51 protein-coding genes (1 of these 51 running past the window's edge) are annotated in these 57,671 nt (G+C 65.2%); 43 read left to right on the forward strand and 8 right to left on the reverse strand.

All coding sequences use genetic code 11. The features are described 5' to 3' along the window. From dnaA to CIT37_RS00060, 12 genes are all read left to right on the forward strand, one after another. Positions 1–1,410, forward strand: a complete 1,410-nt coding sequence (gene dnaA, locus CIT37_RS00005; RefSeq protein WP_028139548.1) for a chromosomal replication initiator protein DnaA — start codon at positions 1–3, stop codon at positions 1,408–1,410. Between the two features lie 260 nt (positions 1,411–1,670). Then, on the forward strand, positions 1,671–2,789 hold the full coding sequence (gene dnaN / locus CIT37_RS00010; RefSeq protein WP_018319464.1) for a DNA polymerase III subunit beta: 1,119 nt from the start codon (positions 1,671–1,673) through the stop codon (positions 2,787–2,789). 210 nt (positions 2,790–2,999) lie between these two features. Continuing rightward, complete coding sequence (locus CIT37_RS00015) at positions 3,000–3,365, forward strand: endonuclease domain-containing protein (RefSeq protein WP_028139547.1); 366 nt, start codon at positions 3,000–3,002, stop codon at positions 3,363–3,365. Between the two features lie 84 nt (positions 3,366–3,449). Further along, a complete protein-coding gene (gene recF / locus CIT37_RS00020; protein ID WP_028139546.1) occupies positions 3,450–4,586 on the forward strand; it encodes a DNA replication/repair protein RecF in 1,137 nt (378 codons plus the stop codon). A 119-nt stretch (positions 4,587–4,705) separates the two neighbouring features. Next, positions 4,706–5,449 carry a hypothetical protein gene (locus CIT37_RS00025; protein ID WP_028139545.1) on the forward strand — a complete coding sequence of 248 codons (744 nt, stop codon included), beginning with the start codon at positions 4,706–4,708 and terminating at the stop codon, positions 5,447–5,449. 157 nt (positions 5,450–5,606) lie between these two features. Further along, positions 5,607–7,763, forward strand: a complete 2,157-nt coding sequence (locus CIT37_RS00030) for a hypothetical protein (protein ID WP_095424958.1) — start codon at positions 5,607–5,609, stop codon at positions 7,761–7,763. A 30-nt stretch (positions 7,764–7,793) separates the two neighbouring features. Further along, positions 7,794–8,537, forward strand: a complete 744-nt coding sequence (locus CIT37_RS00035) for a hypothetical protein (protein ID WP_038949413.1) — start codon at positions 7,794–7,796, stop codon at positions 8,535–8,537. A gap of 283 nt (positions 8,538–8,820) precedes the next feature. Further along, positions 8,821–11,256: a DNA topoisomerase (ATP-hydrolyzing) subunit B gene (gene gyrB / locus CIT37_RS00040; RefSeq protein WP_028139542.1), complete on the forward strand. Its 2,436-nt coding sequence runs from the start codon at positions 8,821–8,823 to the stop codon at positions 11,254–11,256. A 196-nt stretch (positions 11,257–11,452) separates the two neighbouring features. Further along, complete coding sequence (gene yidI / locus CIT37_RS00045; protein WP_028139541.1) at positions 11,453–11,920, forward strand: inner membrane protein YidI; 468 nt, start codon at positions 11,453–11,455, stop codon at positions 11,918–11,920. A 140-nt stretch (positions 11,921–12,060) separates the two neighbouring features. Next, a complete protein-coding gene (gene murA, locus CIT37_RS00050; protein ID WP_028139540.1) occupies positions 12,061–13,356 on the forward strand; it encodes a UDP-N-acetylglucosamine 1-carboxyvinyltransferase in 1,296 nt (431 codons plus the stop codon). Positions 13,357–13,586: 230 nt separating this feature from the next. Next, on the forward strand, positions 13,587–14,981 hold the full coding sequence (locus tag CIT37_RS00055) for an MATE family efflux transporter (RefSeq protein ID WP_095424959.1): 1,395 nt from the start codon (positions 13,587–13,589) through the stop codon (positions 14,979–14,981). After that, entirely contained in the window at positions 14,978–15,466 is a 489-nt protein-coding gene (locus tag CIT37_RS00060; protein ID WP_028139538.1) for a DUF2867 domain-containing protein, read from the forward strand. The genes CIT37_RS00055 and CIT37_RS00060 overlap by 4 nt, the downstream gene beginning before the upstream one ends. A 36-nt stretch (positions 15,467–15,502) precedes the next feature. On the opposite strand, the gene CIT37_RS00065 is transcribed toward CIT37_RS00060, so the two are convergent. Together CIT37_RS00065 and CIT37_RS00070 are read right to left on the reverse strand one after the other, a co-directional pair. Then, complete coding sequence (locus CIT37_RS00065; protein WP_028139537.1) at positions 15,503–15,997, reverse strand: septal ring lytic transglycosylase RlpA family protein; 495 nt, start codon at positions 15,995–15,997, stop codon at positions 15,503–15,505. Positions 15,998–16,303: 306 nt separating this feature from the next. Beyond that, a complete protein-coding gene (locus CIT37_RS00070) occupies positions 16,304–17,419 on the reverse strand; it encodes an FUSC family protein (RefSeq protein WP_028139536.1) in 1,116 nt (371 codons plus the stop codon). Between the two features lie 118 nt (positions 17,420–17,537). On the opposite strand from CIT37_RS00070, the gene CIT37_RS00075 reads away from it, so the two are divergent. Further along, positions 17,538–18,905, forward strand: a complete 1,368-nt coding sequence (locus CIT37_RS00075) for an MmgE/PrpD family protein (RefSeq protein WP_028139535.1) — start codon at positions 17,538–17,540, stop codon at positions 18,903–18,905. A gap of 7 nt (positions 18,906–18,912) precedes the next feature. Here CIT37_RS00075 and CIT37_RS00080 read toward each other — a convergent pair whose 3' ends face one another. Further along, positions 18,913–20,340, reverse strand: coding sequence for a serine hydrolase domain-containing protein (locus CIT37_RS00080; protein WP_095424960.1), 1,428 nt, complete (start codon positions 20,338–20,340; stop codon positions 18,913–18,915). 146 nt (positions 20,341–20,486) lie between these two features. Then, positions 20,487–21,548 carry a helix-turn-helix domain-containing protein gene (locus CIT37_RS00085; protein ID WP_038970632.1) on the reverse strand — a complete coding sequence of 354 codons (1,062 nt, stop codon included), beginning with the start codon at positions 21,546–21,548 and terminating at the stop codon, positions 20,487–20,489. A 404-nt stretch (positions 21,549–21,952) separates the two neighbouring features. Here CIT37_RS00085 and CIT37_RS00090 point away from each other — a divergent pair, with 404 nt between their 5' ends. The 4 genes from CIT37_RS00090 to CIT37_RS00105 all read left to right on the forward strand — a co-directional run bounded on the left by CIT37_RS00090 (position 21,953) and on the right by CIT37_RS00105 (position 25,670). Then, on the forward strand, positions 21,953–22,924 hold the full coding sequence (locus CIT37_RS00090; RefSeq protein ID WP_049801720.1) for an IS110 family RNA-guided transposase: 972 nt from the start codon (positions 21,953–21,955) through the stop codon (positions 22,922–22,924). Positions 22,925–23,242: 318 nt separating this feature from the next. After that, positions 23,243–24,160, forward strand: a complete 918-nt coding sequence (locus tag CIT37_RS00095; RefSeq protein WP_038949422.1) for a pirin family protein — start codon at positions 23,243–23,245, stop codon at positions 24,158–24,160. 63 nt (positions 24,161–24,223) lie between these two features. Continuing rightward, positions 24,224–25,138, forward strand: a complete 915-nt coding sequence (locus CIT37_RS00100; protein WP_095425334.1) for a phosphoribosylaminoimidazolesuccinocarboxamide synthase — start codon at positions 24,224–24,226, stop codon at positions 25,136–25,138. 256 nt (positions 25,139–25,394) lie between these two features. After that, positions 25,395–25,670: a hypothetical protein gene (locus tag CIT37_RS00105; protein WP_083859338.1), complete on the forward strand. Its 276-nt coding sequence runs from the start codon at positions 25,395–25,397 to the stop codon at positions 25,668–25,670. 51 nt (positions 25,671–25,721) lie between these two features. On the opposite strand, the gene CIT37_RS00110 is transcribed toward CIT37_RS00105, so the two are convergent. Further along, positions 25,722–27,215 carry an NAD-dependent succinate-semialdehyde dehydrogenase gene (locus CIT37_RS00110; RefSeq protein ID WP_095425326.1) on the reverse strand — a complete coding sequence of 498 codons (1,494 nt, stop codon included), beginning with the start codon at positions 27,213–27,215 and terminating at the stop codon, positions 25,722–25,724. 119 nt (positions 27,216–27,334) lie between these two features. Then, the gene (locus CIT37_RS00115) at positions 27,335–27,655 is read right to left on the reverse strand and encodes a hypothetical protein (protein WP_028139529.1); all 321 of its coding nucleotides are present in this window, start codon (positions 27,653–27,655) and stop codon (positions 27,335–27,337) included. Between the two features lie 346 nt (positions 27,656–28,001). Here CIT37_RS00115 and CIT37_RS00120 point away from each other — a divergent pair, with 346 nt between their 5' ends. Continuing rightward, positions 28,002–29,195 carry a serine hydrolase domain-containing protein gene (locus tag CIT37_RS00120; protein WP_028139528.1) on the forward strand — a complete coding sequence of 398 codons (1,194 nt, stop codon included), beginning with the start codon at positions 28,002–28,004 and terminating at the stop codon, positions 29,193–29,195. A 119-nt stretch (positions 29,196–29,314) separates the two neighbouring features. Then, complete coding sequence (locus CIT37_RS00125; RefSeq protein ID WP_095425335.1) at positions 29,315–31,009, forward strand: AMP-binding protein; 1,695 nt, start codon at positions 29,315–29,317, stop codon at positions 31,007–31,009. A 163-nt stretch (positions 31,010–31,172) separates the two neighbouring features. Here CIT37_RS00125 and CIT37_RS00130 read toward each other — a convergent pair whose 3' ends face one another. Further along, on the reverse strand, positions 31,173–32,174 hold the full coding sequence (locus CIT37_RS00130) for an adenosine kinase (protein WP_028139526.1): 1,002 nt from the start codon (positions 32,172–32,174) through the stop codon (positions 31,173–31,175). A gap of 125 nt (positions 32,175–32,299) precedes the next feature. Between CIT37_RS00130 and murJ the strand changes: the two genes are divergently transcribed. The 16 genes from murJ (at position 32,300) to trmB (ending at position 47,444) form a co-directional block, all read left to right on the forward strand. Next, complete coding sequence (gene murJ, locus CIT37_RS00135; RefSeq protein ID WP_095425327.1) at positions 32,300–33,832, forward strand: murein biosynthesis integral membrane protein MurJ; 1,533 nt, start codon at positions 32,300–32,302, stop codon at positions 33,830–33,832. 91 nt (positions 33,833–33,923) lie between these two features. Then, positions 33,924–34,976, forward strand: a complete 1,053-nt coding sequence (gene trpS / locus CIT37_RS00140; RefSeq protein ID WP_028139524.1) for a tryptophan--tRNA ligase — start codon at positions 33,924–33,926, stop codon at positions 34,974–34,976. 92 nt (positions 34,977–35,068) lie between these two features. Beyond that, entirely contained in the window at positions 35,069–35,563 is a 495-nt protein-coding gene (locus CIT37_RS00145; RefSeq protein WP_028139523.1) for a universal stress protein, read from the forward strand. Positions 35,564–35,834: 271 nt separating this feature from the next. Next, positions 35,835–36,404, forward strand: a complete 570-nt coding sequence (locus CIT37_RS00150; protein WP_028139522.1) for a NifU family protein — start codon at positions 35,835–35,837, stop codon at positions 36,402–36,404. Between the two features lie 155 nt (positions 36,405–36,559). Next, on the forward strand, positions 36,560–37,255 hold the full coding sequence (gene tsaB, locus CIT37_RS00155) for a tRNA (adenosine(37)-N6)-threonylcarbamoyltransferase complex dimerization subunit type 1 TsaB (RefSeq protein ID WP_028139521.1): 696 nt from the start codon (positions 36,560–36,562) through the stop codon (positions 37,253–37,255). After that, on the forward strand, positions 37,252–37,737 hold the full coding sequence (gene rimI, locus CIT37_RS00160; RefSeq protein ID WP_028139520.1) for a ribosomal protein S18-alanine N-acetyltransferase: 486 nt from the start codon (positions 37,252–37,254) through the stop codon (positions 37,735–37,737). Before tsaB ends, rimI begins: the two co-directional genes overlap by 4 nt. Before the next feature lie 39 nt (positions 37,738–37,776). Then, complete coding sequence (locus CIT37_RS00165) at positions 37,777–38,232, forward strand: Fur family transcriptional regulator (RefSeq protein ID WP_018319430.1); 456 nt, start codon at positions 37,777–37,779, stop codon at positions 38,230–38,232. 4 nt (positions 38,233–38,236) lie between these two features. Continuing rightward, positions 38,237–38,917: an HAD family hydrolase gene (locus CIT37_RS00170; RefSeq protein ID WP_095425328.1), complete on the forward strand. Its 681-nt coding sequence runs from the start codon at positions 38,237–38,239 to the stop codon at positions 38,915–38,917. Between the two features lie 184 nt (positions 38,918–39,101). Further along, positions 39,102–40,496, forward strand: coding sequence for a tRNA (N6-isopentenyl adenosine(37)-C2)-methylthiotransferase MiaB (gene miaB, locus CIT37_RS00175; RefSeq protein ID WP_095425329.1), 1,395 nt, complete (start codon positions 39,102–39,104; stop codon positions 40,494–40,496). A 64-nt stretch (positions 40,497–40,560) separates the two neighbouring features. Further along, positions 40,561–41,559 (forward strand): PhoH family protein, encoded by a 999-nt coding sequence (locus CIT37_RS00180; protein WP_028139517.1) that lies wholly within the window; start codon positions 40,561–40,563, stop codon positions 41,557–41,559. Positions 41,560–41,619: 60 nt separating this feature from the next. Further along, the gene (gene ybeY, locus CIT37_RS00185; RefSeq protein ID WP_028139516.1) at positions 41,620–42,129 is read left to right on the forward strand and encodes an rRNA maturation RNase YbeY; all 510 of its coding nucleotides are present in this window, start codon (positions 41,620–41,622) and stop codon (positions 42,127–42,129) included. 1 nt (position 42,130) lies between these two features. Next, on the forward strand, positions 42,131–43,249 hold the full coding sequence (locus CIT37_RS00190) for a hemolysin family protein (protein WP_038970628.1): 1,119 nt from the start codon (positions 42,131–42,133) through the stop codon (positions 43,247–43,249). Continuing rightward, entirely contained in the window at positions 43,246–44,859 is a 1,614-nt protein-coding gene (lnt, locus tag CIT37_RS00195; protein WP_095425330.1) for an apolipoprotein N-acyltransferase, read from the forward strand. Before CIT37_RS00190 ends, lnt begins: the two co-directional genes overlap by 4 nt. Before the next feature lie 221 nt (positions 44,860–45,080). Then, positions 45,081–45,494 carry a helix-turn-helix domain-containing protein gene (locus CIT37_RS00200; RefSeq protein ID WP_028139513.1) on the forward strand — a complete coding sequence of 138 codons (414 nt, stop codon included), beginning with the start codon at positions 45,081–45,083 and terminating at the stop codon, positions 45,492–45,494. An 85-nt stretch (positions 45,495–45,579) separates the two neighbouring features. Beyond that, positions 45,580–46,737, forward strand: coding sequence for a M20 family metallopeptidase (locus CIT37_RS00205; protein WP_038949437.1), 1,158 nt, complete (start codon positions 45,580–45,582; stop codon positions 46,735–46,737). Then, complete coding sequence (gene trmB, locus CIT37_RS00210; RefSeq protein WP_095425331.1) at positions 46,734–47,444, forward strand: tRNA (guanosine(46)-N7)-methyltransferase TrmB; 711 nt, start codon at positions 46,734–46,736, stop codon at positions 47,442–47,444. The genes CIT37_RS00205 and trmB overlap by 4 nt, the downstream gene beginning before the upstream one ends. Here the strand turns inward: trmB and CIT37_RS00215 are convergent. Next, positions 47,441–48,523 (reverse strand): DUF2336 domain-containing protein, encoded by a 1,083-nt coding sequence (locus CIT37_RS00215; protein ID WP_028139510.1) that lies wholly within the window; start codon positions 48,521–48,523, stop codon positions 47,441–47,443. The two genes, trmB and CIT37_RS00215, sit on opposite strands and share 4 nt — an antisense overlap. Before the next feature lie 362 nt (positions 48,524–48,885). Between CIT37_RS00215 and rimP the strand changes: the two genes are divergently transcribed. From rimP to pnp, 8 genes are all read left to right on the forward strand, one after another. Continuing rightward, positions 48,886–49,644, forward strand: a complete 759-nt coding sequence (rimP, locus tag CIT37_RS00220) for a ribosome maturation factor RimP (protein WP_038949442.1) — start codon at positions 48,886–48,888, stop codon at positions 49,642–49,644. 2 nt (positions 49,645–49,646) lie between these two features. Then, the gene (nusA, locus tag CIT37_RS00225) at positions 49,647–51,257 is read left to right on the forward strand and encodes a transcription termination factor NusA (protein ID WP_018319418.1); all 1,611 of its coding nucleotides are present in this window, start codon (positions 49,647–49,649) and stop codon (positions 51,255–51,257) included. A 23-nt stretch (positions 51,258–51,280) separates the two neighbouring features. Continuing rightward, positions 51,281–51,964 (forward strand): RNA-binding protein, encoded by a 684-nt coding sequence (locus tag CIT37_RS00230; RefSeq protein ID WP_028139508.1) that lies wholly within the window; start codon positions 51,281–51,283, stop codon positions 51,962–51,964. Positions 51,965–52,033: 69 nt separating this feature from the next. Beyond that, positions 52,034–54,742 carry a translation initiation factor IF-2 gene (gene infB, locus CIT37_RS00235; RefSeq protein ID WP_038970621.1) on the forward strand — a complete coding sequence of 903 codons (2,709 nt, stop codon included), beginning with the start codon at positions 52,034–52,036 and terminating at the stop codon, positions 54,740–54,742. A 154-nt stretch (positions 54,743–54,896) separates the two neighbouring features. After that, positions 54,897–55,343, forward strand: coding sequence for a 30S ribosome-binding factor RbfA (gene rbfA, locus CIT37_RS00240; protein ID WP_095425336.1), 447 nt, complete (start codon positions 54,897–54,899; stop codon positions 55,341–55,343). Then, on the forward strand, positions 55,340–56,461 hold the full coding sequence (gene truB / locus CIT37_RS00245; protein WP_161966299.1) for a tRNA pseudouridine(55) synthase TruB: 1,122 nt from the start codon (positions 55,340–55,342) through the stop codon (positions 56,459–56,461). Before rbfA ends, truB begins: the two co-directional genes overlap by 4 nt. A gap of 2 nt (positions 56,462–56,463) precedes the next feature. Further along, positions 56,464–56,733, forward strand: a complete 270-nt coding sequence (gene rpsO / locus CIT37_RS00250) for a 30S ribosomal protein S15 (protein WP_008131787.1) — start codon at positions 56,464–56,466, stop codon at positions 56,731–56,733. Positions 56,734–57,108: 375 nt separating this feature from the next. Further along, positions 57,109–57,671, forward strand: partial view of a polyribonucleotide nucleotidyltransferase gene (gene pnp / locus CIT37_RS00255; protein ID WP_038970619.1) — the 5' end (the start) only. The gene runs 1,594 nt beyond the window's last position; only the first 563 of its 2,157 coding nucleotides appear in the window; it begins with the start codon at positions 57,109–57,111; its stop codon lies beyond the right edge, outside the window.

A 57,671-nucleotide genomic window follows, 5' to 3' on the forward strand; every position in this document is an offset into this window, starting at 1 on the left:
ATGACAATGGAACAGGATCGCTGGTCACGCGTGAAGGGTCGGCTGCGCTCGACCGTCGGCGAAGACGTTTACACGAGCTGGTTTGCGCGCATGGATCTGGAAGGCGTGCAGGACGAGAGCGTGCGCCTCTCGGTGCCGACCCGGTTCCTGAAGAGCTGGATTCAGGCTCATTATGCCGAGCGCGTGTTGTCGTGCTGGCAGGCCGAGATGCCCGAAGTGCATCGCATCGACCTCACGGTGCGTTCGGCCGTGCGCCCGGTGATACAGCCGAAGGAAGCCCCCGCGCCGGTCGAGACGCGACGCACGCCCACACCGGAGCTGCGCTCGACCGCGACCGCGCCGGTGTCGGCCAATCACGATGCGCTCGGCGGCTCGCCGCTCGATCCGCGCCTGACTTTCGCGAGCTTCGTCGTCGGCCGTTCCAACACGCTGGCGCATGCAGCCGCGCGTCAGGTCGCCGAAGGTCGCCGCGGCGACCCCGTGATGTTCAACCCGCTCTACATCCATGCCGGCGTCGGCCTCGGCAAGACGCATCTGCTCCAAGCGGTGACCTGGGCCGGCAATTCCGGTAACGAGCGCAAGGTGCTGTACCTGACGGCAGAGAAATTCATGTACGGCTTCGTCGCCGCGCTGAAGACGCAGACGGCGCTGGCCTTCAAGGAAGCGCTACGCGGCATCGACGTGCTGGTGATCGACGATCTGCAGTTCCTGCAGGGCAAGTCGACCCAGGCCGAGTTCTGTCACACGCTGAACGCGCTGATCGATGCCGGCCGCCAGGTCGTGATCGCCGCCGACCGGCCGCCGTCCGATCTCGAAAGCCTCGATGACCGCGTCCGCTCGCGGCTCGCCGGCGGCCTCGTGGTCGAGATGGGCTCGCTCGGCGAAGAGCTGCGTCACGGCATCCTCAAGTCGCGCGTCGCCGCGGCCCGCGCCCATCATGCGACCTTCGAGGTACCGGAGGAGGTGCTGCATTATCTGGCGCGCACCATCACCCATAACGGCCGCGACCTCGAAGGCGCGATCAACCGCCTGCTGGCGCACTCGAAGCTCAACAACCGGCCGGTGACGCTGGAGATGGCGGAGCACGAGGTGCGCGACCTGGTCCGGCCGCAGGAGCCCAAGCGGATCAAGATCGAGGACATCCAGCGCGTGGTGGCGCGGCAGTATAATGTCAGCCGCTCCGACCTGCTCTCCTCGCGCCGCACCGCCAACGTGGTGCGCCCGCGCCAGGTGGCGATGTATCTCGCCAAGACGCTGACCCTGCGCTCACTCCCCGAGATCGGCCGCCGCTTCGGCGGGCGCGACCACACCACGGTGCTGCACGCCGTGCGCAAGATCGAGGCCCTGGTCTCCAAGGACACCGCGCTGTCCGAGGAAGTGGAGTCGCTGAAGCGCCAGCTTCAGGAATAAACGCCTAAGGCACTCCTGCCATTCTCCCGCCGCCCCGGCCATGCCTGGGCGGCGGTTTTCATTTGGGCGGTAAATCGTGGGAATCGTGCGGAACTGGCCCCCGATCCCTTGAATCCGGGGGCCATCCGAGCCACCTTGCGCGACCCTGGCGGCTTTGGTCATATCGGTTGGATGGCCCTGACCTGCCGGGGTCATCGGTGCCGCGGCGGGGCTTTTCGACCGCCCGGCGTCTTCATTTTGGGGATCGGGCGAGTAGTGCAATGAAGGTTACGGTCGAACGCGCGCAACTCCTGAAGTCACTGGGCCACGTCCACCGCGTGGTCGAGCGCCGCAACACGATTCCGATCCTCGGCAACGTGCTGGTCCGGGCCGAAAACGCCAAATTGTCGCTGAAGGCGACCGACCTCGATCTCGAGGTGACGGAGACGCTGCCGGCGGAAACCGCGACCGCGGGCTCCACCACCGTGCCAGCGCACATGTTCTACGACATCGTGCGCAAGCTGCCCGACGGCTCGCAGATCGTGCTGGAAGCCGACGGCGACCGCGCGGTGCTGGCGATCCGCGCCGGCCGCTCGCGCTTCACGCTGCAGACCCTGCCGGAGAATGATTTCCCGGATCTGGCCGCCGGCGACATGTCGCACTCCTTCTCGCTCGCCGCCAAGGACGTCAAGCGGCTGATCGACCGCACCCAGTTCGCGATCTCCACCGAGGAGACCCGCTATTATCTCAACGGCATCTACCTGCACGCCGCCGGCACGCCCAAGGCCGCTACCTTACGCGGCGTCGCCACCGATGGCCACCGCCTCGCCCAGCTCGATTTGGTGCAGCCGAAGGGCGCCGAGGGCATGCCCGGCGTGATCGTGCCGCGCAAGACCGTCGGCGAGGTGCAGCGCCTGATCGAGGATACCGACGCCGAGATGACGATCGAGCTGTCGCAGGCAAAAATCCGCTTTACGATCGGGAACGTCGTGCTGACCTCGAAACTGATCGACGGCACCTTCCCCGACTACGGCCGCGTCATCCCGCAGGGCAACGACAAAGAGCTCGTCGTCGACAAGAAGGACTTTGAGAACGCGGTCGACCGCGTCTCGACGATCTCCAGCGAGCGCGGCCGGGCGGTGAAGCTGTCGCTGTCGCCGGGCAAGCTGGTGCTGTCGGTGACCAATCCGGATTCCGGCAGCGCGACCGAAGAGCTCGAGGTCGAATACGCCTCCGACGCCCTCGATATCGGCTTCAACTCCCGCTATTTGCTCGACATCGCAGCCCAGATCGAAGGCGACGTCGCAACGCTCAGGCTTGCCGATCCGGGCTCGCCCACCCTGGTCCAAGACCGCGACGACAAAAGCGCATTGTACGTGCTGATGCCGATGCGGGTGTGAGGGACGTGCTCCTCCTCTCGGGATACCTTGTACGCGGAGACAACCCCTCGCCCGGATTCGCTGCGCGAAGCCACCCTCTCCCACAAGGGGAGAGGGTGAAGCTACAGCCTTCCCTGTCGCCACAAGCGCGACGCACATTGTTGTGCCCTCTCCCCTTGTGGGAGAGGGCATCTCCGCTGGCGGATACACACTCAGTCGGGTGAGGGGTTCGTGCCGCAGGAGCCATCCCATCGGCCAGTCGCCAAGCGTCTCCGCCAATTCGCGAAGAACATGCGGCACGAACCAACCGATGCTGAAACCGCAATGTGGCGCTTGCTGAGGGATCGTCGGCTCTCCACTTTCAAGTTTCGCCGACAGGTACCGTTCAAAAACTACATTCTCGATTTCGTCTGCTTCGAGAAGCGCCTCGTGATCGAGATCGACGGAAGCCAACACTCGGAATCGCAGCGAGACGCGACGCGTGAGGCGACGCTTGCTGCCGAAGGGTTTTGGACATTGCGCTACTGGAACAACGACGTGCTACAGCAGCCCGCTTCTGTATTGGAGGATATCCTTGCAAAGCTTGCCGGGCGGTAAGATACCCCTCACCCGTCGCCTCACTGCGTGAGGCGCCACCCTCTCCCACAAGGGGGGGAAGAATCGCGCCAGAACGAATAACTGATGACCCCCTCCCGCATTCATCGCCTGACGCTGACGCATTTTCGCAATTATCGGGCGGCGGGGCTCGAGACGGCGGCTGACATGGTGGCGCTGGTCGGGCCGAACGGGGCGGGCAAGACCAATTGCATCGAGGCGATCTCGTTTCTGTCGCCGGGCCGGGGCTTGCGGCGGGCGACGCTGGAAGACGTCGCCGACAACCAGGGCGACGGATCCTGGGCCGTCTCCGCGCAGGTCGAGGGCGCGCTGGGGCTGGCCACGCTCGGCACTGGCATTGATGCACCGCGCTCTGACGCCGCCGTAAGCCGGCGCTGCCGCATCGACCGCGAGCCGGTGGGGTCCGCGACGGCCTTCGGCGACCATATCCGCATGGTGTGGCTGACGCCGGCCATGGACGGGCTGTTCATGGGCGCAGGCTCGGAACGGCGGCGCTTCTTCGACCGCCTGGTGCTGGCGATCGACAACGAGCATTCCAGCCGCATCAACGCGCTGGAACGGTCGCTGCGCTCGCGCAACCGCCTGCTCGAAACTCGCAATTACGACGACCATTGGTGCGACGCGATCGAGCGCGAAACCGCGGAGCTTGCGGTCGCGGTCGCGGCAACGCGCGGCCAGACCGCGGCAAGGCTCACCGGCATGCTGAATGCACGCGCGCAGGCCTCCGCCTTTCCCTCGGCGCAGATCGCGCTCGACGGCTGGATGGAGAACGCGCTGCTGACCGAGACGGCGACGTCGGTCGAGGACCGCTACCGCCAGATCCTGCGCGACAACCGGCCGCGCGATGCCATCGCCGGCCGCACCACCGACGGCCCGCATCTCACCGATCTGCAGGTGATCTATGCGCCGAAAAGCATGCCCGCGCGTGATGCGTCCACGGGCGAGCAGAAGGCGCTGCTGATCGGCCTCGTGCTCGCGCATGCGAGTCTGGTCGCCGAGATGACCGGCATCGTGCCGCTGCTGCTGCTCGATGAGGTCGTCGCCCATCTCGATCCGAACCGCCGCGCCGCGCTGTTCGACGAGCTGCGCAAACTCGGCGCGCAGGTGTGGCTGACCGGCGCGGATCCGGCCGCCTTCGCCGAGATCGGCGCTGGAGGCGAAGTCTTCGACGTCGAGAGCGGACAGGTCTCGTCGCGACGCTAGGCCTCCGGGTTGAACCCGCTCTGTTCCATCAGCGACTAGCTGTCTGAAGCGGCGCCGACGGTGCCGCCGTTGTGCAATCGCGCGGTATTTCCCACACGCGCGATGCTTGGAGCGTAGGCATGACGACGGTAAGGCACGGGGCAAGAGCTCCTGCGCGATGGCAACTTCTTGCGTGCGGCCTCGCTCTGTTCGCGAGCTGCCTGCTCGCCGCAAGCGCCGGCGCCTGGGTATCGAATTTGTCGCCACTGTTCTCAGTCGCGCTCGCGCCGGATCCCGATGCGCGGCTGCCCGCGCCGACCCGCTACCTCTATCGAGGCACCCACACCACGGTGATGCCCGGCGTCGAAGCCCCGCTCCGCACCAGGCTCGAAACCACCGTGCCCGCAGAGCTCGGCGACGTCCTCAGCTTCTATCGCACGGAGCTCGGAAAGCTTGGCTGGCAGGAACAGCCTGATGGCGCGGTGATCGCAACCGATCACGCCCAGCTCGCTTTCGCCTCCCCGCTGGGGCCGGCCGCACTCCAGCTCGCCCGCAAGGACAGCAGCACCTCGATCCATCTCGTGCAGAAGAACGCCGATGCGGCGATTCGGGCCAATATCATGCCCGAACCCGGCCAGGCCAAGCTGGTGTTCAGCAATATCAGCGGGAGGGACGCGGCGCTCACGATCAACGCACGAACCGTCAAACGCGCCGCCGGCGCCAATGCCGTGTCGCTGGATCTGGCGCCCGGCAAGTATTCCTACGAACTGACCGTACCGGACCATTCAGCCACCACGAACGTCCTCACCCTTACCGCCGGCGATACCTGGGAGCTCACGATCGGGCGCGACGGCGACGCCTGGCCGCCGCTCCAGCTGTATTGAGCCATGCCTGCCTGATCAGGCCCGTGACGCCGCTCGTACGCCGTCCGTTGAACCTCTCCGGTTCCCATCGCGACTTCTCGTCTGAGGCCGCGCGCCGAGGTGTCGCAGTCTGCCCATGCGCAGGGCGACGGCCCGCGCAACACCCAGGAGTTTGACGATGCCGATGATCCCGCTTGGGGCGCAAGTCCCGGCAAGATGGCTGCTGCTTGCCTGCGGCGTTCTCGCGATGGCGAGCACGTCGTATCCCGCGGACGCGGCAGACGAAAGCTTCGTCGACGTCCATACGCTGCCGCGGCTGGACGGCGCGGTGGAGGATACTTCGCACCCCGACACCTATCGCGTCATCTACACTGTGCCGACCGCGCTTGCCGCCACGTCGGACGCCACGAAGAAGCTGCTGAGGGCCGACGGCTGGGTGCCCTATGTGTATCCGCTGGACGAGAAGAGTGCCGCGCTGACCTTCAAGAAGGGTCGGCTGGGGCTGCGCGTCTCCTTCACACAGGCGCGCGGGCGCTCCGACCAATCCGCCGTGTTCTACACGCCGAACCGGATCTATGCGAACGTGCCGTTCCCGGACGGCGCGACCGATCTCGCGTTCGACGAGACCCGACCCTATCTCGGCTGCATCGCGCCCGGCGCGTTCGATGCGACCTCGGAGTTCTTTGCGAAGGAAATGGCGGCGATCGGCTGGCGCAAGCTCACGCCTGAAACGTCCTCGCGCTGGCCGAACGCCGATCTTGACGGGACCGTCCCGAACGGCGTGCGCGTCTTTTACGATCACCCCGATCGCGACGCGACGCACATCTACCAGAAGCCAGTGATGCTGACCCTGACACGACGCGACGACGGCCGCACCAATGTCGACATCCGGGTGGCGCCGTTCGCGCTGCCCCAGGAGCTCGAGGCCGACGATGACATGGCCGGCCTGCCGCGGCCGAAGCTGACCAAATCTGCAAGGGGTCTTGGCAGCGCGAGCTCCAACAAGCGCGAGATGTCGGCCGCCGCGATGGCCGAGCTGCCCGCCGTGCTCGCCTTCTATCACCGCGAGCTCGCCGCGCGCGGCTGGCGGGAAGACGGCAACGCGCCGCTCGCGCCCGGCGACGAGATCGCGATCAATGTCTCATCGGCGGAGGAAACCGGCGTGCTGCGGCTCGGCCGCAAATATGATTTCACGATGATCAGTCTGACCGCGCAGGTGAAGGACTCCGCACTTGCGGCCCGCGCCAAGGCGAAGAAGGAGGCGGACGCAAGGTTCCTCGGCGATGCTTTGGGGGCGGCTCAGCAGCTCATTGCCGCCGATGAGGCCAGGCGCAAGACGCAGGCGGCCGCCCTGTCGGATACGCCGCTGAATGCGCTCGCCGACAGCAAGACGCCGGTGCCGCTGCCCGAGACCGCCGAGGGCGTGAAGTTCGAAGGCAATGACGGCCATCTCGAATTCTCCTCCACCTCGAGCGTCAAGGCGCTCACCGCGTTCTATCGCGCGTCACTCAAGCCCGCCGGCTGGAAAGAGCAACCCTCCGTCATCAACCAGCCCAACATGGCGATGATGGAATTCTCCAAGAGCGGCAAGTCGATCTCTATGACCGTGATGCAGATGGGCCCGAAGGTGAATGTCCGCGCCGACGGATCGGGGCTGGTGATGGCCGCCGCGAAGCCGACGGCCGCCGCCGAAGTGCAGGCCAAATCCTCCGAGCCGCTCAAGCCCGACCCTGAATCCCAGCTCCCCGTGCCGACGCAGCGGTCGTCGACCTCGCTCGCCACCACCAAAATGCCGGGAAGCGAGATGCCGTTCCGCCGCGAGCTGGCAGCCAGCATCGCGGCCCCGCTCGGCGATGTCCTGGCCTTCTACCGGGCCGAGCTTTCCAAGCTCGGCTGGCAGGAAAAGGCCGACGGCGCGACCGTGTCCGCCGAACGCGCACAGATCGACTTCACCTCGCCGCAAGGCCCGGCCGTGCTCAAGCTCGGCCGCGCCAAAGGCGAGACCACGGTCAGCCTGGCGCAGAAGAATCCGGATGCCGCTGTGAAGGCCGACATCATGCCGAAGCCCGGCCAGGCCAGGCTGATGCTCGGCAATATCGGGACGAAGGAAGCCTCGCTGACAATCAACAAGCAGACGGTGAAGATCGCGGCCGGCGCCGGCGGTCCGCAATCGCCGAAAGGCCCGATGCTCGACCTGCTGCCGGGCACCTACCAGTACGCCCTGCGCATGCCCGGGCGCCCGGCCCACACCGAGACCCTCACCGTCGCCGCCGGCGACGCCTGGGGCCTCCTGGTGGGGCCGAGCGGCGACGTGCTGCCGCTGCAGATGTACTGATCTACCGGGCCCCTGATGCCGGGAACGAACATGACGACAATAAAGCCTGTGATGAGAGGTCCGGCACGCTGGTTGCTGCCGCTGTGCGGTCTCGCCCTCCTCGCGGGCGGCCTGATCGCCGCAAATGCCGGCGGATGGATACCGCATCTATCACCGCACACTTCGGCTGCACTCACGCCGGCGGATCCCGACGCCGACATGCCAGTGCCGAAGCAACACAGCTCCTCCAGCTCCAACACCACCCATGCGACCGGCATCGAAATCCCGCTGCGGGTCGGACTCGAAGCCCATGTGCAGGCCCCGCTCACTGCTGTGCTCGCCTTCTACCGCACGGAGCTCGCAAAGCGCGGCTGGGAGGAAAAGCCTGACGGCACTGTGGTTGCCGCCGATCACGCTAAGCTCGCCTTCGTCTCCCCGAAGGGCCCGGCAACATTGAAACTTGGCCGTGCGAAGGACGAGACCATTGTCGAGCTGGTGCAGCGGAATACGGAGGCCGTGGCCAAGGCCAATTTCCTGCCGATGCCAGGACGAGCGCTGCTGATCTTCGGCTATCTTGCGCCCGGCGTGGCTTCGCTCGCGATCAACGATCAGACCATCAAGATCGCGGGCGGCGAAAATCACCCACAAACGCTGGATCTGCCGCCCGGCACGTATTCCTACCAGCTGGTCGTGTCGGGCCATACGTTGCGCACCGATACCATCACCGTGGCCGCAGGCGAGACCTGGTCCCTCCAGTTGGGTGACGACGACAGGAAGCCGGATCAGATCTACTGACCCCACAGACCTGTTCCCGGGCGCCACAGCACGTCGGAACAGGTCGCTGCGACCCCGCAAAATCCACGCCTTTGAAGGCTAAAAAGGGGGTCTCGAATCGGGCTTTTCGCGAGCCCCAGAATCGGCCTTCGAACACCTTGAAAACCGGCCCAAAAACCCCATTTAGTCAAAGGGTTGCCGGAAGATACTTTGCGCTAGGCGCAATCTCTCTTTCATGGCACAAATAGCTCGCAAATCAGCGCCTTTTGCGCGGCTGATTCGGGCGACATCTCGAAGGCCTCTCATGACAGAACCTGCTCGGCAGACACCTGCCGAAAACGAGCCCTCCAATCCGAGCGATTACGGCGCGGAATCGATCCGCGTGCTCAAGGGTCTCGATGCCGTTCGCAAGCGCCCGGGCATGTATATCGGCGACACCGACGACGGCTCGGGCCTGCACCACATGGTCTACGAAGTCGTCGACAACGCGATCGACGAAGCGCTGGCGGGCCACGCCACGCGCGTCGACGTCGTGCTCAATGCCGACAATTCCGTCACCGTGCGCGACGACGGCCGCGGCATTCCCGTCGACATCCACAAGGGCGAAGGAATCTCGGCGGCCGAGGTCATCATGACCCAGCTGCACGCCGGCGGAAAGTTCGACCAGAACTCCTACAAGGTCTCCGGCGGCCTGCACGGTGTCGGCGTCTCCGTCGTCAACGCGCTGTCGAGCAAGCTTGGCTTGCGAATCTGGCGCGACAACAAGGAGCACTACATCGAGTTCGCCCATGGCGATGCCGTCGCACCGCTGGTGGTGGTCGGCGACGCGCCGGGCAAACGCGGCACCGAAGTGACGTTCCTCGCTTCGGGCGAGACCTTCAAGAACATCGAATATGATTTCGCCACGCTCGAGCATCGGCTGCGCGAGCTCGCCTTTCTCAATTCCGGCGTCAACATCGCCCTCTCCGACATGCGTCACGCAGTGGAGAAGCGCGAGGAGATGCACTATTCCGGCGGCGTCGAGGAATTCGTCAAATATCTCGACCGCAACAAGAAGGCGATCGTGCCTGCGCCGATCATGGTGCGCGCGGAAGCCAACGGCATTGGCGTCGAGGCGGCCTTGTGGTGGAACGACAGCTACCACGAGAACGTGCTGTGCTTCACCAACAACATCCCGCAGCGGGACGGCGGCACCCATCTCGCCGGCTTCCGCGGCGCGCTGACGCGCCAGGTCAACGGCTATGCCGAGGCCAATGCGAAAAAGGAAAAGATCGCGCTGACCGGCGACGATTGCCGCGAAGGCCTCACCGCCGTGCTGTCGGTGAAGGTGCCCGATCCGAAATTTTCGTCGCAGACCAAGGACAAGCTGGTGTCCTCGGAAGTGCGCCCCGTGGTCGAGAACGTGCTCAACGAGGCGCTCCAGGCCTGGTTCGAGGAGCATCCGAGCGAAGCCAAGATGATCGTCGGCAAGGTGATCCAGGCCGCCGCCGCGCGTGAGGCTGCGCGAAAGGCGCGCGAATTGACGCGCAAGAGCCCGCTCTCGGTCTCCTCGCTGCCCGGCAAGCTCGCCGACTGCCAGGAGAAGGATCCGGCCAAATCCGAACTCTTCATCGTCGAGGGTGACTCGGCAGGCGGCAGCGCCAAGCAGGGCCGCAACCGCGAATTCCAGGCGGTGCTGCCGCTGCGCGGCAAGATCCTCAACGTCGAACGCGTACGCCCCGACAAGATGCTGTCGTCGGAACAGATCGGCACGCTGATCACCGCGCTCGGCACCGGCATCAGCGACGAGTTCTCGATCGAGAAGCTGCGCTATCACAAGATCATCGTGATGACGGACGCCGACGTCGACGGCGCCCACATCCGCACGCTGCTGCTGACCTTCTTCTACCGGCAGATGCGCGACATCATCGACGGCGGCTATCTCTATATCGCCCAGCCGCCGCTCTATAAGGTCTCACGCGGCAAGTCCGAGCAGTATCTGAAGGACGAGAGGGCGCTGGAGGACTATCTGATCGACGCCGGCCTCGACGACTGCGTGTACATCCCCGGCACCGGCGGCGACCGGTCCGGCCGCGATCTGCGCGCGCTGGTCGACGACGCCCGCGTGGTCCGCAGCATCCTGCGCAATCTGCACAGCCGCTATAACCGCAAGGTGATCGAGCAGGCCGCCATCACCGGCGTGCTGAACAAGTCGATCTACGGCAATCCCGAGAACGCTGCGGCCGCCGCACAATACATCGCGAGCCGGCTGGACAATCAGGCCGAAGAGGTCGAGCGCGGCTGGATCGGGCAATATGTGGAAGGCCAGGGCTTCCAGTTCGAGCGCACCGTGCGCGGCGTCAAGGAAGCCGCTGTGATCGACGATGCGTTCCTGGGGTCGGCCGAAGCCCGCAAGCTCGACGAGTACACAACGAAGCTACAGGACGTCTACGCCCGCTCCGGCAAGCTGCGGCGCAAGGATACCGAGCACATGGTCCATGGCCCGGTCGACCTGTTCGAGGCGGTGACCGAGGCCGGCCGCAAGGGCATCTCACTGCAGCGCTACAAAGGTCTCGGCGAGATGAACCCGGAGCAGCTCTGGGAGACGACGCTCGACACCGACGTGCGCTCGCTACTGCAGGTGAAGGTCAAGGAGGTCGACGAGGCCGACGACATCTTCACCAAGCTGATGGGCGACGTGGTCGAGCCGCGCCGCGACTTCATCCAGGAACATTCGCTGAGCGCGACGATCGACATCTGAGGGCTCGCTGCTTCCACAGCGTCGTGGCCGGGCTTGTCCCGGCCATCCACGTCTTACCCCGCCAAAGAATGTGGATGCCCCGGACAAGCCCGGGCATGACGGCTAGACTAATCCCAGCACCCTGAACCTCACCACCCGCCGTCGCGACGAAGTGGCATGATCCCGTTGGCCGGTTCCGGCCGGGAAGTGTCGTGCCATGACCGCCTCTGCAACAACCAGTTCCGCCCTCCCCTCCCGCCGCCTCGGGGTGATCGGCAGCATCATCGGCGTGCTGGCGCTGATCGCGGCCGTATTGCCGCATTGGGTCATACCTGCGATTTACCCGCCACCGCCGGCGGACAAGGTGATTGTCGACACCGGCCATCGCCTGAAGGATCGCCTGATCGCGCGCGTCAAGGGCGTCGAGTACCAGGCCCCGCCGCGGGAGAAGTCGACCGGGAGCCAATTGAGGGAGGCGTCCTCGATCGCGGCGATCTCACTCGGTCTGCTTGCCATCCTGCTCTCGGTCCTCGCCCTCGTGTTTCGCGAAGAGAGGCTCCTGGCAGGCGTCGCGGCCGCACTTGGGGCCGGCGCCATTGCCGTCGAAATCTCCTTCCTGGCGATGGGCGTGCTGATGCTGATCGTCATCCTTTATGTGGTGGCCAATATCATCGGCTTGTTCTAAACGCCGGATACGGCGGGCCCATTCAGGCCAACGCGCGGCCTTCCGCCGCGACAAGTGCAGAATTGCTACCCTGCTCAATTCTCGGTAGTTTCCGCTCCCGAAGCAGCCCGCCCCAACGCAACAGGACGGAGAAAACCGACGTGGCGCCCATCCAATATATCGTCGAGGGCGGTCACCGGCTCTCGGGCTCGATCGAGCCATCCGGCAACAAGAATTCAGCGCTGCCGATCATCGCCGCCGCCCTGCTCACCGAGCATCCGGTGACGCTGGAGAACGTGCCGCGGATCCGCGACACCGAGACGCTGGTCGAACTGATCCGCTCGGTCGGCGCGGCGGCGGAATGGACCGGGCGCAACACGCTTCACATCCATGCCAAGAGCATCCGCGCCGCCGATCTCGACCCTGAGCTCTGCGTGCGCATCCGCGCCTCGATCCTGCTCGCCGGCCCCCTGCTCGCGCGCTGCGGCGAGGTGATGCTGCCGCCGCCCGGCGGCGACGTCATCGGCCGCCGCCGGCTGGACACCCATGTGCTGGCGCTGGAGCAGTTGGGCGCCAAGGTCACCGCGACCGACCGGCTCGAATTCCGCGCGCCCAAGCTTGCCGGCGCGGACGTGTTCCTGGACGAGCCGAGCGTCACCGCGACGGAGAACGCGCTGGTGGCGGCGGTCGCCGCCGACGGCGTCACCCATTTGCGCAACGCGGCCTCCGAGCCCCATGTGCAGGACCTCGCCAATTTCCTGGTCGCGCTTGGCGCGAAGATCGAGGGCATCGGCACCAACACCATGATCATTCATGGGCCGGCAACGCTGGGAGAAGCGACCTATCGGATCCAGCCCGACCATATCGAGGTCGGCTCGCTGATCGGGCTTGCCGCCGTGACGCGCTCGCCGCTTCGCATCACGCGCGCCGGCGTCGAGCATCTGCGCTCGATCCGCATGGGTTTCGAGCGGCTCGGCATCGTCTGCCGGGTCGAGGGCGACGACCTGATCGTGCCGTCGAACCAGACACTGAAGATCCAGGACGATTTCGGCGGCCACGTGCCGAAGCTGGAGGACCAGCCCTGGCCGGCCTTTCCGGCCGACCTGATGTCGATCGCGATCGTCACCGCCACGCAATGCGAGGGCGTGATCCTGATGTTCGAGAAGATGTTCGAATCCAGGATGTTCTTCGTCGACAAGCTGATCGCGATGGGCGCGCGCATCGTGCTGTGCGACCCGCACCGCGCCATCATCGCAGGGCCCAGCCGCCTGCACGGCGCGACCATGACCTCACCCGACATCCGCGCCGGCATGGCGATGCTGCTGGCCGCCGTGTGCGCCCAGGGCACCTCTACCATCAACAACGCCGACCAGATCGAGCGCGGCTACGAGCGCATCGAGGAACGGCTGAACGCGCTGGGCGCAAAGATCAAGCGCGTGCCGGAGCGGAAGGGCTGAGGTTGCTTTCTTCCTTCTGCCTTGTGGCAGAAGGTGATGCGAAGCGCCCAGTATCGTAGGGTGGGCAAAGCGAAGCGTGCCCACGGCTTCCGTTGCAATATTTGATAGGTCGTGGGCACGGCGCTAATGCGCCTTTGCCCACCCTACGATTCCGAGCTAGCGGATAGAGCCCCTCACTCATCTCGCTCACGGGCCATGTTTTCGTCGCGCGGCCGTGCTAATGAGCCGCCATGCTCGACACCGTCCAACATCATTCGCAGCCGCAAGCCGGCGTGCCGCAGAACCATCTCGCCGAAGAGTTCGTCGAGACGCTGCGGCTGGCCGTGCCGATGATGCTGACGCAGCTCGGGCAGATCGCGATGATCACGACCGATCTCGCGCTGATCGGGCGGCTTGGCGAGGATGCGGTGGCCGCGGCGGCGCTGGCGCACACCGTCTATTTCGTTAGCTTCACCTTCGGGCTCGGATTGATGGCTGCGGTGTCGCCGCTGGCGGCGCAGGCGTTTGGCGCCGGAGATGTCAGGCTGATCCGCCGCTCCTTGCGCGTCGGCCTGTGGGTCGCGCTGCTGATCTCGCTGCCGATGATGGCCTCGCCGCTCTATGGCGAGCGGATCCTGCTCGCGCTCGGACAGGCGCCGCAGTCGGCCGCGCTGGCCCAGCGCTATCTCAACGGCCTGGCCTGGGGCATCGCGCCGGCGCTCGGCTTCATCGCGTTGCGCAGCATGATGAGCGCGGTGAACCGGCCGCAGCCGCCGCTCTGGATCACGCTCGCGGCGATCCCGGTCAATGCCGCGCTGGTCTATGCGCTGATCCACGGCCTGTTCGGCCTGCCGGAGCTCGGCCTGTTCGGCGCCGGACTTGCGACCACGATCGTCAACCTCGGCACGTTCGTCGCCGTGCTCGCGATCGCAGGGCTGCACAAGCCGTTTTCGGACTACCGCCCGCTTGCCCGCCTGTGGCGGATCGATTGGCCGCTGATGCGTCAGCTGATCGCGATCGGCGCACCGATCTCGTTTTCGCTGCTGCTGGAATATGGCCTGTTCTCCTCGGCAGCGCTGCTGATGGGGTTGATCTCGACCGCCGCGATTGCCGCGCATCAGATCGCGCTGCAGATCACCGCCGTGCTGTTCATGGTGCCGCTCGGCATCGGCATGGCGGCCACCGTGCGGGTCGGCCACGCCTTCGGCCGCGGCGAGCCGGCGGCGGTGAAGCGCGCCGGGCTCGTCGCCGCCTTGCTCGGCATGGCGTTGGTCTCCGCCCTGACGATCGCCATCATCCTCGGCCGCTACCAGTTGGGCCGGCTGTTCTTCGGCAGCGGTGAGGCGAGCGCGGCCACCATCGAGCTGACCGCGACGCTGCTGCTGGTCGGCGCCACCTTCTTCATCGCCGATGGTCTGCAGACCATCATGGGTGGCGCGCTACGCGGCATCAACGATACGAGAATGACACTGCTGTTCGCGGCAATCGGCTATTGGGGAATCGCCTTTCCCATCGCCTGGGTGCTGGCCTTCAACGCGGGGCTCGGCGCGGTCGGTGTCTGGGTCGGATTTTCGCTCGGGACATTCGTCTATGCCGGGCTCTTGATCTTGCGCTTCCGGATGCTGACGCGCAGACTGGCGGGATGAACGGAGCCGTCCGCGAAGTCACGCCTGAGGTCGATGCCAACACGCTGCTGGCAGGCGCGCAATTCGTCGACGCGTTTCGCGTCGAGATCGGCGCAGCGACGGTGAATGCCCGCGAGGCCTGCACCCGGATGGTGCTGCACGGGCCGCGCTGGATCGACGTGCTGCTGCGCCTGCGCAACATTCTTGTGACGCCGTTCGGGCTGAAGACGTCGGGCGAAGGCGCACCGGCGCCGCACGGATTGATCGGCCTCTTTCCGGTGGTCGACGAAACGCCGGAGCGGCTGGTCGCGGGTTTCGACGATTATCATCTCGACTTCCGCATCGTCGTCGACGTAGCCGGCGACGCCGCGGGCCGACAGGTCACATCGACCACGCTGGTGCGGACACACAATCTGCTTGGCCGGACCTACCTCACGCTCATCATGCCCTTCCACAAGCTCGTGGTTCGCAGCATGATGACAGGGATCATGGAGCCGGCGCGATGAACCGTCCGGGCCGACATTGACGAACACCGCCCGCGTTCAGCCCACCGGCCCCGGGGTCCAATTGTCCCCTGCAAGCGGACTAACTCTCACATCGGGAATGACCCCGAGGTCCATGCTTGGATCGAAATGGCGCATCGTCCGCTCATTGAGGTCAATGATGCGGCCAGGTCTCAGTGGCCCCACGTCATTTATCTTGACGATGACCTTCTTGCCCACGGCTTCGACGAGGGCATATTTCGGCCTCGCGCCAAATTGAACCCCGCCGAATTTGCGACGCAAGCTCGTCTTGATGGCAGCCGTCCAGGCAGAGGGATCATAACGCTCGCCGGTGGCTGTCTTCGGACCGCCCTCCTCCTTGCCGGGCTTGAACGGATTGTACGTGGACGCCGCGCCAACGATCGCATCGCCGGAGGCGGCATCGACGACGTCACTTGAGTGATCCCCACGTGTTTCACTTCGAGCAACGGCAACAGAGAAGGCGAGCGCAACCAGGGCGCCGCAAATTGCGACGCTCGAGCGGAATAGCATCATAAGTCCTGTGATTTTTTAGATTGTCCGGTTCCAGAACCGCAAACGTGGTCAAGCGAACGCAGAAGCGTTCATGAACTTGCGCCAATCGTTTTGCGGATTCGAGCCAACCCCTGGCTACGGAACCGTCGTGGGAACCGGAGTGGTCCTCACGTAGTGTTTTAGCTTCACACTGACTAAGACAGAGATTGCGTCAGCAGCATGACCCGATGGAACCTGGCGCGTGCAGCGTCTCAGGCAGCCGATCAGCCAAGCCGCGCGACGTGCGCATTGCTGTCGAAAGCCGACGTTTACGAGGACACGCCGAACTCACTCCGCAACGCGCGCGGTCCTGTCGTCCGAGACCTCCGACCATTCGCCGACGACGCGGTCGAGGTCGCACAGATTCTGATGCATCTGCTCAAGTGAGAAACCGAGTGCGAAGAAGCGCTCGGCAGTGTCGCTGGCATGGCCGCGGATCAGGCCGTCGTGGCGCACGGCGGCAACCGCTTCGGCGTAGTGCTGAAGCGCGACGTGGACCGGATGGATCGGCGGCGCGCCGGCTCCTTCGCGCAAGGCCGCTGCGGCCGACCGCAGGAAGCGCGCGATCACGGTCGAGACTTCCGTCAGGGGTGCTGCGAGCCGCGTCTGCACCTCGATCGGCAACGGCACCACGGTGGCGCGGCCAATCATCACGACGTCATGACGCAATCGCAGGACCGTTCGCAGCAGCGGCCCGGTGTCCGGACCGCTCGACAGCCGCGCCGCGCGCTCGCGCTCGGCTTCAGTGCCGATGGCATTGAGACCAACCATCGCGGTGCCGATCCCGTCCTGGATCCGGTGCAGCGCGTCGTTGTCGCGGCCGCGGGTGAGGCCCGCGAGCAGCTCGGTGAAGGCATCGGCGATCAGCTCGAGCAGGATCGCGGCGCTGGCACGGATCTGCCGTACCGCGCGCGAGGGCAGCACCAGGAACGAGACCAGCAATCCCGTGATGGCGCCGACCGCGACCTCGCTGACACGGTCGATCGCCGACGTCATGGGATCGGAATGATGCATGGTCGGAACCAGGAGCACGATCACGGCGGTCACGGTGGCGGCGCTGAGGCTCGGATTGATCGCGGCGATGAAGGCGAGCGGCGCGACCGACAGCACCAGGAGACCCAGCAGGCCCGCTTCGCTGGAATAAGGAATCAGGATCGCGATGGCGCCGCCATAGATGGCACCGCCGATGGTGCCGAGCATGTAGTCGCGCGTCGCCTTCAGCGAGCGGCCGACGCTCATCTGGGTCACGATCAGTGAGGTCAGCACCGCCCAGAGCGGCAATAGCAGATGCAGCGCGGTGGCGAGCGCATAGGCCGCGGTCGCGGCGACCGTGACCCTGATCGCCAATCCCAGTTGCGTCCGCCGCGACCTGATCCGCTCCCACACCTGTCCTGCGAATGCCATGGTCAGACGTCCCAATCTTCTCAGGCCAAGCAAAAGCATGGCTGATGCCCGCGGCCCCAAGGCCGCTTGAAAGGCCAAATCAGCCCGCCTAACTTGCGCGCCAAAACGAGGAAACACGATGGCCCACGAAACCGCAACGCTCGCCGCCTACGTCTTCAACCTGGAATACCAGGATATTCCGGCCGAGGTGCTGGATCGCGCCAAGGTACTGACGCTGGACTTCCTCGGCAGCGCGATCCGGGCCAGGCGCGAGGCGGAATCGACCCCGTCGATGCTGAAAATGCTGGAGGCGCTGGCGCTCGACACCAAGGGCGAATCCACCGTGTTCGGCGACTCCAAGACCTGGACGCCCGCGATCGCGGCCCTGCTCAACGGCGCGCTCGGCCATTCCCTCGATTTCGACGACACCCACGCCGATTCCTCGCTGCATCCGAGCGCGCCGGTCGTTCCGGCTGCCTTCGCCATCGGCGAGATGGTCGGCGCTTCGGGCCGCGACGTGCTGACCGCGATCGTCGCGGGTTATGAGGTCTGCTGCCGGCTCGGCAACGCGCTCGATCCGACCTCGCATTATGCGCGCGGCTTCCACCCGACCGCGACCGCCGGCACCTATGGTGCGGCCGCGGCGGCCGGAAAACTGTTCGGCCTCTCCGAGCAGCAGCTCATCGCCGCCTTCGGTGTCTCCGGCAGCCAGGCCGCCGGCTCGCTGCAATTCCTGGTCAACGGCGCCTGGAACAAGCGCTACCAGGTCGGCGCCGCCGCGATGAATGGCGTGATCGCCGCGACGCTGGCGCGCAACGATTTCGTCGGCGCGACCGAATCGGTAGAGGGCAAGCACGGCCTGCTCGCCGGCTACACCGACGATGCGCATCCGGACAAGGCGGTCGCCGAGCTCGGCAAGACCTACGAGACCATGAAGATCGGCGTCAAACCGTATCCGAGCTGCCGCTACACCCATGCCGCGATCGACGCGCTGATCGCGATGCGGCGCGAGCACAATCTGACGCCAGACCAGGTCAAGCGCGTCGAGATCGGCCTGCATCGCAATGGCATCACACTGACCGGCGATGCCGCCACCAAGCGCCACCCAACCTCGATCGTCGGCGGCCAGTTCTCGATGTTCTTCACCGGCGCGCTCGCGCTCGACCAGGGTTCGTTCGGCTGGGACGATTATGGCCGCCTTGGCGACGCCGCCATCGACGCGCTCGCCGACAAGTTCGACGTGGTGCAGGACGACCGGCTCGAGATCGGCCGCACCCATCCGTTCGGCGCCCGCGTCAGCATCACGACGGACGATGGCGTGCATGAGCGGCTCTATGCGGATCCGTCCGGCGAGCCGAATTCGTTCCCGGACGCGCAGGCGATGCAGCAGAAATTCCTGACGCTCGCGCGCCCCGTGCTCAACGCGCGCGCGGAAAAATTCGCGGATGCGATCATGACGCTGGAGCGTTTCGACCGTGTGGCCAAGGCGACGGAGCTGGGGCGATAACAGCCGCCTAGTTCGTCCCCGCCAGCTTCCCCTTCTCGCGCGTTGCCGCAATCACATCACGCACGAGATCGAACACGCCATCCGCCCCCAGCGGCCCGTTCGGCGAGCGACCGAGCCGCACGATCACCAACTTCTCCGACGGGATCATGATCGCGTACTGCCCGATCGTGCCCTTGGCGAAGAAGGCATCGCGCGGCCAGCCGTGTGTGATGCGAAACTTTGCACCAATGCTGTCGCCCTGGTTGGTCCAGAAGCCGGCGCCGATGCCGACCCAGGCATGCGGCGTGGCTGACGCGGAGTAATTCACCCAGCCCTCGGGCAGGATACGCTTGCCGCCGGCTATGCCGTCGTTGAGATAGAGCTGGCCGAAGCGCGCCCAGTCGCGCGCGGAGGCCAGCATTTCGCCGGATCCCTCGATCGTGCCTGACGCGTCGAGCTGAAGCGTGACGTTGACCATGCCGAGTGGCGCGAACAATTCGCGGCGTGCGAAGCGGAGCGCATCGGCGGGCTTGCCGCCGGCGGCATCACGCAGCAGATGCGCGAGGATGAGGAAGTTGCCGTCGTGATAATTCCACGCCGTGCCCGGCGCGGTTGCAAGCGGCGCGCGCTCGGCAAAGCTGGCCATATCGTCTTCGGCGTATTTCATGGTGTTGACCGGTTCCAGCGCGGAGCCGAGCGAGGCCTCCAGCGAGCTTCCGAGCGCAATGCCCGCGGTGTGACGCAGCAATTGATCGACGGTGATGGGATGACGCGGATCATCCAGATTTTGCCAGGCGGCGATGGGCGCGGGGCCGCCGAGCTTCAACTTGCCCTGTCGCACCAGAATGCCTGTCAGGGCCGACATCACCGACTTCGTCATGGAGAAACCAAGCAGTTGCGTCTCCGGCCCGATACCCTCGGCATAGCGCTCGGCGATGATGCGGCCGGCCTTCATGACAACGATCGCGCGGGTGCGGCGATAAGGCGGCTGCGTGGGCTCGGCAAAGGCGCGGTCGAGCGCAGCTGCCAGGCCCTCGCTCTGCGGCGGCACGATCCCCGGGCCGGCGATCTCGGGGAGCAGCGCGGGCTGCTGGTCGTCAGGCGGCAACGCGACATCGGCGATCCCCTGCCCGTGCTCGAGCGTGCAACCAAGTCCCTCGCGATAGACGGCATGGCTGCGGCCGATTCCGAACAGGGACACCGTGACATCCTTGCGCGTGCGATCGACCCGAAGATCCATCGCCCAGGTGAGCAGACCCGCGCCCGGCATCGCGTCGGTGGTCTCGGCGAGGTCGCGCATGAGATCGAGGCCGGAGACGAAGGTCTCCGAGCAGAGCGTGTGAGCGATAAAGCCGGTCGCAACCTTCGGCACGTCGCGGGCGCGTGCGGCGCCGAGCGCGAGGCCGGCACAGGCGATGGTGGTGGTGAGGAGAATGATCTTGCGGCGGCGAGTCACGGGCTTTCTCCGGCTTTGGGACGAGTGCGGGAGAGCAGGCCGGATGCAGGCGATACGCGCTCGCCGGATTTGGAAAACGACCTCGTCGAAAGTGATCGAGGCTAGTCGATTTCGGAATTCTCACGTGATTTCAAAGGTCTGAAAATCTAGGCCGCATTCACCTTCAGCCGCCGATATTCCGTCGGCGTCACCCCAGTCACGGCCTTGAAGGCGCGGTTGAACGGACCCAGCGACTGGAAGCCGGCGTCCATCGCGATGGTGATGACGGGAACCTCGGCCTGGGTGGCATCGGCGAGCGCAGCCTTGGCCTCCTCGATCCGGTGATTGTTCAGGAACACATTGAAGTTGCGATAACCGAGCCGCTGGTTGATCAGCCGGCGCAGCCGGTATTCCGGAATTTTCAGCCGGCCCGCCAGCACGCCGATGGTGATATTCTCCTGACGATAGATCCGCTCGCCCGCCATCAGTCGCATCAGGGCGTCGATGAGTTTTTGATCGGCGGATTCATCGGCCGCAGGCTGACTGAAAACAACCGGCGGGGCGGGCGCCACCGCGGCCGGAAACAGATCCGCCCCATCGATGCGCATCATCGCATAGACGATCGCCGCGACGGTGCAGGCGAGCGCGCCGGCATTGACGGTTTCGGCGACATCGCCGACGTGGTGGCCGACGACGGCGATCTGGAGCACCGCGTTCAGCCCGCCATAGAGCGCGGTTGCACAGACGACGAAGACACGAGCGCTGCGGCGGCGCTCGACCAGGTCAGCCGGCCAGGAGGCGATCATCTGCCCGACCGCAAGGGCGATGAAACCGAGCACGATCAGATTGACCACCGTCACCGAGAAGCGCACATGGCCGCTGGGCGCAATCCAGACGCAGCCTGCGAAGCTGAAGGCCGTCACCAGCGCCCAGACCCATCCGTGCCACCAGCGGAGGTGAAACTCGTCGTCGAACAGGGAGCGCGTGAACAGCCAGAACACTACGATGGTGCCAGTCGACAACGCGATCAGCGGTGCATGCCAGAGCGGGACCCGCGACGTGACATCCACCGAATAGCTCACCGCATGCGCGGCCGAGCTGAGCGCGAAGGCGGCACCGAGGCGGGCTGCCAGCACGTTGCGAAAGTCGTGTAGCAGCGACGCCGCCAGCATCAGTAGCAGAGCGACGCTGGCGGCGCGAAAGGCGAGGTCGACGGCGGCAAGGCTCATCAGGTGATGCGATCGGTCGCAGTTGAAGTCGGACGAACATCGTTCGTTGCGTCCGTTTTTTCAAGGACCATCCGCGTTCACAACCGTCATCGCCCGGTTCACGGATCGTAGGGTGAGCAAAGCGAAGCGTGCCCACCACTTCTTCTCGATCGGAGAAAGCCGGTGGGCACGGCGCTTTGCTCCTTTGCCCACCCTTGTATTAGCGCGCCGGATTAGAATGGCCTGGTTCCGTGAGGAATGGCCCAGCCCGGGTGGCCGCCCGAGCTGGGCCGCCGATCGATCGGATCGATGCCCACCGAAGCCTTGAGGGCTGCGTTTTGTAGCAAGATCGCGGTCGGCACTTCATCGGGACCCGCATGGTTGAACGAACTTCAGGTTCGCATCACAAGGGAGGGTCGAGGAAGATGGCCAAACGTAACACGATCTGTGCTGGAATCGATACCAGCAAAGATAAGCTCGACGTGGCGCTCGATGGCAGTTCGGAGGAGCTGCAGGTCAAGAACACGGCGGAAGGCCACCAGGAGCTGGTGGAGTGGCTGAAGCGCCACAAGGTCAAGCGGGTTGGGATCGAGGCAAGCGGTGGTTACGAGCAGGCGGCGGTCGCCGAACTGCGACGCCAGCGGTTTGTCGTCATCGTGTTTCAGCCGATCCAGGTCCGCGCCTATGCCACGTTCCATTTGCAACGGGCCAAGAACGACAAAATGGATGCCGCATTGATTGCGGCCTGCACCGCCGCGGTCAAGAAGATCCATCCCGCTCCAGACCCCCGGCTGCAGCCTTTTGCCGTGCATCTGACGATGATCGACCAGATCAAGGAGGACATCGCAAAGCTCAAGAATCGGCTGGAGAGCTGCCCTGACGAACGTATCCAGAAGTTCTGGAAGGAGCAGATCGCTCTGTTGGCCAAGCACAGACGAGCCGAGTTCAAGGCCCTGGTGGCAGCGATCCGCAAGCATCGCGATCTCGCCGCACGGCTCGATCTGATCTACAGCGTTGGCGGCAGCGGCTTGCCGACCGCGGTTGCCATCTTGATCAGGATGCCCGAGATCGGTCAGATCACCCGCGAGCAAGCCGCAGCCCTCACCGGGCTTGCGCCGTACGATGACGACAGCGGCAAGCATGTCGGCGCCCGCAGGATTGACGGCGGACGCCAGCGCTTGCGTCAGGCGCTCTACACCGCAGCTCTTCCGGCATCCTTCCGCTGGAATCCGCAGCTCATGGCCCTGTACAGCCGGCTGATCGCCGCCGGCAAGGGCCACAAGCGCGCGCTGGTCGCCTGTGCCAGGAAGCTGATCGTCATCATCAACGCCGTCGTCGCCCGCGGAACACCGTGGGTCGCCGAACCGCCCAGAACCGCGAGTGTGTCCGTCACCTGATCTCGTTTCTTTGTTCGATCAGGCGACCGTTTCTTCGTCCCGACCTGCCGTCAAGACGACGCCGCGCGCCGCGGCCGTCAAGGATGGCCGTCGCGCTCGTCTCACCTCACGTCGACTGCCGCCAGGCCACGCCTTGACGGCCGCAAGCACGGCGTCATGCTCGCGGAAATCGGGCGTGCTTTAATGGTTGCTACGGCCTGTCATCGCCGACCGCGGAGTACGGCGCTATCACACCTGTGGCGTCGGGCCCGCCTTTGTCGCGACGGCGATGCGGAATTCTGCTACCGTCGCGACCAAGAAAGTCAAAAGGAGTCCACCATGAGCTGGCAGCCCTCGAACGATCCCGTGCTCGGCGATCCCATGTCCTGCGATGCGCTCGACCTCGTCATCGTGCCGCGCACCCGCGACCTTGGCGACGGCTTCGAGGTGCGGCGCGCGCTGCCGCATGGCAAGCGGCAGATGGTCGGGCCCTTCATCTTCTTCGACCATTTCGGCCCGGTGCAGTTCGTCTCCGGCAAGGGCATGGACGTGCGGCCGCATCCGCATATCGGGCTTGCCACCGTCACCTATCTCTTCGACGGCTCGATCATGCATCGCGACAGCGAGGGCAACGTCCAGGAGATCGCGCCCGGCGCGATGAATTTGATGACGGCCGGCCGCGGCATCGCCCATTCCGAGCGCACGCCGGATGCGCAGCGCGCCGCGGGCCAGAAGATGCTGGGCCTGCAAAGCTGGATCGCGCTGCCGGCCGGATCGGAGGAGATCGCGCCGTCGTTCCAGCACTATGGCGCCGGCGATTTGCCGATGATCTCCGAGCGCGACTTCACCGCACGGGTGATCGCGGGCTCGTCATTCGGCATCGCCTCGCCGGTGTCGATGGTGTCACCCTGGTTCTACACCGAGGTCACGGCCGTTGCGGGCGCCAGCGTGCCGCTCGATCCCGATCACGAGGAGCGCGCGATCTATGTCGTCGACGGCGAGGTCGAGATCGCGAACGAGCGCTATGAGGGGCCGCGGCTGCTGATCTTCCGGCCCGGCGACCGCATCACCGTGAAGGCGCTCAAGGCCACGCGGATGATGTTTCTCGGCGGCGATGCGCTGGAGGGGCCCCGCCACATCTGGTGGAATTTCGTCTCCTCCAGCAAGGAGCGGATCGAGCAGGCCAAGCAGGACTGGAAAACCGGCCGCTTCGCCGGGGTTCCGCAGGAACATGAGTTCATTCCGCTGCCGGAATAGGCTAATCCGGTGTCCGGCCGCGCCATCCGGCGCGGCCGGATTTCCTGTCGCAAGGCCCTGACGATGACCACCATGCTCTCCAGCGACCTGCCCCTGACCAAGATCGGACGCGGCAAGGTGCGCGATATCTACGCCGTCGACGACGAGCGCCTGCTGCTCGTCACCACCGACCGCATCAGCGCCTTCGACGTGGTGATGGGCGAGACCATCCCGATGAAGGGCGCGGTGCTGACGCAAATCAGCGCGTTCTGGTTCAACGAGCTCGAAGGCGTGGTGCCGCATCACATGATCAGCGCCGATACCGACGAGATCATCGCGGCCGTGCCGGCGCTGAAACCGCACCGCGCCGAGATCCTTGGCCGCGCCATGCTGTGCAAGCGCACCACCGTATTCCCGATCGAGTGCGTGATCCGCGGCTATATCTCGGGCTCGGCCTGGAAGGAGTACGCCGCCAGCGGCACGCTCGCGGGCGAGAAGCTGAAGGCCGGCCTCGTCGAGAGCGAGAAGCTCGAGCCTTCGATCTTCAGCCCGGCGACCAAGGCCGAGACCGGCCATGACGAGAACATCACGATTGCGAAGATGCGCGAGGTCGTCGGCGACGAGGTCGCCTACACGCTGGAAAGCATGACGCGTGCGATCTACACGCTCGGCGAGGAGCTGGCGCGCGAGCAGGGCATCATCATCGCCGACACCAAGTTCGAGTTCGGCCAGGACAAGGACGGCCGCATCATCCTGATCGACGAGGTGATGACGCCGGATTCCTCGCGCTTCTGGGCGGTCGATGCCTACAAGCCCGGCCAGCCGCAGGCGAGCTTCGACAAGCAGCCCTTGCGCGACTATCTCGACGTCGAGCGCCGTGCCGGCCGCTGGAACGGCGACGCCCCGCCACCGCCGCTGCCGGCAAGCGTGGTGGACGCGACCAGCAAGCGGTATCTCGAAGCGTATCGTCGCGTGACGGGGACGGAACTGAAGATCTAGGCGTGGTTGCTGCCACACGCCCCGCCTCCTGCGGCGGCCGTCATTCACACTTCGCTGTCGTCCCGGACAAGCGTAGCGCAGATCCGGAACCGTCCGACGAGCAGAGAATTCGGATTTAAGTGGAGCTCGTCCTTAGGTCGGCGCTTTGGCTCCATCTGGGCTGCGATCTCGACTCCATTGATCCAGATCAAACCGGGAGCCAACGATAAAAGGAAGCTGATCACCTCGGCTTGATACAAAAACGAGGGAGGTTGCCATGAGGCTGGTCGGCATCAGGCGAACGCTACTTTTTGCAGCCGTTCTGGGCTGCGGAATTTTTGGCTCGACCCAATGGTCAAACGACGCCGGCACCGTGTTCGGCGTTTCAGGCGCCGAAGCCAGGGTCGGTCGGCCGGCAACTCCCGCGAGCGTTGCCGGCGTCGCACGTCGAACCACGCGACGCGCGGTCGTAGGGGGAGCGGCTGTGGGTGCGGCAGCTGCCGGCGCAGCATGCGTCCGCGTCTATGTGAACGGCGCCTACGTCTGCCGCTGATGCATTCGCGCCGGCGATTCCAATCGCCGGCGCGGGCCCCTCGATTGCCGGTCAGATCCCCGCCATCATCACGTATTTGATCTCGACATATTCTTCCATGCCGTGACGCGAGCCTTCGCGCCCCAGGCCGCTTTCCTTGACGCCGCCGAACGGCGCGACTTCCGTGGTGATGAGGCCGGTGTTGACGCCGACCATGCCGGACTCCAGCGCCTCGGCGACGCGCCAGACGCGGCCGAGATCGCGGGAGTAGAAATACGAGGCCAAGCCGAACGGCGATGCGTTGCACATCGCAATGACGTCGGCTTCATCCTTGAAGCGGATCACCGGCGCGAGCGGCCCGAAGGTTTCTTCCTGCGATACCAGCGAGTCCGACTTGACGTCGGCCAGCACGGTCGGCTCGAAGAAGGAGCGCCCGAGCTCGCTGCGCTTGCCACCAGTGACGACCTTGGCGCCGCGCTTGACCGCATCCGCGATGTGGCGCTCGACCTTGTCGACCGCCTTCATGTTGATCAGCGGGCCCTGCGTGACGCCGCTCTCGGTGCCGTCACCGATCTTCATCGCGGCGACCTTCTTCGAGAGCTTCTGCACGAACTCGTCGTAGATCTTGTCCTGGGCGTAGAGGCGGTTGGCGCAGACGCAGGTCTGGCCCATGTTGCGATATTTCGAGACGATCGCGCCTTCGACCGCGGCGTCGATATCGGCATCGTCGAACACGACGAAGGGCGCATTGCCACCGAGCTCGAGGCCGAGCCGCTTCACGCCGACGGAGGCCTGCTGGTAGAGGATCTTGCCGACCGCGGTCGAGCCGGTGAAGCCGACGAAGCGCACTGCCGGATGCTCGCACAGCACCTTGCCGATCGGCGGCGCATCACCGGTGATGATGTTGAGCACGCCCTTGGGGATGCCGGCCTTCTCTGCGAGCACGGCCAGCGCCAGCGCCGACAGCGGCGTTTCATTGGCGGGCTTGAGCACCACGGTACAGCCGGCGGCGAGCGCCGGGGACACCTTGCGGGTAATCATGGAGTTCGGGAAATTCCACGGCGTGATCGCGCCGCAGACACCGATCGGCTGCTTGATCGCCAGCAGCCGCGCATCGGGCCGCTGCGTCGGAATGGTCTCGCCGTAGACGCGGCGAGCTTCCTCCGCGAAGAACTCGATATAGGCCGCACCGATATCGACCTCGCCGAGCGCCTCCGAAAGCGGCTTGCCCTGCTCGGAGGTCAGGATCAGCGCGAGATCCTCGCGGTTGGCGATGATCAGCTCGAACCATTTGCGCAGGATGTTGGAGCGCTGCTTGGCGGTGTGCTTGGCCCAGGCCGGAAAGGCACGCTGAGCGGCCTCGACCGCCTTGGTCGTCTCGTCCGCACCGAGCTGCGGCACTTTTGCAAGCTCGACGCCGGTCGCGGGATTGTTGACGGCAAAGACCGGCGTGCCGACCCAGGCGCCATCGATGTAGCAGGCCTCCTTCAGGAGCGAGGGGTCTTTCAACCGGTCGCGCAGGGTGGCGGTGGCTTGCGTGGCGCGTGCGGCAGCGGGCGGGGTCATGGCGTTACTCCTCGAACGATCATTTCGGGGCGATCGGATCGGCCGGAATATAGGGACAAGCAGCGCGCAATGCACCGTCCCACAACGCACATCTGATGGGAGCTAAACCGGCAGCGGCCTTAGGCCGCGCCGCTCATATAGGTCTCGCGGCGGCCGATCATACGTTCGGCCGCGGCCTTGGCGTCGGCCTTCGACGAGGTTGCGCAGGTACGGTATTCGAGATCGGGAACGTCGGACGGGTTGCGGCGGCCGAACCAGTTCTTGGAGCCCACCCGCAGCAGCGCCAGCGCCTGCGCCAAATTGTCGACTGCACCGAAGGAATAGAGCGCGCCGGTCCCGGCGATGCGCACCTCATAGATCCCTGGCGAAATCGGCGCCTCCAGGTTCTCGCCCCGTCCGGGACGGGGATAGCGCTTCCATTCGCTCCAGGTCGAAATCATCTGAGGTCCCCCTCTCGGCCGCTTGGCGACCGCCCAATTTGCATCAAGTCTTAACGTCGGCCGTCGATTGGCCGAGTCCTGAACGCCGCAACGCACAAAATGTTTCAAGTGCTTCAAACACAGGAATCATATCGCCAGCGCCCATTCACGGTCACGGCGAGATGCGGCCATCCACCGCAGATTGTGACGGAGTGTTGCCGTTCGGCCTGCCTGTCGTCCTGTGTGTGGCACGGACCGTCAAGTCACGACATCGCGACCGCCGCAGGCATCTGGACGCGCTTGCCGCGCGGAGCCTGCGGGAGGACAATCGATCACTGCCAACAATAATCAAACTCGAGGAAACGCCATGCAAAGCAAAGCTGAGATCGACGAGATTCTGCGTCAGAAGAGCGACGCCCAGGAGATTCCCGGGGTCGTCGCCATCGCCGCCAGCGGTAACGACGTGCTGTATCAGGGCGCGTTCGGCAAGCGCGACCTGTCCAAGCCCGACGCGATGACAGCGGACAGCGTGTTCTGGATCGCCTCGATGACGAAGGCGGTGACGTCGGCGGGCGCGATGCAGCTGGTCGAGCAGGGCAAGCTGTCGCTGGATGCGCCGATCGGTGAAGTGTTGCCCGATCTCGCCGCGCCGCAAGTGCTCGAAGGTTTTGATGCCAATGGCGAACCAAAACTGCGACCGGCGAAGGGCGCGATCACGCTGCGCCATCTCATGACCCACACTGCCGGGTTTGCCTACAACGTTTGGAACGGCGATTGCGCGCAATATCTGGAGAAGACCGGAACGCCGAACATCTTCTCCTGCCAGAACGTTGCGCTAAAGACGCCGATCATGTCCGATCCCGGCACGCGCTGGGAATATGGCATCAACATCGACTTCGTCGGCAAGGCGGTGGAAGCCGTGAGCGGCAAGCGTCTCGATGCTTACTTGCGTGATCACATGTTCACACCGCTCGGCATGAACGACACCGCCTTCAAGATCACCGACGACATGCGCCAGCGCCTGGTCGCCACGCACGCACGCGGCGAGGATGGATCGCTGGCGCCGATTCCGTTCGAGATCGAACAGAATCCGGAATTCCACATGGGCGGCGGCGGCCTCTACAGCACGGCCGGCGATTACATCAAGTTCACCCGGATGATCCTCAACAAGGGCCGCGGCAACGGCAACCAGGTGCTGAAGCCCGAGACGGTCGCGCTGATGGGCCAGAACCACATCGGCGATCTCACGATTGGCAAGATGACGACAGTGGCGCCCATGTACACCAACGACGTCGATCTCTTCCCCGACATCGTGAAGAAGTGGGGGCTCTCCTTCCTGATCAACACCGCCAAGACGCCAGAAGGCCGCAGCGCCGGCAGCCTCGCCTGGGCCGGTCTTGCCAACACCTATTTCTGGATCGACCCGGCACGCGATGTTTCCGGCGTCATCCTGATGCAGGTGTTGCCGTTCGTCGACGCCAAGTGCCTGGAGGCGTTCGCGGGCTTCGAGCGTGGCATCTATGCCGGGCTCGATGCGGGGAGCGGGCAGAAGGCGGCCTAGCCACTTAGTATGAGGTGCGCGGCGTCGCGCGCCTTCGCCGCAATCGATAACCTCGTGCCCAAGGCCATCGGCTTCAGGCACGAGGCATCAACTTCGAGGAGACGAACTTGGCGAGCGATCTGGCGGACAAAGCGGACAGCTACGTTTGCGGCATCTCGGACACGCCGCTGCTCGGCGACACCATTGGCCGCAGCCTCGACCACGCGGTGCGGCGCTGGGGCGATCGCGAGGCGTTGGTCTCGCCCAGCCACGGTGTCAGATGGACCTGGAAAGAATTCGCCGAGCAGGTCGATGCGCTCGCCGCCGGCCTTCTCGCGCTCGGGCTCGAACGCGGGGAGCGGATCGGCATCTGGTCGCTGAACCGGCCGGAATGGACGCTGACCCAGTTCGCCGCCGCCAAAGCCGGCCTGGTCCTGGTGACGATCAATCCGGCCTACCGGCTCAGCGAGCTCGAATTCGCGCTGAAGAAGGTCGGCTGCGCGGCGATCGTCACCGCCACCGCCTTCAAGACCAGCAATTACATGGAGATGCTCAACACGCTGCTACCGGAGCTGGCGGGCGCGAGGCCCGGACAGCTGCAGGCGGCGCGACTGCCAGCCTTGCGGATGGTGATCCAGATCGGCGGCCCGGCGGCCTCAGGCACTGTCGCGTTCGAGGAGGTCGCGCGCATGGGCCGGGCGGAGCATCGCGAGCAACTTGCCGCGCTCGGTGCTGCGCTTCAGTTCGACGACCCCGTCAACATCCAGTTCACCAGCGGCACCACGGGATCGCCAAAGGGCGTCACGCTGACCCACCACAACATCCTCAACAACGGCTATTTCACGGGACGCGCGATGCGCCTGACGGAAGCGGACCGCATCTGCATTCCGGTGCCGCTCTATCATTGCTTCGGCATGGTCATGGGCAACCTTGCCTCGGTCACGCTCGGCACCACCATGGTCTACCCGGGCGAGGGTTTTGATCCGCTCGCGACGCTGCGTGCGGTCGAGCAGGAGAAATGCACCGCGCTATATGGCGTGCCGACCATGTTCATCGCGGAGCTCGATCATTCCGAGTTCAAGAATTTCAATTTGAAATCACTGCGCACCGGCATCATGGCGGGCGCGCCCTGCCCGATCGAGGTGATGAAGCGCGTCAACACCGAGATGAACATGCGCGAGGTCACCATCGCCTATGGCATGACCGAGACCAGCCCAGTGAGCTTCCAGAGCGCGACCGACGATCCGCTCGAGCGCCGCGTCTCCACCGTCGGCCGCATCCACCCGCATGTTGAGGTGAAGGTCGTCGATCTCGAAGGCAGGATCGTCAAGCGCGGCGAACGCGGCGAGCTCTGCACCCGCGGCTACAGCGTCATGCTGGGCTATTGGGAGGAGAAGGAAAAGACGTCCGACGTGCTCGACGCCAATGGCTGGATGCACACCGGCGACCTCGCCACCATCGACGCCGCCGGTTATTGCAACATCGTCGGCCGCATCAAGGATCTGGTGATCCGCGGCGGCGAGAACCTCTACCCGCGCGAGATCGAGGAGTTTCTGTACCGTCACCCCAAGATCCAGGACGTGCAGATCTTCGGCGTCGCCGACACCCGCTACGGCGAGGAGCTCTGCGCCTGGATCCGCGTCAGGCCGGGCGAAACGCTGACGGCCGAGGAGGTCCGTGCCTTCTGCGACGGCCAGATCGCCCACAACAAGATCCCGCGCTACGTCGAGTTCGTCGACGAATTCCCGATGACCGTGACGGGCAAGATCCAGAAATTCGTGATGCGCGATGCCGTGGAGCAGCGGCTGGGATTGAAGGCGGCGAAGACGGCGTGAGAGACTGAGTACCCTTTCCGCAGGACGGTTGTCATTCCCCGCGAAAGCGGGGAATCCAGTACACTGCGGCTTCTCGATTCAATCACAAACGCCTCTGGAATACTGGATCGCCCGGTCTAAACATCGACCCGGGCGATGACAGCGAGGCTGGTGCGCGACTTTTCTAAACCGTCAGCCCGCGCTGCTGGGCCAGCTCCTTTAGCGACACAAGCGGACGCGCGCCGATGTGCTGGATCACTTCGGCGGCCGCGAGCGCACCGAGCTCGCCGCACTGCTTGTGCGCGAGGTTACGCGAAAGGCCGTAGAGGAAGCCCGCCGCAAAGAGATCGCCGGCGCCGGTGGTGTCCACCAGTTTCGTGACCGGTGAGGCCGGAGCTGCGACAGCGTCGGTCGGTGTCACCACCACGCAGCCCTTCTCGCTGCGGGTGACCACGCCGAGATTGACGTCGTTGCGCAGCTGCTTCAGCGCTGTGTCGAAATCCGAGGTCATGTAGAGCGAATGCAGCTCGGACTCGTTGGCGAAGACGATGTCGACCGTGCCGTTGCGCATGAGCGAGAGAAACTCGTCGCGATAGCGGTCGACGCAGAAGGAATCCGACAGCGTCAGCGCCACCTTGCGCTTGGCATCATGGGCGATCTTGGCCGCCTTGACGAAGGCGTCCTTGGCATTCTTGGGATCCCAGAGATAGCCTTCGAGATAGACGATGCCGGCGGCGGCGATCTCGGCCGGGTCGATGTCGGCGGGCGAAAGATCCTGCGCGGCACCGAGATAGGTGTTCATGGTGCGCTCGCCATCATCCGTGACCAGGATGTAGGAGCAGCCGGTGGCGGGGCCGTCCTGCGCGGCCGGCGTGTTGAAGGCGACGCCGGCTGAGCGGATATCGTGGACGTAGAGCTTGCCGATCTGGTCGTCCTTGACCTTGCCGACATAGGCCGCACGTGCCCCTAAGCTGCCGATGCCGACAATGGTGTTGGCGGCCGAGCCGCCCGAGACTTCCGTGGCCGGCCCCATGTCCTTGTAGATGGCGGCCGCCCGTGCCTCGTCGATCAGGGACATGCTGCCCTTGGTCATGCCGTGCTTGGCCAAAAAGGCCTCGTCAGTCCTGACCAGCACGTCGAACAACGCGTTGCCGATGCCGAGAACGTCATATTTCACGTCAGCCATTCACCTTGATCCTGTTTGGCGGATTGCGATCCCTGCGAAAATCCGCTTCCTGTCGGCCTGAAATCTGGCTCGCGGCCTATCACGACCGGGCCTGCGCGGGCAAGCAACGGTATGATAAAGAGCCGATGATCCGCTCCTTCCTGACCGTCTCGACGGGAACACTGGCCTCGCGGCTGCTGGGGTTTGCCCGCGATTCCCTGATCGCGGCGCTGCTCGGCACGGGCGCCGTGGCGGACGCATTCCTGGCCGCCTTCCAGCTGGTCAATGTGGTGCGCAGGCTGCTCAGCGAGGGCGCGCTGAACGCGGCGCTGGTCCCGGCCTGGCTGCGCATCCGTGACCGCGATGGCGCGGACGCTGCGGCAGCGTTCGCGGGGCGCGTCCTGGGCACGGTCAGTGCGGCCCTGATCGCGATCTCGCTCGCGATTGCCCTGTTGATGCCGCTGATCATGACGGTCATCGCGCCCGGTTTTCTCGGTACCGGCACGCTCGATCTCGCCGTCCAGAACGCGCGGCTGATGCTGCCTTATCTCGCCTTCGCCGGGCCCGTCACCGTGCTGATGGGGCTGCTGAATGCGCAAGGGCGCTTTGCGCTCACGGCATTCTCGCCGCTGCTGTTCAACATCGCGCTGATCGCTGCGACCGCTTTGCTGCTGGTCTGGCACGGTGACGCCGGCTTCGCCGCGTGGCTGCTGGCGGCCACGGTCGGCATCGCCGGCCTGCTGCAACTCCTGATGCTGCTGTCGCAGCGAAGTGCGCGCCTCGCCACGCCTCTGCGCGTCAGTTTCGACAAGGAGATGCGCAGCTTCTTCGCCAAGGCGATCCCCGGCATGATCGCAAGCTCGGGACCGCAATGGCTGATGATCGCCGGCGCGATCATCGCATCCGCGACGCCGTCCGCGGTGTCCTGGCTCTATTTCGCAAATCGCCTGATCGAGCTGCCGCTCGGCATCGTCGGCGTCGCCATGGGCACCGTGCTGGTGCCGGAGCTGACGCGCGCGGTGAGTGACGGCGACCGTGATGCGGTGGCGCATGCGCAATCGCGCGCGCTCGAGCTTGCGACCGGGCTGGCGCTCCCCGCCACGCTCGGCCTGATCGTGCTGGCCGAGCCGATCGTGCGGCTGTTGTTCGAGCATGGCGCCTTCGGTGCCGGTGACAGCGCGGCGACCGCGCATGCCTTGACGTGGCTGGCGCTTGGCCTGCCCGCGCACGTGCTGATCAAGGCGCTGTCGCCGGCCTTCTATGCCCGCAACGACACGATGACGCCGCTGCTGGCGACGGCCAAAGGCTTTGTGGTGGCGGTCGTGCTCGCCGTGCTGCTCGGCCATCTCTTTGGCGCAAGCGGGATCGCGGCGAGCACCGCGGCCGGCGCCTGGAGCAGTGCGCTCTCGCTGCTTCGGAAAGGCACCAGCGAATTCGGCTTCTCGGTCGATTCTGCCGCGCGAAAACGGCTGCCGCGGATCGTGCTTGCCGCAGCCGCGATGGGCGCCCTGCTCTGGCTGACCACCGGCCTCGTGCCCGCCGAGGCGCACGGCTTCATCAAATTCATCGTGCTGGGCGTGCAGATCGCGGCCGGGATCGCCGTTTACGGCTTGCTGCTGCAAATCCTCGGTGCCGCTTCCTGGCGCGAGGCGGTAGCCGCCTTGAAGCGACCCGCCTAGCCCGGCCCGGTGCGCGAGATCATCGAATTGCTCTTGACGGGGCAGCGCCGCTGTTGGAAACGACGGCCGAATACCTATGGGAAGGCTTACCATGCCATTCGTTGAACGGGTCTTTTCGGGCGTCCAGCCGACGGGCAATCTGCATCTCGGCAATTACCTCGGCGCCATCGTCAACTTCGTGAAGATGCAGGAAACCCACAACTGCATCTATTGCGTCGTCGACATGCACGCGATCACGCAAGGCGTGGACGTCTGGGGCGGACCGGCCGAGCTCGCGCGCAACACCCGCGAGGTGACTGCCGCGTTCATCGCGAGCGGCATCGATCCCAAGAAGCACATCGTGTTCAACCAGAGCCAGGTCTCCGGCCATGCCGAGCTCGCCTGGATCTTCAACTGCGTCGCGCGCATGGGCTGGCTCGGCCGCATGACCCAGTTCAAGGAGAAGGCCGGCAAGGACCGCGAGAATGCCTCCGTCGGCCTGTTCGACTATCCCGTGCTGATGGCCGCCGACATCCTGCTTTACCGCGCCACCCACGTGCCGGTCGGCGAGGACCAGAAGCAGCATCTCGAGCTCTCGCGTGACATCGCGCAGAAGTTCAACAACGACTTTGGTGACTCGATCCGCAACCTCGGCGCCAATGACGGCCTGTTCTTCCCGCTGCCGGAACCCCTGATCACGGGCCCCGCGACGCGGGTGATGAGCCTGCGCGACGGCACCAAGAAGATGTCGAAATCCGATGCGTCGGACAATTCGCGCATCAATTTGACTGACGATGCCGACACCATCGCGCAGAAGATCCGCAAGGCGAAGACCGATCCGGAGCCGCTGCCGTCAGAGGAGAAGGGCCTGGAAGCCCGTCCCGAGGCCGATAACCTCGTCGGCATCTTCGCCGCGCTGGCCGGCCGCCCCAAGGCGGATGTGCTGCGCGAGTTCGGCGGGGGCCAGTTCTCCAGCTTCAAGAACGCGCTGGCGGAGCTGTGCGTCACCAAGCTGGCGCCGATCGCCGGCGAGATGAAGCGCCTCGTCGCCGACCCCGGCCATATCGATTCGATCCTGAACGAAGGTTCCGACCGGGCCCGGGCGATCGCCGACGAGACGATGAAGCTCTCCAAGGACATCGTCGGCTTCATCCGCCGGCGATAGAGACGGTCGGCGTCAGCGCGCCGACCGCATCTCCTCTCCCCAACCTTGCGGGAGTGTGGCAGCATGCCGGCCGTGCACATGCCGGGACATGCATGACCAGCAAGCGACTTTGCTTCGAGCCGGGTCACAAGCCCAAATGCCTCGTCGTCGTCGACGACACCGCCGAATGGGATCGCGCGGTCTACTATGCCAGCCGCTGGGCGATCCGCGCCGGCGGCGGCGTGGTGATGCTGCGCATTATCGAGCCCGAGCAGCAGAGCCAGGAATGGCTGGGGGTCGCCGACATCATGCGCGCGGAGGCGCAGGAAGCGGCGGAGGCCGCGCTCGACCGTGCCGCCGGCCGCGCCAACGGCATCGCCGCGATCACCCCGGAGCGGGTGATCCGCGAGGGTGTGCCGATGGAGCAGCTGCTCGCCGTGATCGACGAAGACCCCGACATCGGCATGCTGGTGCTCGCCGCCAATCCCGGTGCGGAGGGGCCGGGTCCCCTGGTTGCGCTGCTGGCCCACGCGGTCGGAACCTTCCCGATTCCGGTGACCATCATTTCCGGCGCGCTGAGCGACCAAAGCGTGGATTCACTGTCGTAGGTCGTCCTTCACCTCGCCCCGCTTGCGGGGAGAGGTCGGCGCGAAGCGCCGGGTGAGGGGAGTCTCCACGAATCCAATTCTCACTGCCGGGGAGACGCCCCCTTCACCCCGACCCTCTCCCCGCAAGCGGGGAGAGGGAGGAACGAGCACCCTAACCTGCTGATATAACAACGAAACGCCCTCTTCTCCCCTTGATCGTGCGTTCTCCGTCGCCATCTGCTAGTGGAGAGAGCACGCGCCGGCCTTGAACCGGCGACGTCTGGAGAAAACCATGTTCATTCAAACCGAAGCCACCCCCAATCCCGCCACGCTGAAGTTCATTCCGGGCCGCGTCGTGGTCGACGGCAGCCCGATGGAATTCGCGAGCCGCGAAGCCGCCACCCGCTCGCCGCTGGCCGAAAAGCTGTTCGAGGTGCCCGGCGTCACCGGCGTGTTCTACGGATCCGACTTCATCACCGTGACCAAGGCAAACGGTGAATGGCAGCAGCTCAAGCCCGCGATCCTCGGCGCCATCATGGAGCACTACATGTCCGGCGCGCCACTGCTCGCCGACGGCGCGGCGCAAGACGATGCCGATCTCGATGACGAGGACGAGTTCTTCGACGAGGCCGATGCCGAGACGGTCGACATGATCAAGGACCTGATCGAGACCCGCGTGCGGCCGGCCGTCGCCAATGACGGCGGCGACATCACCTTCCGCGGCTTCAAGGACGGCATCGTCTATCTCAACATGAAGGGCGCCTGCTCCGGCTGCCCGTCATCGACCGCGACGCTCCAGCACGGCATCCAGAACCTGCTCAAGCACTTCGTGCCTGACGTGGTCGAAGTCCGGCCGATGTAAATTGCACGGCCTGAGCTGATTTCACTCCGTCATGCCCGGGCTTGTCCCGGGCATCCACGTTTTTGGAGCCGCAAAGTCGTGGATGGCCGGGTCAAGCCCAGCCGCGACGGCTAGAACCTTAGGCATCATCCGATTGCCAATGCTATGATCACACCATGCTGATCCTCGCCATCGATACCGCGCTCGACGCCTGCTCCGTCGCCGTACTCGACACCGAAACGGCCGAGCTCGTTGCGCAGGAGCAGCTTCTCATGAAGCGCGGCCACGCCGAGGCCCTGATGCCGATGATCGCGCGCGTCATGCAATCGGCCAATCTCGCCTTCACCTCGCTCGACCGCATCGCGGTCACCGTCGGCCCCGGAAGCTTCACCGGCCTGCGCGTCGGCATTTCGGCGGCGCGCGGCCTTGCGCTTGCGGCTGAGCGGCCGGCGATCGGCCTGACCACCTTGTCGGCCTATGCCGCCGCCATCGTCGGCCAGAGCAAATCGGCACCCGTGATCTCCGCAATCGACGCGCGGCACGACCATGTCTATTTCCAGATCGTCGCCGGCGACGGCAGCCAGCTGGTGCGGCCGAGCGTCGCTCCCGTCGACGAGGCGATCGCAGCCTCGCAATTCGGCGCGCCGCATCTGGTCGGCAATGCCGCCAATATCCTCGCCGAGCGCTGGCCGAAGGATGTCCCGCAGCCGGTTGCGGTCGATGCGCAGCCCGCGCCCGATATCGGCTGGGTCGCATGGCTAGGCGCCGCCGCCGATCCGGCGACGAATCCGGCGCGGCCGTTCTATCTGAAGGCGCCCGACGCCAAGCCGGCGGCACAGCCGCCATTTGCAGCACAAGTCCCGACCCCATGATGAGATGGCTGTCGGAATGGTGGCGCGGCGGCACCGCCGCCGTCGAGCCCGCATCCGTGCGTGACGCTGCGCAACTGGCGCAGCTTCACGGCGCCTCCTTCGCGCGCGGCTGGGGCGAGGGCGAATTCGAGAGCATGGTCAGCGAGCGCAACACGCTCGTGCATCGGCTGCGCCTCGGCCGCAGGACCGTCGGATTCGCGGTATCGCGGATCGGGGCGGATGAAGCGGAAATCCTCTCGATCGCGGTGGACGGGGCCTATCGCGGCCGCGGCCTCTCCCGCACGCTGCTGATGACCCATCTCGGCCATCTCGCGGGGCGCGGCGTGCGCACAATATTTCTCGAAGTTGAGGAAAATAACCAGCCGGCGCGGCGGCTCTACGATGGTGCCGGATTCATGGTGGTCGGGCGCCGCGAACGCTACTATAAGCAGCCGAACGGGGAACAATTGAACGCCCTTCTGATGCGACGTGACTTGTCGTAACATTGGTGGCAGAAAGCGCCCCCGCCAGGCAGACAAACTATGACCGCACTGAAACCTTCTTCCGCATCCAAGGCGTCCGGCATCGAAGCGCGCTGTGCCGCCACCGGCATGCGCATGACCGAGCAGCGCCGTGTCATCGCCCGCGTGCTCGCGGAGGCGATCGATCATCCCGATGTCGAGGAACTGTACCGGCGCTGCGTTGCCGTCGACGACAAGATCTCGATCTCGACCGTGTATCGCACCGTCAAGCTGTTCGAGGATGCCGGCATCATCGAGCGCCATGATTTCCGCGAGGGCCGCGCGCGCTACGAGCAGATGCGTGACAGCCATCACGATCACCTCATCAATCTGCGCGACGGCAAGGTGATCGAGTTCACCTCCGAGGAGATCGAGAAGCTGCAGGCGGAGATCGCCCGCAAGCTCGGTTATCGGCTGGTCGACCACCGGCTCGAGCTCTATTGCGTCCCGCTCGACGACGACAAGCCGACGTCTTGATTTAGTGCCGATAGACCTCATCATCTTCGACTGCGACGGTGTGCTCGTGGACAGCGAGGTGATCTCCTGTCGCGCGCATGCGGATGTGCTGACGAGGCACGGCTATCCGATCACCTCGGAGCAGGTGCTGGTCCGCTTCCTCGGCGTGTCCGAGAAAGACGCGCGGCGGATGGTCGAACAGGAAATCGGCCGCAGCCTCCCGGGTGATCTGGAGCAGCAGATCAGTGCGGCCACGCTGCAATTCTACGCCAGCGATCTGCAGCCGATCACCCATGTGGCTGCGGCGATCGGCGCAATCGATCTGCCCAAATGCGTCGCATCGAGCGGCACGCCGGAGAAGATCACTCACGGCCTGACCTGTGCCGGCCTCTACGACCTGCTCGCTCCGCACATCTTCTCAGCGAGCCAGGTCGCACGCGGCAAGCCCGCGCCCGATCTGTTTCTGTTCGCGGCCAAGCAGATGAAAGTCCCGCCGGAACGCTGCCTCGTGATCGAGGACAGCGTCCCCGGGGTAACAGGCGCGTCCGCAGCCGGGATGACCGTGCTGGGCTTTCACGGCGGCAGCCACTGCCCGCCGGGTCACGCCGAAAGGCTGCGCGCCGCCGGCGCCGGATCGACATTCGATGATATGCGGCAATTGCCGGAGCTGGTCCGACGGATCGAACCGGCCCGCCCCGTGAGGTAGCCTTTGACCGTCATTCCGGGGCACGTGCAGAGCGCGTGAAGCCGGAATCTCGTCCAAAACCTCCGGATTTCGGGGCACGACTGCATCGCCCCCCCGGAATGACGGCCCAGGAGGCTCCATTCGCTGGATTTTCGTCCCTCCAACCTATATCTGAGGGCCGTTCTCCACCACAATTCCGGGTTCCATGACGCCGCCGCGCAAGCTGCACATCAAATCATATGGCTGCCAGATGAACGTCTACGATGCGCAGCGCATGGTGGACACGTTGGCTCCGGAAGGATTCGTGGAGACGGCCAGCGCTGATGACGCCGACCTCGTCATCCTCAACACCTGCCACATCCGCGAGAAGGCCTCCGAAAAGGTCTATTCCGAGCTGGGCCGATTGCGCGTCGCCAAGGACGAGGCCGCGCGCGCGGGCCGCGCGATGCAAATCGCGGTCGCGGGCTGCGTCGCGCAGGCCGAGGGCGAGGAGATCGTGCGCCGAGCGCCTGTCGTGGACGTCGTGGTGGGACCGCAGAGCTATCATCACCTGCCGGAGCTGCTGAAGCGCGCCGGCAATGAAGGCCGCGCGATCGAGACCGAGTTTCCCGCCCAGGACAAGTTCGGCTTCCTGGCTCAGCCCAAGCCCGACGCGATCCGCGCGCGCGGCATTTCCGCTTTCGTCACGGTGCAGGAAGGCTGCGACAAGTTCTGCACCTTCTGCGTCGTACCCTATACGCGCGGTTCGGAAGTCTCGCGCCCTGTCGCCAAGATCGTCGACGACGTGAAGCGGCTTGCCGACAACGGCGTGCGCGAGCTGACGCTGATCGGACAGAACGTCAACGCCTATCATGGCGACGGACCGGACGGAAAAACCTGGCCGCTCGGCAGGCTGCTCGAGCATCTGGCGACAATTCCCGGCATCGCGCGGCTGCGCTATTCGACCAGCCACCCGCGCGACGTCGACGACAGCCTCATTGCAGCCCATCGCGATCTCGGTGCCCTGATGCCGTTCGTGCACCTGCCGGTGCAGTCGGGCTCGGACCGCATTCTGGCCGCCATGAACCGGAAACATACCGCCGATGATTACCGGCGGGTCATCGACCGTTTCCGCGCCGCGCGCCAAGACATTGCTTTTTCATCAGATTTTATCGTGGGCTTCCCCGGCGAGGGCGAGCAAGATTTTCTCGCCACCCTCGCGCTTGTCACGCAAATCGGCTACGCTGCGGCTTATTCGTTCAAATACTCCGCCCGGCCGGGAACGCCGGCCGCGGACATGCAGGAGACGGTGTCCCCCGCCGAGATGGACCAGCGATTGGAGCGGCTCCAGGAACTGATCGACAGCCAGCAATCGGCCTTCAACAAGGCTGCGATTGGCTCAACGGTCGACGTGCTGTTCGAGCGTCCGGCCCGCAGGGACGGCCAGATCGTCGGCCGCACCGCATTCCTGCAGCCCGCCCACGTGATGGCCTCGCCCGACATCATCGGACAAATCCTGCCTGTCAGGATCGACAGCCTCGAACGCTACAGCTTTCTCGGTGAGCTCGTGACGCCGCGTGGGGCGCGCGAGCCCGCTTTATCGCCAGCCATCGGAGCCTGAACCCTTGCCAAAAAGCGCATCGGATTCGTCTTCTCTCGCTCCCAGCCGCAAATTTGACCGCGACATGCAAGTTCCGCCCGAGACCCAGGTCGTCATCGACTTCGACGACAACCGCGCCGCTTCCGCGCTGGTCGGCCCCTACGGCCAGCATCTGGCGCAGATCGAGCGGCGGCTCGGCGTCGTCGTCGATTCCAAGGGCAACCACATCACGATCGGCGGCACGCGCGACGGCTGCGACGCCGCACGCCGCGTGCTGGAGATGCTCTACGCGCAGGCCGTGAAGGGGCAGGATCTCGACCAGGGCGAGGTTGAGGGCGCGATTCGCGCGGTCATCGCCCAGGGCTCACTGTTCGAGTTCGACGCCAAATCGGCCAAATCGGCGACCTTCGACAGCATCAATCTGCGCAAGCGTCCGGTGCGCGCACGCACCGCCGCGCAGGACTCCTATATCCGCGCGCTGAAGCGCCACGAGCTGGTGTTCGGCATCGGCCCGGCCGGCACCGGCAAGACCTGGCTCGCGGTCGCGCATGCCGCGCAACTGTTCGAGCGCAAGGAGGTCGACAAGATCATCCTGTCGCGTCCGGCGGTGGAAGCCGGCGAGCGGCTCGGCTTCCTGCCCGGCGATCTCCGCGAGAAGGTCGATCCTTATCTTCGCCCGATCTACGACGCCCTCTACGATCTCATGGATGCGCGCATCGTCGAGCGCGCGCTCCAGACCGGCGAGATCGAGATCGCGCCGCTCGCCTTCATGCGCGGCCGCACCCTCACCAACGCCGCCATCATCCTGGACGAGGCGCAGAACACCACGTCGATGCAGATGAAGATGTTTTTGACGCGCCTCGGCGAGAACAGCCGCATGATCGTGACCGGCGATCCCTCGCAGATCGACCTGCCGAACGGCCAGACCTCGGGCCTGGCCGAAGCGACCCGCCTCCTGGGCGGCGTCGAGGGCATCGCCCAGGTTCATTTCAAAGCCGAGGACGTGATCCGCCACGAACTCGTGGCGCGGATCGTCGCCGCCTACGAAGGCTCGCCGCAGCGGCCGGCCGCCGGCAAATCCTGACGAGGCAACAGCCGGACCCAGAGGGCGCGGACACGGCGCCCTTTCGTCCCAGACAACACAATGTCCCATCCCAACCTTCCCATGACCGAGGTCCTCGTCGTCGCCGATTGCTGGCAGCGCGAGCCCGATTCCGAAGCCGTGATCCAGCGCGCGGTTGCGGCCGCCGCTGAGAGTGTCGACGAAGACGTCGCCGAGGCGGAAGTGGCGGTGATGCTGACCGATGATGCCGGCATCCGCACCCTCAACAGCAACTGGCGCGGCATCGACAAGCCGACCAACGTGCTGTCGTTTCCCGCGCTCCAGCCGGAGGGCGAATGGAAGCCGGGCGATGCGCCGCGCATGCTCGGCGATATCGCGATCGCCTACGAGACCATGCGGCGCGAGGCGGACGAGGAACACAAGCCGTTCGACCACCATTTGAGCCATCTCGCCGTGCACGGCTTCCTGCATCTGATCGGCTACGACCACGAGAACGACGGCGACGCCGAGGAGATGGAGGCCCTGGAGACGCAGATCCTGGCTCACCTTGGAATTCCCGATCCCTATGCAGACCGCGCAGGGACACACTGAGATGCCGGACTCCGACCCGATTCAAGATAACCCGCGCCACACGGCCAATCTGCCGGCCGTGGTGACTCAGGGCGAGGTGATGCGCCCGACCGCCGATGGCTGGCTCTTGCGCGCCATCCGCACGCTGTTCGGCTGGAAGGCGGGATCGGTGCGCGACGACCTCCAGGTCGTGCTCGACGCGACGACGCCCGACGACACCGGCTTCTCGGCGGTCGAGCGCACCATGCTGCGCAACATCCTCGGTCTGCACGAGCGCCGCATCGCCGACGTCATGGTCCATCGCGCCGACGTCATCGCGGTGAAGCGCGACATCCCGCTCGGCGAATTGATGGACCGCTTCGAGAGCGCCGGCCATTCGCGCCTCGTGGTCTACAACGAGACGCTCGATGATCCCGTCGGCATCGTCCATATCCGCGACCTGCTCGCGTTCATGACCGCGCGTGCGCGCGTGTCGGAAGCCACCAAGACCAAGCGCAAGAAGCCGCTGCCAGCCGGGCTCGACCTCCGCGCCGTCGATCTGGCGCTGCCGCTCGAGGAAGCGCGCATCATCCGCAAGCTGCTCTATGTGCCGCCGTCGATGCGGGCGATTGACCTGCTCGCGCAGATGCAGGCCACGCGCATTCACCTCGCGCTGGTGGTCGACGAATATGGCGGCAGCGACGGGCTGGTTTCGCTCGAGGACATCGTCGAGCAGATCGTCGGCGAGATCGACGACGAGCACGACAGCGACGAGCCGCCCTCGATCGTGCGCCTGCCCGACAATGCCTTCATCGCCGACGCCCGCGCCAGCCTCGACGACGTCCGCTCGGTGATCGGTGGGGATTTCGTCACCGGCGAGGCCGGTGAGGAAGTGGAGACGCTCGGCGGCTATCTCGTCAGCTTCGTCGGGCGCCTGCCGGTGCGCGGCGAGGTGATCTCGGGTCCCGGCAATTACGAGATCGAGGTGCTCGATGCCGATCCGCGCCGCGTCAAGCGGCTGCGCATCTCGACGCGGAAGGAGCGTCCCGCGCCGCGCACTCAGCGCGAGAGCCGGCGCCGCGAGGCTACGCCAGACAGCGGTCAATCGCCGGCCAACGACACGCCCACCCCGCCGCCAAGCGACGGGACCGGCCAACAGTGAGCCCGTTCCAGCGACTTCGACAGATTGCGCTTGCCATCATCCTCGCCTGGGGATGGAAGCGCGCCGTCATTGCCATTGGGTGCGGAGCGCTGTCGGTGCTGGCGTTGGCGCCGTTCAACCTCTTCCCGGTGCTGTTCATCACCTTCCCGGTACTGGTCTGGCTGATCGACGGCGCCGGCGCCGGACGCTATGGCGGCGTCCCCGCCGCGGCGCTGACCGGCTACTGGTTCGGGCTCGGCTATTTCGTCCCCGGCCTCTACTGGATCGGCTACGCCTTCTTCGTCGAGGCCGATGTATTCGCCTGGCTGACGCCGTTCGCCGTGCTCGGCCTGCCTGCTTATCTGTCCATCTTCACGGCCATCGGCTTTGCGCTGGCACGCCTGCTCTGGACCAAGAACGCCACGCGCGTGCTTGCGCTTGCGGCAAGCCTCACAATCAGCGAATGGCTGCGCGGTCACCTCCTGACCGGCTTTCCCTGGAACGCGTTCGGCTATGCGCTGTCCGAGCCGCTGCCGCTGGCGCAGACGGCCTCGCTGGTCGGCCTGTGGGGCATGACGTTCCTGACGGTTGCGATCTTCGCGAGCCCCGCGACGCTGATCGACCGCACGCCCGATCGCCGCCTGGCGTGGCGCGTGCCGGCGGCCGCAATTGCGCTCCTGGTTGTCATGAGCATCTTCGGCGCGATCCGCCTGTCGCTGCATCCAACCACGATGGTCTCAGGCGCCAAGCTGCGCCTGATGCAACCGAACCTGCAGCAGGACGCCAAATTCAATTACGCCGCCAAGTCGGAGGTGATGAAAAAATATTTGGCGCTGTCGGACCGCGCCTCCGGCCCGCAATCGACCGGCGTGCGCGATGCCACCATCCTGATCTGGCCGGAATCGGCCTTTCCGTTCTTCCTGACCCGCGAAGCCGATGCGATGGCGCAGATCGCCGATCTACTGCCCAAGGGCACGGTGCTGATCACGGGTTCGGTCCGCGCGCCCGACCTGCCGCGGGGCACGCCGATCACGCGTGCCTATAATTCGATCTACGTGATCGATCACGATGGCAGCGTGCTCGCAGTGTACGACAAGTTGCATTTGGTGCCGTTCGGAGAATTTCTTCCCTACCAGGCACTGATGGAGAAGCTCGGTTTCGAGCAACTGACGCGTGTGCGCGGCGGCTTCATTCCCGGCACGGTGCGGCATGCGCTGCAGGTGCCCGGCGCGCCGCCCGCGCTACCGCTAATCTGTTACGAGGCAATTTTTCCCGGCGAGGTGGCTGGACGCAACGAACGTCCGGGCTGGATCGTGAACCTCACCAATGACGGTTGGTTCGGCATTTCGACCGGCCCCTATCAGCATCTCGAGCAGTCGCGCATGCGCGCGATCGAGCTCGGATTGCCGCTGGTCCGCTCCGCCAATACCGGTATCTCCGCGGTGATCGATCCGGTGGGCCGCACCGTCGCCAGCCTCGGTCTCGGCATCGAAGGCATTTTGGATGCAAGCCTGCCTGCCGCGATATCACCGACGGTCTATGCGCGGGTGGGCGATGTGCCGGCTGCCATGCTCGTCGCGCTGGCCGTGATTCTGGCGGTCCGCCGACGTGTCACCAAGCGGAAGACCTGATCGCACCGTCGCCGCGGAGGCGGCCGGAAGCTTTTGACAACCGTAGTCCCACGGTTGACAGACTGCACATGGGCTCCCCATTCTGCACCGGCTGCAAAAGACAGTGGGCATTGCTAAATTTCTCCGCAATGTTTCCCAATAAGAGGGTCTGATTTGACGATGCTTGCACCTGAGGCACTCCAGTTGATTGCGCTGAAGGTGGTGTTTGGAGGGCTGAGGAAATGTCGAAAGCGCCCAACCCTGTTGACAAATATGTCGGCAGTCGCGTGCGTATGCGCCGCATCATGTTGGGCATGAGCCAGGAAAAGCTCGGTGAAGCTTTGGGCCTGACTTTCCAGCAGATCCAGAAATACGAGAAGGGTACGAACCGGGTCGGCGCGAGCCGTATCCAGCAGATCGCCGAAATCCTCCAGGTGCCGGTGTCGTTCCTGTTCGAGGGCGGCCCGAGCGGCGTGCCGGGTCCGGACGGCTTCGCAGAAGGCGCCTCGCCTTCCTATGTGTCGGACTTTCTCGCGACGTCGGAAGGACTTGCCCTGACCAAGGCGTTCACGCGAATCACCGATTCGAAGATGCGCCGCTCGATCGTCGATCTCGTCGAGCAGATTGCGGCTCGCGAAGGTCCCGACAAGCGCTGATCGCCATCAGAATGGCGATTTGAGACCGCGTCAAATCTGGCCTATGTCGTCATTTGTGGCCGCGCTTTGATGCGCGTCCGCTTCGATGATGCGATTCAAAGGCACAGATGCGTCCATGGCCAGCTCCAATTGGTTCGATACCCAAACTATTCTCGATGGCATCCGCCGCTGGGTGGAGGTCGAGACGCCGACGGAAGCGCCCGAACAAGTCAACAGGCTGATCTCGATGGTCGCGGAGCAATACCGCGATCTGCCTGTCACGCTCGAACGCGTCGCCGGCGTCGATGGCTGCGGCGATCATCTCATGGCGCGCTCGAATTGGGGGCAGGACCGGCCGGGCATCCTGGTGCTGAGCCACCTCGACACCGTCCATCCCATGGGATTCATCGAGCGCCTGCCGTTCAAGGTCGAAGGCGACGTCGCGTACGGTCCCGGCATCTACGACATGAAGGGCGGCGCCTACATCGCCCATCACGCGTTTCGCGCACTGTGTGCCACAGTCGATCGCTCGCCGCTCGGCATCACGCATTTGTTCACCTCCGACGAGGAGATCGGCAGTCCCACCTCGCGCGCACTCATCGAGACGGAAGGGCGCAAGGCCAAATACGTGCTGGTGACGGAGCCGGCGCGCGATGGCGGCAAGATCGTCACTGGACGCAAGGGCGTCGGACGCTTCAAGGTATTCATCAAGGGCGTGCCCGCGCATGCCGGCTCGCGGCCGGAAGACGGCCGCAGCGCCGTGCGCGAGCTCGGTAACGTCATCCTCGCCCTGGAAGGGATGAACGACCTGACACGCGGCGTCAGCGTCAATGTCGGCGTGGTGCGTGGCGGCACGCGCCCCAACGTCACGCCGGAAGAGGCCTATGCCGAAGTCGATCTGCGCGTGCCGAGCCTCAAGGACGCAGAGGAGTTCGTCGGCAAGATCCTTGGGCTGACGTCGAAGACCGACGGCGTCACCGTCACGGTCACCGGCGAGCTCAATCGTCCGCCCTACGAGAAGAGCAACGCGGGCGCCTCGCTGTACGAACACGCGAAGACGCTGGCCGGCGAGATCGGCTTCGAGCTGGTCGACACCCACACCGGCGGCGGCTCGGACGGCAATTTCACCGCGGCCCACACCGCGACGCTTGACGGACTCGGCGTCGACGGCAAGGGCGCGCACACTCATTATGAGCAGCTCTATGTCTCCTCGCTCGCGCCGCGCGCGCGGCTGCTCCATCGCCTGTACCAGACGCTGCGATGAGCGAGCGCAAATCAGACCCCGATCGCGATGACAGCGAGCGCACGTTCTTCGGGCGCCGCAAGGGTCACAAGCTCAGGCAGCACCAGGCCGAGCTGATTGGTCAACTGCTGCCGCATCTGGCGCTCGACATCGACGGTGAGACGCCGGCGGATGCAAGCGAGATCTTCGATCCCGCCGCCGACGATGTGCGGCTCGAGATCGGCTTCGGCGGCGGCGAGCATCTGACGGCCGAGGCACAAAGCTTCGCCACGACAGGCTTCATCGGCTGCGAGCCCTACGTCAACGGCATGGCCAAGATCCTCGCGCAGATCGAGGCCGCCAACATCGGCAACATCCGCCTGTTTGCAGGCGATGCCGCCGAGCTGCTGGCCTGGCTGCCCAAGGCATCGCTGTCGCGGATCGACCTGATCCATCCCGATCCCTGGCCGAAGCGGCGGCACTGGAAACGGCGCTTCGTCCAGGACCGGACCATCGCCGCGATGGCGCGCGTGCTGAAGCCGAACGGCGAATTCCGCTTCGTCTGCGACATCGACGATTACTGCGCCTGGACGCTGTCGCATCTTGCGCGTTCGCAGGATTTCGTCTGGCTTGCCGAACGCGCCGACGACTTCAGACAGCAGTGGGCGGGCTACACCATGACGCGCTACGGCCGAAAGGCCGCGCGCGAAGGACGGAAGGCGGCGTATTTGCGATTCAGACGACTCTAGATCGTCTGCCGGTTGCGCCAGAAATTGACGACGCGCTCGGCGGTCGTCGGCATCAGGCGCATGAAGTTGACGCGTGCGGCCTCGATATCGGCATCGGCCGGCGTGCGGTGCGGACCGTACCAGAGCAGGATGAGCGCGCGCACCGTGGGCCAGCCGAGATTCAGCACGCGGCCGAGAATGAGGATCGGGTCGTAGCGGTCGCCTGCGATCAGGCGGTCGAGGACCGAGAGGCGGACGCCGGACATCGCCGAAAGCGAGGCGATGGATTCCTCGTATTTGTTCGCCTTGGCGAAGCCGAGCAGTGCGCTCTCGCCGAGATGGCCCTCGCGATGCAACGCCAGCACCGTGCGCTGGGCCGCGGAGAAATCGCGCCGTGGTCCCGGCGGCAGCGCGGCCTCCTCGATGGCCACCATCGCGCGCTTGATCTCGACCTGGCGCGCGGGATTGACCACGCTGGAGAGCCGGCGGCGGATGACGTCGAGCGTGCCGTCGAGAAGCTGTTTCAGGTTCTCGCCCGAGAGATCACGGCGCTGGCCGATCTTGAGCGTCAGCACGCCGTCCTGCGCCGCACGCTTGATCAGCTCGGAATAGCTGCCGGGCGAGAACACCGCACCGGCATTGCCCGCGGCGCGGCGCACCACGTCGCGGTCGCCGCGCTCCACCAGCACGTCGGTGATGACGGGAGACAAAGCGGGGCGCTCCGTCATCGCCAGCAAATGCCCCTGGCCCTTCAGCCGCGCGATCTCGACCAGCGCGGCGTCATCGAGCACGGGCGAGCGGCGCAGCACGGGGCCGGCCACCATGATCTCGTTCTCGCGCGCGAGTTGATTGACCAGATGCGGCGGCGCGTTGTTCAGGTGCGAGAAGCGCTCGGCGAGGTCGACGCGCGAGGCAAGCTCCGCATGCGGGACGAGATCGATCAGGAGGTTGTCGAAGAGATCGATGAGCTCGGGCCGAAGATTGGCGGAATCCTGGAAGAACAATTCGGAGATGGCGCGCGCGATTTCGCCGCGTCGCCGCGGATCACCGCGTTTGACGATATCGTCCAGTCCGGGAATGAGCGACGTGGCAACGGTCATGAAAACGCAACTCGTACGGGGCACGCCGCGGGCGCGCCCTTGGTCCAAGCCGCCCCACAATCAGGGAATTTAGCCCCCCGAGGTGAAGGAAGCGTTAGGCCCGGGGCGCCGCGAATCGGGCGCAAAAAGCCTCGTCTGGCCCGCGATGGGCCTTGTCCGGGAGGACAAAAAGCGCTATATCAGCGCCAATTCATCTTCTCATACGATCCGCGTAGTGAGAGTGGGCCCGAAAGGACCCGCTCTTTTTTATTACCCGAACGCGGCTTGGCGGAAGATGCGGCCCGACGCGCTGTCGGGGAGTTCCGAAGCGGGCTTTGAAAATCGTAACCAAGCCTTAACCATCGAGCGCCTTGACCCCTGATATGACCGAACCGAACACTGGTTCCACGGATGCCGAGTTGCTGGCCGAGCCGAGGCTCGTGGTCGAGCCGGGCGTGGCGGCACGTGTGTCTGCGGTCGCAGCGCCGGTGCTCGAGGGCATGGGTTACCGCCTGGTGCGGATCCGCATTTCCGGGGAAGCCGGCTGCACCGTGCAGATCATGGCGGAGCGGCCGGACGGCTCGATGCAACTCGAGGACTGCGAGGCGATCTCGCGGGCGCTGTCGCCGGTGCTCGATGTCGCCGACCCCATCGATCGCGCCTACCGGCTGGAAATTTCCTCGCCGGGCATCGACCGGCCGCTGGTCCGCCGTTCCGATTTCGAGCGCTATTCCGGCCATCTGGTGAAAATCGAGATGGCGGTTGCCCATGAGGGGCGCAAGCGGTTCCGCGGCATGATCGGCGCCGTCGAGGGCGACCGCGTGCACCTGCGTCGCGACGACGCCAAGGCGAGCGATAATCCCGACGTTCTCCTGACGATGGAAGATATTGGTGAAGCTCGGCTGGTGCTGACCGACGATCTGATCGCGGAATCGATGCGCCGCGGCAAGGCCGAGGAGCGCCAGATGCGCCGGAACCTCGGCATCGAGCCGCCGGCGGCACCGCACGCGGAGATCAGCGCGAAGATCACCAAGAACACCAAGCCGCAAAAAAAGAAGCCGGCCCCGACCAATACGAAGAAGCATCGCCTGGCCGCCGAACGCGCGCGACGGGGCGAGATCGAGCCTGACGAAGGAGACTAGCCATGGCAGTCAGCGCCAATCGACTTGAGTTGCTCCAGATCGCCGATGCCGTTGCGCGCGAGAAATCGATCGACCGCGGCATCGTCATCGCGGCGATGGAGGACGCCATCGCCAAGGCGGCCCGGGCACGTTACGGCAGCGAAACTGACGTTCACGCCGAGATCGACCCGAAGAAGGGCGAGCTGCGGCTGTCGCGCCACATGCTGGTCGTCGAGAAGGTCGAAAACCATTCCAACCAGATCTCGCTGGTGGACGCGCAGCGCGCCAATCCCGGCGCCCAGGTCGGCGACACCATCGCCGACACCCTGCCGCCGCTGGAATATGGCCGCATCGCCGCGCAATCGGCCAAGCAGGTCATCGTGCAGAAGGTGCGCGAGGCCGAGCGCGACCGGCAGTATCAGGAGTTCAAGGATCGCATCGGCGACATCGTCAACGGCGTCGTCAAGCGCGTCGAATATGGCAGCGTGATCGTCGATCTCGGCCGCGGCGAAGCCATCATCCGCCGTGACGAGATGCTGCCGCGCGAAGTTTTCCGCAACGGCGACCGTGTCCGCGCCTACATCTTCGACGTCCGCCGCGAGACCCGCGGTCCGCAGATCTTCCTCTCCCGCACCCATCCGCAGTTCATGGCGAAGCTGTTCGCGCAGGAAGTGCCGGAGATTTATGACGGCATCGTCGAGATCAAGGCGGTTGCCCGCGATCCGGGCTCGCGCGCGAAAATCGGCGTGATTTCCCGCGATTCCTCGGTCGATCCGGTCGGCGCCTGCGTCGGTATGCGCGGCTCGCGCGTGCAGGCCGTGGTGAACGAATTGCAGGGCGAGAAGATCGACATCATTCCGTGGTCGCCCGACATCGCGACCTTCGTGGTCAACGCGCTGGCGCCGGCCGAAGTGTCCAAGGTCGTCATCGACGAAGACCGCGAGCGCATCGAGGTCGTCGTGCCCGACACCAACAACCAGCTTTCGCTGGCGATCGGCCGCCGCGGCCAGAACGTGCGTCTGGCCTCGCAGCTCACCGGTTGGGACATCGACATCCTGACCGAGCAGGAGGAATCGGAGCGCCGCCAGGCCGACTTCGAGAACTCCACCCGCGTCTTCATGGAATCGCTCAACGTCGACGAAGTGGTCGGCCAGCTGCTGGCGTCCGAAGGCTTCACCTCGGTCGAAGAACTCGCCATGGTGGACCTCAAGGAACTCGCAGGCATCGAGGGCTTCGACGAGGAGACCGCGCAGGAGCTCCAGAGCCGTGCCCGCGAATATCTCGAGCAGCAGGAAGCTGAGATCGAGGCCAGGCGCAAGGAGCTCGGTGTCGAGGACGCCGTCAAGGACGTCCCCGGCGTCACCTCCAAGATGCTGGTGAAGTTCGGCGAGAACGACATCAAGACGGTCGACGACCTCGCCGGCTGCGCCACCGACGATCTGGTCGGCTGGACCGAACGCAAGGAAGGCGGCGAGCAGACCAAGTTCCCCGGCGCGCTCGACGGTATCGACATCTCCCGTGACGATGCCGAGGCGATGATCATGCAGGCCCGCGTCAAGGCCGGCTGGATCACCGAGGCCGATCTGGCCAAGCCCGCTGAGGAGGCTGAGGCCACCGAAGATCAGCCGGCTTAAGGGCAAAGGAGAATGTCGCCCGGATGCTCACCGATACTGACCCCGAACTCGACCATGGACCGCGGACCGAAAGGTCCGCGACCATGCGGATGTGCGCGGTCAGTCGGCAGGTCCGGCCGATCGACGAGCTGATCCGCTTCGTCATTTCGCCGCAAGGCGACGTAGTTCCAGATCTCAAGCGCAAGCTGCCCGGACGCGGCATGTGGCTCGCCGCCTCCCGCGGGGTGGTTGCGGAAGCCGTCCGGCGTCACCAATTTAGCAAGGCCTTCAAGCGCGAGCTGCGCATCCCTCAGACGCTTCCTGCCGATATTGAGGCGCTCCTGGTTCGGAGCGTGACGGAAGCCCTTGGGATCGCCGCCAAAGCGGGCCAGGTCGTGGCCGGCTTCGGCAAGGTCGAAAGCGCCCTTCGGGAAGGCACGGCCGGGGTCCTGATCCACGCCAGCGACGGGGCCGCGGACGGAATCCGCAAATTGGACATGCTGGCGCGTCAAAATGCCGGAAATCGCGGCGCCAAGCCGCAGATTCCCGTCGTCACCGCGCTGAAATCGTTAGAATTGGATTTGGCACTGACCCGGTCAAATGTGATACATGCTGCCCTGCTCGCGGGCCCGGCGAGCAGGTCATTCCTGTCACGTAGCCAGATGCTGGTCCGATACCGGATGGCGGACGCTGACAAGACTGCCGAAAAGCCCGGCCAGGATTTCTGAGAGATACGACGACCCGATAGGACGGTGCGGCAACGCACAACACTGATAAATCAGGATTAGGACTGCTGAATGGTTGATACCAAGACCCCTGACGACAAGAAGCTGAGCGTTCCGAGCAAGACGCTATCGCTCAAGCCGCGCGTCGAAACGGGCACTGTCCGCCAGAGCTTCAGCCATGGCCGCAGCAAGCAGGTCGTGGTCGAGAAGCGCGGCAAGCGCCGCATCGACGGCAGTGCCGAACCGCAGGCCCCCACGGTCGTCGCGAAGCCGGCGCCGGCCGCGCCAACTCCGACGCCCGCTCCGTCGCGCCCCGCGCCGCCGCGTAACGCCGGATCCGGCGTGGTGCTGCGCACGCTGACCGAGGACGAACGTTCCGCCCGCGCCAGCGCGCTGGCCGATGCCAAGGTGCGCGAAGTCGAAGAGCGCCGCCAGGCCGAGGAAGAGGCCCAGCGCCGCGCTGTTCGCGAAGCCGCGGAACGCGTCGAGCGCGAAGCTGCCGAATCCCGCCGCAAGGCCGAGGAAGAGCGTCACCGTCACGAGGACGAAGCCAAGCGCAAGGCAGAGACCGAGGCCAAGAAGCGTTTTGGCGAAGGCGAGCAGCCGGCATCCGCGCCGCGCCCCGCAGCCGCCGCCCCGGCCACTCCGGCGCCGCGCACCGGCGCCCCCGCCGCGCGCCCCGGCACCACCACGGCACGCCCGGGAACATCGACCGCGCGCCCCGGAACGACCACAGCGAGACCGGCAGGTGGCCCGTTGGGCCGCGCTCCCGCGGTTGCTGCCGGCCCGGACGAGGACGATGGTCCGCGCCAGATCCGCCGCGGCCCCGGCGGCGCCGCGCGTCCCGTAGTAGCCCCCAAGCCCACCCACAAGCCCGGCCCGCAGAAGGAGCGCGGCCGCCTGACGGTCGTGACCGCATTCAATGCCGACGACGTGCGCGAGCGCTCGATCGCCTCGTTCCGCCGCCGCACCCAACGCCTGAAGGGCCATGCCGCGAACGAGCCGAAGGAAAAGCTCATCCGCGAGGTGGTCATTCCGGAAGCGATCACCATCCAGGAGCTCGCCAACCGCATGGCCGAGCGCGCGGTGGAAATCATCCGCATGCTGATGAAGCAGGGCGCGATCCACAAGATCACCGACGTGATCGACGCCGACACTGCGCAGCTGATCGCCGAAGAGCTCGGCCACACCGTCAAGCGCGTTGCCGCGTCCGACGTTGAAGAAGGTCTGTTCGACGCCACCGACGATTCGACCGACACCGAGACCCGCTCGCCCGTGGTGACCGTCATGGGTCACGTCGACCACGGCAAGACCTCGCTGCTCGACGCGCTCCGTCATGCCAACGTCGTCTCCGGCGAAGCCGGCGGCATCACCCAGCATATCGGCGCCTATCAGGTGCTGTCGCCCGAAAGCGGCAAGAAGATCACCTTCATCGACACGCCCGGCCACGCCGCGTTCACCGCGATGCGCGCCCGCGGCGCCAAGGTGACCGACATCGTCGTGCTGGTGGTTGCGGCCGATGACGGCGTCATGCCGCAGACGATCGAAGCCATCAACCACGCCAAGGCGGCGCGGGTGCCGATCATCGTTGCCATCAACAAGATCGACAAGCCCGACGCCAAGCCCGAGCGCGTGCGCACCGAGCTGCTCCAGCACGAGGTGCAGGTGGAATCCTTCGGCGGCGAAGTCGTCGACGTCGAAGTGTCCGCCAAGAACAAGACCAATCTCGACAAGCTGCTCGAGATGATCGCGCTCCAGGCAGATATCCTCGACCTCAAGACCAATTCGGAACGACCGGCCGAGGGCACCGTGATCGAGGCCAAGCTCGACCGCGGCCGCGGTCCGGTCGCGACCGTACTGGTCCAGCGCGGCACGCTCCGGGTCGGCGACATCATCGTCGCAGGCGCCGAGATGGGCCGCGTCCGCGCGCTGATCTCGGATCAGGGCGAGACCGTGCAGGAAGCCGGTCCGTCGGTGCCGGTCGAAGTGCTCGGCTTCAACGGTCCGCCGGAAGCCGGCGATCGTCTCGCCGTGGTCGAGAACGAAGCCCGCGCCCGCCAGGTCACCAGCTACCGTGCGCACCAGAAGCGCGAGAACGCGGCTGCCTCGATCTCCGGCATGCGCGGCTCGCTCGAGCAGATGATGTCGCAATTGAAGACCGCGGGCCGCAAGGAATTCCCGCTGATCATCAAGGCCGACGTGCAGGGCTCGCTGGAAGCGATCCTCGGCTCGCTGGAGAAGCTCGGCACCGACGAAGTCGCAGCCCGCATCCTGCATGCCGGCGTCGGCGGCATCTCGGAATCCGACGTGACGCTGGCCGAAGGCTTCAACGCCGCGATCATCGGCTTCTCGGTTCGTGCCAACAAGGAGGCCGCTGCGGCCGCCAAGCGCAACGGCATCGAGATCCGCTACTACAACATCATCTACGACCTCGTGGACGACGTGAAGAAGGCGATGAGCGGCTTGCTCGCGCCGACCTTGCGCGAAACCATGCTCGGCAATGCCGCGATCCTGGAGATCTTCAACATCTCCAAGGTCGGCAAGGTCGCCGGCTGCCGCGTCACCGACGGCACCGTGGAACGCGGCGCCAATGTGCGCCTGATCCGCGACAACGTCGTCGTGCACGAAGGCAAGCTGTCGACGCTGAAGCGCTTCAAGGACGAAGTGAAGGAAGTCCAGTCCGGTCAGGAATGCGGCATGGCCTTCGAGAACTACCACGACATGCGTGCCGGTGACGTGATCGAGTGTTACCGCGTGGAGACGATCCAGCGCTCCCTGTAAGTCCAAATCTTACCGAAGCGCCCGGATCTTTTTGAGCTGAAATTGCGGGAGTGCGATGGCCGGATTTTTTCCGGCCATCCACCCCTCTTCGTTTCAACAGGACAAATGACAATGCCCGTGTCCCAAACACGGGCATGACGAGGTGATTTTCGAGATGCCACGCCATCATCAGAAAAAAAATTCCGCACCCGGCGGAGGCTCGCAACGTCAGTTGCGCGTCGGCGAGCAGGTTCGCCACGCGATGGCCGATATTCTGGCGCAAGGCAATGTCCATGATGCGGATCTCGAAGGTCACATCATCACCGTGCCGGAGGTGCGGATGTCGCCCGACCTGAAGCTCGCGACAGTCTATGTGATGCCGCTCGGTGGCCGTGACACCGAGGTCGTCATCGCTGCGCTCGAACGCAACAAGAAGTTTCTGCGCGGCGAGGTCGCGCGGCGCGTTAACCTGAAATTTGCACCTGATCTTCGTTTCCGCGTCGACGAACGATTCGACGAAGCGGAACGGATCGAGAAGCTTTTGCGAACACCTGCGGTTCAGAAGGACCTCGAACAGGATTTGGAACAGGATCCGGAGACGGATCGGGAAGAAGAACGATGACCATGGACCCGGCTCACGACACGATCAGCGGCGAACAGGCCGATCAGCGCGACGTGCAGAAAAATAATTTTGCGGACATCGGCGGCGATTCGCAGCCGCATCAGGAGCCGCGCCGCGTCAACAATGATCCGCGCGCCAATGCCAGGCAGAAGGGCAACCAGGTTCGCCGCGACCGGCGCGACGTCCATGGCTGGGTCGTGCTCGACAAGCCGATCGGCATGACCTCGACGCAGGCGGTTGCGGTGCTCAAGCGCCTGTTCAACGCCAAGCGCGCCGGACACGCCGGCACGCTCGATCCGCTCGCCTCGGGCGGGCTGCCGATCGCGCTCGGGGAAGCCACCAAAACCGTTCCCTTCGTCATGGACGGCCGCAAGCGCTACCAGTTCACGGTGTGCTGGGGCGAGGAGCGCGACACCGACGACATCGAGGGCCGGGTGACCGCGACCTCCGACCAGCGTCCGACCCGCGAGGCCATCCTGGCCCTGTTGCCCCGCTTCACCGGGGTGATCGAGCAGATCCCACCGCGCTATTCCGCGATCAAGGTCCAGGGCGAGCGCGCCTACGACCTCGCCCGCGACGGCGAGGTCGTGGAACTGGCCGCCCGTCCGGTCGAAATTCACCATTTAACCCTTGTGGATCAACCGGATAACGACCGAGCCGTGTTCGAGGCCGAATGCGGCAAGGGCACCTATGTCCGGGCGTTGGCCCGCGATATGGGCCGGATTCTCGGCACTTTCGGCCATATCTGCGCGCTCAGGCGGACCCTGGTCGGCCCATTTGGCGAAAACGACATGATTCCGCTGGATCAGCTGGAGGCTTTGTGCGATAGAGCCGCGTCCGGCGAGGGTAGCCTCGCGGACGCGCTTATGCCCGTTGAGACCGCGCTGGACGACATCCCGGCACTGGCCGTCACTCGGGCTGATGCGGCAAGGCTCCATCGGGGCCAGGCCGTTTTGTTGCGCGGACGGGATGCGCCCACTTGTAGCGGCACAGTCTATGTCACGGTGGCAGGCCGTCTTCTCGCGCTTGCTGAAGTCGGCAATGGCGAAATCATCCCCAAGCGTGTGTTCAACCTGACCGGCCTGACTGCCAGCCCCGGTCGCAACGAGAGAAATTGACGATGTCGATTGCCGCAGAACGCAAAGCGGAAGTCATCAAGACGAATGCCAACAAGGCCGGCGACACCGGCTCGCCCGAGGTTCAGGTCGCGATCCTGTCGGAACGCATCAACAACCTCACCAACCATTTCAAGACCCACGTGAAGGACAACCATTCCCGTCGCGGCCTCTTGAAGCTGGTCTCGACCCGCCGCTCGCTGCTCGACTACCTCAAGAAGCGGGACGAGGCGCGTTACAAGGCGCTGCTCGAGAAGCACAACATTCGTCGTTAAGAGTTCTTGCGCGCGCCAACGGCGCGCGTTTTCGCACGTGGTTTCGAACGAAAGCGCTTATTTTAAGCTTTTTGATCGAGGTTGCGTGCACGTCGGATGCGGGCCGTTGACGGCGAGCATCCGGGCATGATGAGCGAAGATCGCAATTCGGTGTTCGCATTCGTGCCGACTGACCGTCCAGCAGCAATCCGGCGGCTGGGCACAACGGGCAAGGCGCCCGTATGACCCGAAAGGATGGACGCCATCCGAAATCCAAAAACCATGGCAGGATCGCAGGACGCTGATCACCCGCTTCGATCAGCGCCCCGCAATCTTGCGCATGGTTTTTGTTTTTCGAGCCGTCCTTCTTTCGAGAACCCATGAAAGAAGACATCTATGTTCAATAAGCATTCGGTCGAGATCGACTGGGGCGGACGCACTCTCAAGCTGGAAACCGGCAAGATCGCCCGTCAGGCCGACGGCGCCGTCGTCGCCACCTATGGCGAGACCGTGGTGCTCGCCACCGTCGTCGCGGCCAAGGCGCCGCGCGAAGGCGTCGACTTCCTGCCGCTGACCGTCGACTACCAGGAGAAGACCTACGCTGCGGGCCGCATTCCCGGCGGCTATTTCAAGCGCGAAGGACGTCCGACCGAGAAGGAGACGCTGGTCTCCCGCCTGATCGACCGTCCGATCCGTCCGCTGTTCGTCGACGGCTGGCGCAACGAGACCCAGGTGATCGTCACCGTGCTCTCGCACGACATGGAAAACGATCCTGATATCGTCGCGCTGGTGGCTTCGTCCGCTGCGCTGACGCTGTCCGGCGCGCCCTTCAAGGGCCCGATCGGCGCGGCACGCGTCGGCTTCGCCAATGACGAGTTCATCCTCAACCCGACGCTCGACGAGATGGTCGACACCCAGCTCGACCTGGTCGTCGCCGGCACCGCCGACGCCGTGCTGAT

This window comes from Bradyrhizobium ottawaense, from assembly GCF_002278135.3.
GTDB classification, from domain to species: domain Bacteria; phylum Pseudomonadota; class Alphaproteobacteria; order Rhizobiales; family Xanthobacteraceae; genus Bradyrhizobium; species Bradyrhizobium ottawaense.

Excerpts from the sequence above, each read along its gene's own strand:
- dnaA (WP_028139548.1), top strand. The coding sequence starts at position 1 with ATGACAATGGAACAGGATCGCTGGTCACGCGTGAAGGGTCGGCTGCGC.
- dnaN (WP_018319464.1), top strand. The coding sequence starts at position 1,671 with ATGAAGGTTACGGTCGAACGCGCGCAACTCCTGAAGTCACTGGGCCAC.
- recF (WP_028139546.1), top strand. The coding sequence starts at position 3,450 with ATGACCCCCTCCCGCATTCATCGCCTGACGCTGACGCATTTTCGCAAT.
- CIT37_RS00025 (WP_028139545.1), top strand. The coding sequence starts at position 4,706 with ATGACGACGGTAAGGCACGGGGCAAGAGCTCCTGCGCGATGGCAACTT.
- CIT37_RS00030 (WP_095424958.1), top strand. The coding sequence starts at position 5,607 with ATGCCGATGATCCCGCTTGGGGCGCAAGTCCCGGCAAGATGGCTGCTG.
- CIT37_RS00035 (WP_038949413.1), top strand. The coding sequence starts at position 7,794 with ATGACGACAATAAAGCCTGTGATGAGAGGTCCGGCACGCTGGTTGCTG.
- gyrB (WP_028139542.1), top strand. The coding sequence starts at position 8,821 with ATGACAGAACCTGCTCGGCAGACACCTGCCGAAAACGAGCCCTCCAAT.
- yidI (WP_028139541.1), top strand. The coding sequence starts at position 11,453 with ATGACCGCCTCTGCAACAACCAGTTCCGCCCTCCCCTCCCGCCGCCTC.
- CIT37_RS00055 (WP_095424959.1), top strand. The coding sequence starts at position 13,587 with ATGCTCGACACCGTCCAACATCATTCGCAGCCGCAAGCCGGCGTGCCG.
- CIT37_RS00060 (WP_028139538.1), top strand. The coding sequence starts at position 14,978 with ATGAACGGAGCCGTCCGCGAAGTCACGCCTGAGGTCGATGCCAACACG.
- CIT37_RS00065 (WP_028139537.1), bottom strand. The coding sequence starts at position 15,997 with ATGATGCTATTCCGCTCGAGCGTCGCAATTTGCGGCGCCCTGGTTGCG.
- CIT37_RS00070 (WP_028139536.1), bottom strand. The coding sequence starts at position 17,419 with ATGGCATTCGCAGGACAGGTGTGGGAGCGGATCAGGTCGCGGCGGACG.
- CIT37_RS00075 (WP_028139535.1), top strand. The coding sequence starts at position 17,538 with ATGGCCCACGAAACCGCAACGCTCGCCGCCTACGTCTTCAACCTGGAA.
- CIT37_RS00085 (WP_038970632.1), bottom strand. The coding sequence starts at position 21,548 with ATGAGCCTTGCCGCCGTCGACCTCGCCTTTCGCGCCGCCAGCGTCGCT.
- CIT37_RS00090 (WP_049801720.1), top strand. The coding sequence starts at position 21,953 with ATGGCCAAACGTAACACGATCTGTGCTGGAATCGATACCAGCAAAGAT.
- CIT37_RS00095 (WP_038949422.1), top strand. The coding sequence starts at position 23,243 with ATGAGCTGGCAGCCCTCGAACGATCCCGTGCTCGGCGATCCCATGTCC.
- CIT37_RS00100 (WP_095425334.1), top strand. The coding sequence starts at position 24,224 with ATGACCACCATGCTCTCCAGCGACCTGCCCCTGACCAAGATCGGACGC.
- CIT37_RS00105 (WP_083859338.1), top strand. The coding sequence starts at position 25,395 with ATGAGGCTGGTCGGCATCAGGCGAACGCTACTTTTTGCAGCCGTTCTG.
- CIT37_RS00110 (WP_095425326.1), bottom strand. The coding sequence starts at position 27,215 with ATGACCCCGCCCGCTGCCGCACGCGCCACGCAAGCCACCGCCACCCTG.
- CIT37_RS00115 (WP_028139529.1), bottom strand. The coding sequence starts at position 27,655 with ATGATTTCGACCTGGAGCGAATGGAAGCGCTATCCCCGTCCCGGACGG.
- CIT37_RS00120 (WP_028139528.1), top strand. The coding sequence starts at position 28,002 with ATGCAAAGCAAAGCTGAGATCGACGAGATTCTGCGTCAGAAGAGCGAC.
- CIT37_RS00130 (WP_028139526.1), bottom strand. The coding sequence starts at position 32,174 with ATGGCTGACGTGAAATATGACGTTCTCGGCATCGGCAACGCGTTGTTC.
- murJ (WP_095425327.1), top strand. The coding sequence starts at position 32,300 with ATGATCCGCTCCTTCCTGACCGTCTCGACGGGAACACTGGCCTCGCGG.
- trpS (WP_028139524.1), top strand. The coding sequence starts at position 33,924 with ATGCCATTCGTTGAACGGGTCTTTTCGGGCGTCCAGCCGACGGGCAAT.
- CIT37_RS00145 (WP_028139523.1), top strand. The coding sequence starts at position 35,069 with ATGACCAGCAAGCGACTTTGCTTCGAGCCGGGTCACAAGCCCAAATGC.
- CIT37_RS00150 (WP_028139522.1), top strand. The coding sequence starts at position 35,835 with ATGTTCATTCAAACCGAAGCCACCCCCAATCCCGCCACGCTGAAGTTC.
- tsaB (WP_028139521.1), top strand. The coding sequence starts at position 36,560 with ATGCTGATCCTCGCCATCGATACCGCGCTCGACGCCTGCTCCGTCGCC.
- rimI (WP_028139520.1), top strand. The coding sequence starts at position 37,252 with ATGATGAGATGGCTGTCGGAATGGTGGCGCGGCGGCACCGCCGCCGTC.
- CIT37_RS00165 (WP_018319430.1), top strand. The coding sequence starts at position 37,777 with ATGACCGCACTGAAACCTTCTTCCGCATCCAAGGCGTCCGGCATCGAA.
- miaB (WP_095425329.1), top strand. The coding sequence starts at position 39,102 with ATGACGCCGCCGCGCAAGCTGCACATCAAATCATATGGCTGCCAGATG.
- CIT37_RS00180 (WP_028139517.1), top strand. The coding sequence starts at position 40,561 with ATGCAAGTTCCGCCCGAGACCCAGGTCGTCATCGACTTCGACGACAAC.
- ybeY (WP_028139516.1), top strand. The coding sequence starts at position 41,620 with ATGTCCCATCCCAACCTTCCCATGACCGAGGTCCTCGTCGTCGCCGAT.
- CIT37_RS00190 (WP_038970628.1), top strand. The coding sequence starts at position 42,131 with ATGCCGGACTCCGACCCGATTCAAGATAACCCGCGCCACACGGCCAAT.
- CIT37_RS00200 (WP_028139513.1), top strand. The coding sequence starts at position 45,081 with ATGTCGAAAGCGCCCAACCCTGTTGACAAATATGTCGGCAGTCGCGTG.
- CIT37_RS00205 (WP_038949437.1), top strand. The coding sequence starts at position 45,580 with ATGATGCGATTCAAAGGCACAGATGCGTCCATGGCCAGCTCCAATTGG.
- trmB (WP_095425331.1), top strand. The coding sequence starts at position 46,734 with ATGAGCGAGCGCAAATCAGACCCCGATCGCGATGACAGCGAGCGCACG.
- CIT37_RS00215 (WP_028139510.1), bottom strand. The coding sequence starts at position 48,523 with ATGACCGTTGCCACGTCGCTCATTCCCGGACTGGACGATATCGTCAAA.
- rimP (WP_038949442.1), top strand. The coding sequence starts at position 48,886 with ATGACCGAACCGAACACTGGTTCCACGGATGCCGAGTTGCTGGCCGAG.
- nusA (WP_018319418.1), top strand. The coding sequence starts at position 49,647 with ATGGCAGTCAGCGCCAATCGACTTGAGTTGCTCCAGATCGCCGATGCC.
- CIT37_RS00230 (WP_028139508.1), top strand. The coding sequence starts at position 51,281 with ATGCTCACCGATACTGACCCCGAACTCGACCATGGACCGCGGACCGAA.
- infB (WP_038970621.1), top strand. The coding sequence starts at position 52,034 with ATGGTTGATACCAAGACCCCTGACGACAAGAAGCTGAGCGTTCCGAGC.
- rbfA (WP_095425336.1), top strand. The coding sequence starts at position 54,897 with ATGCCACGCCATCATCAGAAAAAAAATTCCGCACCCGGCGGAGGCTCG.
- truB (WP_161966299.1), top strand. The coding sequence starts at position 55,340 with ATGACCATGGACCCGGCTCACGACACGATCAGCGGCGAACAGGCCGAT.
- rpsO (WP_008131787.1), top strand. The coding sequence starts at position 56,464 with ATGTCGATTGCCGCAGAACGCAAAGCGGAAGTCATCAAGACGAATGCC.